General features: G+C 66.7%; 54 protein-coding genes, 1 tRNA gene and 2 pseudogenes (2 of these 57 only partly in view). 30 read left to right on the top strand and 27 right to left on the bottom strand.

The annotated features are described in order from the left end of the window. From G6N46_RS16000 to G6N46_RS28445, 3 genes are all read right to left on the bottom strand, one after another. Window positions 1-1,399, bottom strand: the 5' portion of a protein-coding gene (locus tag G6N46_RS16000) for a dynamin family protein (RefSeq protein ID WP_163692797.1). Its footprint begins 443 nt before the window's first position; only the first 1,399 of its 1,842 coding nucleotides appear in the window; it begins with the start codon at window positions 1,397-1,399; its stop codon lies beyond the left edge, outside the window. 97 nt (window positions 1,400-1,496) lie between these two features. After that, window positions 1,497-2,609, bottom strand: coding sequence for an IniB N-terminal domain-containing protein (locus tag G6N46_RS16005; RefSeq protein ID WP_138247785.1), 1,113 nt, complete (start codon window positions 2,607-2,609; stop codon window positions 1,497-1,499). A gap of 254 nt (window positions 2,610-2,863) precedes the next feature. Then, window positions 2,864-3,400 carry an Rv0340 family IniB-related protein gene (locus G6N46_RS28445; protein WP_191260185.1) on the bottom strand — a complete coding sequence of 179 codons (537 nt, stop codon included), beginning with the start codon at window positions 3,398-3,400 and terminating at the stop codon, window positions 2,864-2,866. Window positions 3,401-3,615: 215 nt separating this feature from the next. Here G6N46_RS28445 and G6N46_RS16015 point away from each other — a divergent pair, with 215 nt between their 5' ends. The 4 genes from G6N46_RS16015 (at window position 3,616) to G6N46_RS16030 (ending at window position 12,601) form a co-directional block, all read left to right on the top strand. Further along, complete coding sequence (locus G6N46_RS16015) at window positions 3,616-5,604, top strand: Hsp70 family protein (RefSeq protein WP_138247784.1); 1,989 nt, start codon at window positions 3,616-3,618, stop codon at window positions 5,602-5,604. Beyond that, window positions 5,601-8,093, top strand: coding sequence for an isoniazid response ATPase/transcriptional regulator IniR (gene iniR, locus G6N46_RS16020; protein WP_133428261.1), 2,493 nt, complete (start codon window positions 5,601-5,603; stop codon window positions 8,091-8,093). Before G6N46_RS16015 ends, iniR begins: the two co-directional genes overlap by 4 nt. A gap of 212 nt (window positions 8,094-8,305) precedes the next feature. Continuing rightward, window positions 8,306-11,203 (top strand): heterodisulfide reductase-related iron-sulfur binding cluster, encoded by a 2,898-nt coding sequence (locus tag G6N46_RS16025; RefSeq protein ID WP_163692800.1) that lies wholly within the window; start codon window positions 8,306-8,308, stop codon window positions 11,201-11,203. Window positions 11,204-11,317: 114 nt separating this feature from the next. Next, a complete protein-coding gene (locus tag G6N46_RS16030; protein WP_133428259.1) occupies window positions 11,318-12,601 on the top strand; it encodes a pyridoxal phosphate-dependent aminotransferase in 1,284 nt (427 codons plus the stop codon). Window positions 12,602-12,660: 59 nt separating this feature from the next. Here the strand turns inward: G6N46_RS16030 and G6N46_RS16035 are convergent, their stop codons facing one another. Next, window positions 12,661-13,287 (bottom strand): TetR/AcrR family transcriptional regulator, encoded by a 627-nt coding sequence (locus tag G6N46_RS16035; protein ID WP_138247782.1) that lies wholly within the window; start codon window positions 13,285-13,287, stop codon window positions 12,661-12,663. Between the two features lie 36 nt (window positions 13,288-13,323). Between G6N46_RS16035 and G6N46_RS16040 the strand changes: the two genes are divergently transcribed. Then, window positions 13,324-13,785 carry an SRPBCC family protein gene (locus G6N46_RS16040; RefSeq protein ID WP_163692802.1) on the top strand — a complete coding sequence of 154 codons (462 nt, stop codon included), beginning with the start codon at window positions 13,324-13,326 and terminating at the stop codon, window positions 13,783-13,785. 16 nt (window positions 13,786-13,801) lie between these two features. Here G6N46_RS16040 and G6N46_RS16045 read toward each other — a convergent pair whose 3' ends face one another. Then, complete coding sequence (locus G6N46_RS16045) at window positions 13,802-14,443, bottom strand: DUF6875 domain-containing protein (protein ID WP_138247780.1); 642 nt, start codon at window positions 14,441-14,443, stop codon at window positions 13,802-13,804. Between the two features lie 228 nt (window positions 14,444-14,671). Between G6N46_RS16045 and G6N46_RS16050 the strand changes: the two genes are divergently transcribed. Genes G6N46_RS16050 through G6N46_RS16060 form a run of 3 tightly spaced genes read left to right on the top strand, consistent with a single transcriptional unit; the run spans window position 14,672 to window position 17,527 of the window. Next, complete coding sequence (locus tag G6N46_RS16050; RefSeq protein ID WP_163692804.1) at window positions 14,672-15,745, top strand: ATP-grasp domain-containing protein; 1,074 nt, start codon at window positions 14,672-14,674, stop codon at window positions 15,743-15,745. Between the two features lie 27 nt (window positions 15,746-15,772). Then, complete coding sequence (locus tag G6N46_RS16055; protein WP_138247778.1) at window positions 15,773-16,252, top strand: aminoacyl-tRNA deacylase; 480 nt, start codon at window positions 15,773-15,775, stop codon at window positions 16,250-16,252. Window positions 16,253-16,303: 51 nt separating this feature from the next. After that, window positions 16,304-17,527 (top strand): YibE/F family protein, encoded by a 1,224-nt coding sequence (locus tag G6N46_RS16060; RefSeq protein WP_138247777.1) that lies wholly within the window; start codon window positions 16,304-16,306, stop codon window positions 17,525-17,527. On the opposite strand, the gene G6N46_RS16065 is transcribed toward G6N46_RS16060, so the two are convergent. From G6N46_RS16065 to G6N46_RS16090, 6 genes are all read right to left on the bottom strand, one after another. After that, on the bottom strand, window positions 17,505-17,867 hold the full coding sequence (locus G6N46_RS16065) for a nuclear transport factor 2 family protein (protein WP_138247776.1): 363 nt from the start codon (window positions 17,865-17,867) through the stop codon (window positions 17,505-17,507). The genes G6N46_RS16060 and G6N46_RS16065 overlap by 23 nt on opposite strands. Window positions 17,868-17,891: 24 nt before the next feature. Continuing rightward, window positions 17,892-18,641: a maleylpyruvate isomerase family mycothiol-dependent enzyme gene (locus tag G6N46_RS16070; protein ID WP_138247775.1), complete on the bottom strand. Its 750-nt coding sequence runs from the start codon at window positions 18,639-18,641 to the stop codon at window positions 17,892-17,894. A 1-nt stretch (window position 18,642) separates the two neighbouring features. Further along, window positions 18,643-19,956 carry a cytochrome P450 gene (locus G6N46_RS16075; RefSeq protein WP_138247774.1) on the bottom strand — a complete coding sequence of 438 codons (1,314 nt, stop codon included), beginning with the start codon at window positions 19,954-19,956 and terminating at the stop codon, window positions 18,643-18,645. 54 nt (window positions 19,957-20,010) lie between these two features. After that, on the bottom strand, window positions 20,011-21,339 hold the full coding sequence (locus tag G6N46_RS16080) for a UDP-glucose dehydrogenase family protein (RefSeq protein ID WP_138247773.1): 1,329 nt from the start codon (window positions 21,337-21,339) through the stop codon (window positions 20,011-20,013). 95 nt (window positions 21,340-21,434) lie between these two features. After that, entirely contained in the window at window positions 21,435-22,979 is a 1,545-nt protein-coding gene (locus G6N46_RS16085) for a DUF7159 family protein (RefSeq protein WP_163692806.1), read from the bottom strand. A gap of 224 nt (window positions 22,980-23,203) precedes the next feature. Then, window positions 23,204-24,514, bottom strand: coding sequence for an ammonium transporter (locus G6N46_RS16090; RefSeq protein WP_138247770.1), 1,311 nt, complete (start codon window positions 24,512-24,514; stop codon window positions 23,204-23,206). A 165-nt stretch (window positions 24,515-24,679) separates the two neighbouring features. Between G6N46_RS16090 and G6N46_RS16095 the strand changes: the two genes are divergently transcribed. Beyond that, window positions 24,680-25,519: a superoxide dismutase family protein gene (locus G6N46_RS16095; protein WP_174814052.1), complete on the top strand. Its 840-nt coding sequence runs from the start codon at window positions 24,680-24,682 to the stop codon at window positions 25,517-25,519. Window positions 25,520-25,670: 151 nt separating this feature from the next. On the opposite strand, the gene dcd is transcribed toward G6N46_RS16095, so the two are convergent. Continuing rightward, window positions 25,671-26,240: a dCTP deaminase gene (gene dcd, locus G6N46_RS16100; protein ID WP_133428252.1), complete on the bottom strand. Its 570-nt coding sequence runs from the start codon at window positions 26,238-26,240 to the stop codon at window positions 25,671-25,673. A 47-nt stretch (window positions 26,241-26,287) separates the two neighbouring features. On the opposite strand from dcd, the gene G6N46_RS16105 reads away from it, so the two are divergent. Beyond that, window positions 26,288-26,361, top strand: a tRNA-Gly gene (locus G6N46_RS16105). A gap of 85 nt (window positions 26,362-26,446) precedes the next feature. Here the strand turns inward: G6N46_RS16105 and G6N46_RS16110 are convergent. Continuing rightward, window positions 26,447-26,818, bottom strand: coding sequence for a DUF732 domain-containing protein (locus G6N46_RS16110; RefSeq protein ID WP_234880503.1), 372 nt, complete (start codon window positions 26,816-26,818; stop codon window positions 26,447-26,449). Between the two features lie 377 nt (window positions 26,819-27,195). Here G6N46_RS16110 and G6N46_RS16115 point away from each other — a divergent pair, with 377 nt between their 5' ends. Genes G6N46_RS16115 through G6N46_RS16125 form a run of 3 tightly spaced genes read left to right on the top strand, consistent with a single transcriptional unit; the run spans window position 27,196 to window position 30,215 of the window. Next, window positions 27,196-27,990, top strand: coding sequence for an NHL repeat-containing protein (locus G6N46_RS16115; RefSeq protein ID WP_138247768.1), 795 nt, complete (start codon window positions 27,196-27,198; stop codon window positions 27,988-27,990). Then, window positions 27,987-28,691, top strand: a complete 705-nt coding sequence (locus G6N46_RS16120; RefSeq protein ID WP_138247767.1) for an esterase — start codon at window positions 27,987-27,989, stop codon at window positions 28,689-28,691. The genes G6N46_RS16115 and G6N46_RS16120 overlap by 4 nt, the downstream gene beginning before the upstream one ends. 60 nt (window positions 28,692-28,751) lie before the next feature. Further along, a complete protein-coding gene (locus tag G6N46_RS16125; protein WP_138247766.1) occupies window positions 28,752-30,215 on the top strand; it encodes a bifunctional phosphatase PAP2/diacylglycerol kinase family protein in 1,464 nt (487 codons plus the stop codon). On the opposite strand, the gene G6N46_RS16130 is transcribed toward G6N46_RS16125, so the two are convergent. Then, the gene (locus tag G6N46_RS16130) at window positions 30,212-31,945 is read right to left on the bottom strand and encodes an acyl-CoA dehydrogenase family protein (protein ID WP_138247765.1); all 1,734 of its coding nucleotides are present in this window, start codon (window positions 31,943-31,945) and stop codon (window positions 30,212-30,214) included. The two genes, G6N46_RS16125 and G6N46_RS16130, sit on opposite strands and share 4 nt — an antisense overlap. A 73-nt stretch (window positions 31,946-32,018) precedes the next feature. Further along, window positions 32,019-33,191 carry an aromatic ring-hydroxylating oxygenase subunit alpha gene (locus G6N46_RS16135; RefSeq protein ID WP_138247764.1) on the bottom strand — a complete coding sequence of 391 codons (1,173 nt, stop codon included), beginning with the start codon at window positions 33,189-33,191 and terminating at the stop codon, window positions 32,019-32,021. 111 nt (window positions 33,192-33,302) lie between these two features. Here G6N46_RS16135 and G6N46_RS16140 point away from each other — a divergent pair, with 111 nt between their 5' ends. Both G6N46_RS16140 and G6N46_RS16145 read left to right on the top strand, forming a co-directional pair. After that, on the top strand, window positions 33,303-33,923 hold the full coding sequence (locus G6N46_RS16140; RefSeq protein ID WP_138247763.1) for a TetR/AcrR family transcriptional regulator: 621 nt from the start codon (window positions 33,303-33,305) through the stop codon (window positions 33,921-33,923). 73 nt (window positions 33,924-33,996) lie between these two features. After that, window positions 33,997-34,542: a pyridoxamine 5'-phosphate oxidase family protein gene (locus G6N46_RS16145; protein WP_138247762.1), complete on the top strand. Its 546-nt coding sequence runs from the start codon at window positions 33,997-33,999 to the stop codon at window positions 34,540-34,542. 1 nt (window position 34,543) lies between these two features. On the opposite strand, the gene G6N46_RS16150 is transcribed toward G6N46_RS16145, so the two are convergent. Both G6N46_RS16150 and G6N46_RS16155 read right to left on the bottom strand, forming a co-directional pair. Then, window positions 34,544-34,993, bottom strand: a complete 450-nt coding sequence (locus G6N46_RS16150; RefSeq protein WP_138247761.1) for a cupin domain-containing protein — start codon at window positions 34,991-34,993, stop codon at window positions 34,544-34,546. Between the two features lie 44 nt (window positions 34,994-35,037). Continuing rightward, the gene (locus tag G6N46_RS16155) at window positions 35,038-35,286 is read right to left on the bottom strand and encodes an Rv2628 protein family (RefSeq protein ID WP_138247760.1); all 249 of its coding nucleotides are present in this window, start codon (window positions 35,284-35,286) and stop codon (window positions 35,038-35,040) included. Window positions 35,287-35,349: 63 nt separating this feature from the next. Here G6N46_RS16155 and G6N46_RS16160 point away from each other — a divergent pair, with 63 nt between their 5' ends. From G6N46_RS16160 to G6N46_RS16175, 4 genes are all read left to right on the top strand, one after another. Then, the gene (locus tag G6N46_RS16160) at window positions 35,350-35,907 is read left to right on the top strand and encodes a sugar O-acetyltransferase (RefSeq protein ID WP_138247759.1); all 558 of its coding nucleotides are present in this window, start codon (window positions 35,350-35,352) and stop codon (window positions 35,905-35,907) included. 71 nt (window positions 35,908-35,978) lie between these two features. Continuing rightward, window positions 35,979-36,242, top strand: a complete 264-nt coding sequence (locus G6N46_RS16165) for a hypothetical protein (protein WP_138247758.1) — start codon at window positions 35,979-35,981, stop codon at window positions 36,240-36,242. Window positions 36,243-36,310: 68 nt separating this feature from the next. Then, window positions 36,311-37,402 (top strand): TIGR03857 family LLM class F420-dependent oxidoreductase, encoded by a 1,092-nt coding sequence (locus G6N46_RS16170; protein WP_138247757.1) that lies wholly within the window; start codon window positions 36,311-36,313, stop codon window positions 37,400-37,402. Beyond that, window positions 37,395-38,084 (top strand): TetR/AcrR family transcriptional regulator, encoded by a 690-nt coding sequence (locus G6N46_RS16175; RefSeq protein ID WP_138247756.1) that lies wholly within the window; start codon window positions 37,395-37,397, stop codon window positions 38,082-38,084. Before G6N46_RS16170 ends, G6N46_RS16175 begins: the two co-directional genes overlap by 8 nt. On the opposite strand, the gene G6N46_RS16180 is transcribed toward G6N46_RS16175, so the two are convergent. Together G6N46_RS16180 and G6N46_RS16185 are read right to left on the bottom strand one after the other, a co-directional pair. Next, window positions 38,085-38,741 carry a maleylpyruvate isomerase family mycothiol-dependent enzyme gene (locus tag G6N46_RS16180; protein ID WP_174814053.1) on the bottom strand — a complete coding sequence of 219 codons (657 nt, stop codon included), beginning with the start codon at window positions 38,739-38,741 and terminating at the stop codon, window positions 38,085-38,087. After that, window positions 38,731-39,489, bottom strand: coding sequence for a DUF899 domain-containing protein (locus G6N46_RS16185; RefSeq protein ID WP_138247755.1), 759 nt, complete (start codon window positions 39,487-39,489; stop codon window positions 38,731-38,733). The genes G6N46_RS16180 and G6N46_RS16185 overlap by 11 nt, the downstream gene beginning before the upstream one ends. An 86-nt stretch (window positions 39,490-39,575) precedes the next feature. On the opposite strand from G6N46_RS16185, the gene G6N46_RS16190 reads away from it, so the two are divergent. Further along, window positions 39,576-39,908, top strand: a complete 333-nt coding sequence (locus tag G6N46_RS16190; protein WP_138247754.1) for an ArsR/SmtB family transcription factor — start codon at window positions 39,576-39,578, stop codon at window positions 39,906-39,908. Then, a complete protein-coding gene (locus G6N46_RS16195) occupies window positions 39,905-40,357 on the top strand; it encodes an SRPBCC family protein (protein ID WP_138247753.1) in 453 nt (150 codons plus the stop codon). The genes G6N46_RS16190 and G6N46_RS16195 overlap by 4 nt, the downstream gene beginning before the upstream one ends. Window positions 40,358-41,046: 689 nt before the next feature. Here G6N46_RS16195 and G6N46_RS16200 read toward each other — a convergent pair. Continuing rightward, on the bottom strand, window positions 41,047-41,229 hold the full coding sequence (locus tag G6N46_RS16200) for a hypothetical protein (RefSeq protein ID WP_138247752.1): 183 nt from the start codon (window positions 41,227-41,229) through the stop codon (window positions 41,047-41,049). Window positions 41,230-41,356: 127 nt separating this feature from the next. Between G6N46_RS16200 and G6N46_RS16205 the strand changes: the two genes are divergently transcribed. Continuing rightward, entirely contained in the window at window positions 41,357-43,324 is a 1,968-nt protein-coding gene (locus G6N46_RS16205; RefSeq protein WP_235688646.1) for an Ig-like domain-containing protein, read from the top strand. Window positions 43,325-43,400: 76 nt separating this feature from the next. Here G6N46_RS16205 and G6N46_RS16210 read toward each other — a convergent pair whose 3' ends face one another. Together G6N46_RS16210 and G6N46_RS16215 are read right to left on the bottom strand one after the other, a co-directional pair. After that, window positions 43,401-44,060 carry a TetR/AcrR family transcriptional regulator gene (locus tag G6N46_RS16210; RefSeq protein WP_138251358.1) on the bottom strand — a complete coding sequence of 220 codons (660 nt, stop codon included), beginning with the start codon at window positions 44,058-44,060 and terminating at the stop codon, window positions 43,401-43,403. A gap of 584 nt (window positions 44,061-44,644) precedes the next feature. Further along, on the bottom strand, window positions 44,645-44,827 hold the full coding sequence (locus G6N46_RS16215; RefSeq protein ID WP_138247752.1) for a hypothetical protein: 183 nt from the start codon (window positions 44,825-44,827) through the stop codon (window positions 44,645-44,647). A gap of 103 nt (window positions 44,828-44,930) precedes the next feature. Here G6N46_RS16215 and G6N46_RS16220 point away from each other — a divergent pair, with 103 nt between their 5' ends. The 5 genes and pseudogenes from G6N46_RS16220 to G6N46_RS16240 all read left to right on the top strand — a co-directional run bounded on the left by G6N46_RS16220 (window position 44,931) and on the right by G6N46_RS16240 (window position 49,028). Then, window positions 44,931-45,098: a hypothetical protein gene (locus G6N46_RS16220; RefSeq protein ID WP_163692808.1), complete on the top strand. Its 168-nt coding sequence runs from the start codon at window positions 44,931-44,933 to the stop codon at window positions 45,096-45,098. Window positions 45,099-45,133: 35 nt separating this feature from the next. Next, window positions 45,134-45,421: pseudogene (locus G6N46_RS16225) on the top strand (transposase); the annotation flags it as partial. Window positions 45,422-46,069: 648 nt separating this feature from the next. Then, entirely contained in the window at window positions 46,070-47,533 is a 1,464-nt protein-coding gene (gene ltrA, locus G6N46_RS16230; protein ID WP_456093943.1) for a group II intron reverse transcriptase/maturase, read from the top strand. Continuing rightward, window positions 47,500-48,636, top strand: a pseudogene (locus G6N46_RS16235) (IS3 family transposase); the annotation flags it as partial. The gene ltrA and the pseudogene G6N46_RS16235, both read left to right, overlap by 34 nt. A 29-nt stretch (window positions 48,637-48,665) precedes the next feature. Further along, window positions 48,666-49,028, top strand: coding sequence for an Ig-like domain-containing protein (locus tag G6N46_RS16240; RefSeq protein ID WP_235688647.1), 363 nt, complete (start codon window positions 48,666-48,668; stop codon window positions 49,026-49,028). Between the two features lie 27 nt (window positions 49,029-49,055). Here G6N46_RS16240 and G6N46_RS16245 read toward each other — a convergent pair. Then, a protein-coding gene (locus G6N46_RS16245; protein WP_135356434.1) for an IS3 family transposase occupies window positions 49,056-50,326 on the bottom strand; the annotation gives its coding sequence in 2 pieces (ribosomal slippage) (window positions 49,056-50,053 and window positions 50,053-50,326; 1,272 coding nt in all). On the opposite strand from G6N46_RS16245, the gene G6N46_RS16250 reads away from it, so the two are divergent. From G6N46_RS16250 to G6N46_RS16260, 3 genes are all read left to right on the top strand, one after another. Beyond that, complete coding sequence (locus G6N46_RS16250) at window positions 50,325-51,854, top strand: TolB-like translocation protein (RefSeq protein WP_163692812.1); 1,530 nt, start codon at window positions 50,325-50,327, stop codon at window positions 51,852-51,854. The two genes, G6N46_RS16245 and G6N46_RS16250, sit on opposite strands and share 2 nt — an antisense overlap. A 47-nt stretch (window positions 51,855-51,901) precedes the next feature. After that, window positions 51,902-52,642, top strand: a complete 741-nt coding sequence (locus G6N46_RS16255) for a BglII/BstYI family type II restriction endonuclease (protein ID WP_138247747.1) — start codon at window positions 51,902-51,904, stop codon at window positions 52,640-52,642. Window positions 52,643-52,721: 79 nt separating this feature from the next. Then, a complete protein-coding gene (locus G6N46_RS16260) occupies window positions 52,722-53,585 on the top strand; it encodes an MT-A70 family methyltransferase (RefSeq protein ID WP_020103918.1) in 864 nt (287 codons plus the stop codon). A 58-nt stretch (window positions 53,586-53,643) separates the two neighbouring features. On the opposite strand, the gene G6N46_RS16265 is transcribed toward G6N46_RS16260, so the two are convergent. The 4 genes from G6N46_RS16265 to G6N46_RS16280 all read right to left on the bottom strand — a co-directional run. Next, window positions 53,644-54,492 carry a glycoside hydrolase family 16 protein gene (locus G6N46_RS16265; RefSeq protein WP_179967689.1) on the bottom strand — a complete coding sequence of 283 codons (849 nt, stop codon included), beginning with the start codon at window positions 54,490-54,492 and terminating at the stop codon, window positions 53,644-53,646. 271 nt (window positions 54,493-54,763) lie between these two features. Beyond that, window positions 54,764-55,234, bottom strand: a complete 471-nt coding sequence (locus G6N46_RS16270; protein ID WP_234880501.1) for a PASTA domain-containing protein — start codon at window positions 55,232-55,234, stop codon at window positions 54,764-54,766. Window positions 55,235-55,240: 6 nt separating this feature from the next. Beyond that, window positions 55,241-55,489: a hypothetical protein gene (locus G6N46_RS16275; RefSeq protein ID WP_138247745.1), complete on the bottom strand. Its 249-nt coding sequence runs from the start codon at window positions 55,487-55,489 to the stop codon at window positions 55,241-55,243. 125 nt (window positions 55,490-55,614) lie between these two features. After that, on the bottom strand, window positions 55,615-56,837 hold the 3' portion of the coding sequence (locus tag G6N46_RS16280) for an Hsp70 family protein (RefSeq protein ID WP_138247744.1). The gene runs 718 nt beyond the window's last position; the window shows 1,223 of its 1,941 coding nt (coding positions 719-1,941); its start codon lies beyond the right edge, outside the window — the gene reads right to left on this strand; it ends in the stop codon at window positions 55,615-55,617.

Genomic DNA, 56,837 nt, shown 5'->3' on the forward strand with positions numbered 1-56,837 from the left:
TCCCGGTGATCACCTTGTGCCCGGCCCGGATCGGCTCGGACTCCAGTCGCGCCACAGGGTTGAACTCGCCCAGGCCCGCACCCATGTCGCGGGCCCTGACCTCGGCCAGTTCGACCGAATCCAGCCCGGCCTCGACGAACGTACGGGCCACCTCCGCGGCGAGCGCCTCGGCCCGCTGATGCGCCCAGACGAAGTTGTCGCCCACCGCGGTCGCGACGACGTTCTCCAGCTCGGCGCCGATCTCGGCCCAGTGCTGCGTGGGATCGCAGCCGTCGATGACGCGCTCGGTGTGTGCGGTGATGTTGCGGAACCGGTTACGCAGGTCGTGGTCGACGTCGGCGGTCAGGTCGGCGATGCCGTCGTTGAGCACCTGTTGCCACAATGCGGTCTGCTGCAACGCATTCTGGGCGTCTTCCTTCTTCTGCTCCAACTCGGCCTTGATGCGCTCGATCTTGGCGGGGTCGTTGATCGCGGCCAGTTCGGTGGACACCGCCAGGGTGAGATGTTCTGCGGCCGCGTGGATTTCGGTGACCACCTGATCCTTGATGCGGTCGTTCTCCCGACTGAGCACCTTGTCGGTGAGGAACTTGATGATCGCCGGGAAGTTCGACTCGTCGTTGAGTTCCTTGTCGTTCAGTGCCAGCGCGTGGGTGCGCAGCGCGGAAGAAACGGGAACCACGGGGACGTTCAGCCGCGCGCGCTGCAGATGCGCGCCATTGGCCGCGACGATCTCGCGCCAGTGCGGATAGAGGTCGGTCTTGGTGGCGACAATCGTTGCCACCGGGCAGATTTCGAGGGCCTGCCGGATGAACGTGAGCTCCGGCTCGGTGAACTCCTGGCTGGTGTCACTGATCATCAGGAGGGCGTCGGCGTCGGGCAGCAGGCCGAGAGTGGCCGACAGGTGCGGCTGCCCCAGCCCGCCCACGCCGGGGGTGTCGACAAAGGTGAGGCCGCCCTTGAGCATCGGGCTCGGCGCCGCCACCTCGACGCGCAGCACCTGGCGACCCTGGGCCTGCGGGGCGTGGCGCAGATCGGTCGACAGCTGGTTGGGCGGGATGGCGACGACGGACGGATCGCCCCCTTCCTGGGCCGGGGCGAGGACGAGTTCGGCGGCCGCCGCGTCCCCGTAGTGGACGACGGTGGTGAGCACCGTGCTCTCGTCATCGCCGACGCGCGCGACCGGCATGTTCAGCAACGAGTTCAGCAACTGGCTCTTGCCCTGCTTGAGCTGCCCGGCGATCACCACCCGGATCTGCGGATCGCTGATCCGGGTCTTGGCCGCCAGCAACCGCTGCGCCAGGTCTTCGCGGTCGTTGAGGCCTGCGATCCGGCTGGTGTGGTCGATCAACTCGACGATCACCGCGACCGGGCGCGGGTTCGCCTCGTTCGGCTGCGTCACTGGGCTCTCCTCGACTGCATTGTCACTGTCTAACGGTATGCGCAAACATCCGGCGGGGCCTGTAGGTGGCCCCGCCGGAGGAGTTTGTCGCGATCGATCAGTGCATGTGCGGATCGATGTGGGTGGTGTGGCTCATGTCGGTGGTGGTGTGGGTTTCGGTCGGTGCGTAGGTGTTCATGCTGGCCTCGTGCACCGAGCTGTCGGCAACCGTGCTGTGCACCGAGTTGTCGGCGCTCAGGTCGGTGTGGGTGGTGTTCCCGCTGCCGATGTTGGTGTGGGTGCTGTTGCCGCTACCGATGCTGGTGTTGGCCGTGTTCCCGCTGTTCAGGCTGGTGTTCACCGTCGAGGAGTGCGACGAGTCGTCGATGACGCTCTTGTTGCCGCTGCCCAGGTCGCCACCGACCGTGGTCTGGTTGCCACCGACGTGCGTCGACGAGGTGTTGCCGTCGTTGATGACGATGTTGCCGCCGCTGCCACCGCTGCCGCCGCTGGCGTGGCCGCCACCGATCAGGCCGCCGCCGGCGCTGGCGCCGCCGCCGTTGCCGCCACCGGTGTTGACGTCGTTGACCACCGGACCCGAGTTGCCCTGGATGATGTGGCCGCCCGCGGTCTGCGAGTTGTCGGTCGCGTGGTTGCCCGTGCCGACGATCACCGGGGAGTGGCTGCCGGTCAGGATGTCGCCGTTGGTGACGGTGTTGCCGTCGCCCTGCACAGCGCCCTTGCCGCTGGCGATGTCACCGTGGTTGTTGCCCGCGATGTTGACGCCGCCGTCGCCCTGCTGGACGTGGCTGCCACCGAGGGTGATGTCACCGAAGCCCAGGTTGAACGCACCCTGCTGGGCGTTGGCGCCGGCGTGCTGGTCGGGGCTCAGCACCGGGATGTTGTTGCCGCTCGCCACCGGGACATTGTTGTTGCTCGCGAAGTCGGTGTTGGGAGCGAAGGTCGGCTGCGAGACGAAGCCGGTCTGCGGGGAGAACGGCGAGGACATGCTGTAGTAGTCCGAGACCGCGTTCTGCAGGCCGACGACCGGGTCGCCGCCACCGAGCACGACGCCGGCGGGAACGGCACTCGCGGCGACCGAGGCGAGCTGCGCGGAGGTGACACCGGCGAGGCCGGCGTCGCGCATGGTCTGCTCGGGGTTCGCGACGAAAGAGCTCGCGACGGTCGGGAAGCGGAACAGGTCGATGATGAATTCGATCAGGCTGGTCATTGGAGTCCCTTTCGTTGGGTGTTGCTCTGGGGAAGTTCTCTCGCCGCTGTCCGGCGAACTGAGAACAACGTTAGGGGCCGTCGAGAGCCGTGCAAACGGGGCAACCACCCCTACCCCCAACGAAACGTAGTGGGGTATCCACGCTCCCCCTATTAGGGGATTAGGGGATGGCTAGGGCGTTTGCTGAATATGCGGTGAGAGAACACAAAACGCCGGTGGCCATGGCGGCCACCGGCGTTTCGGGGATGAGCTGGTCAGCTGAAGAAGTCGAAGTCCTGATGATGCTCGACACCGGCCGACGGGTCTGCGGTATCGACGGGGTGCCAGTCGAGCGCACCCGGATCCGAGAGCTGCCCGGCATCGACGACCGGGACGTCGCTGTGCAGGCCCAGATCGTCGGACACCGCCAGGTCCGGCACGGCGTCGCGGGCCGGCAGGACCGGGCCGCTATCGAATCCACCCAGGTCAGGGTCGGAAATCACCTGCGGCGACACCACTGTCGGCACATGTGTGTCGAAGGCGTCGAACGCGTCGAACGCCGCGGTGGCGGCACCGCTGGTCCAGACGTTGACGCCGGGATCGTCGAAACCGGCGGTCGGCACGCCACCCGCTGCGGACGACACCGTGCCCAGAGATTCGGACACCACCGGGATCAGGTGCGCGACATCCGCCGTGGTGACGCCAGTAAGGTTGGCGTCGGCGATGGCACCCGCGGGGTCGGCGGCGTAGTGGGCAGCCACGTCGGGGTCACGGACGACCGACATGACGAAATCCAGTAGCGGATTTGCCATGGCACCTGCTCCTTTCTGGGGACCCGTTGATAACTATTTCGATGCTATCGCCGATAAAGCACCTGGAGATCGGTGCTGACCCCAACACCTGACGTCATCCGTTAGGGGCACTCCCATTAGGGATTCACCAATCGTTAGGGGATTGTGTCCCACCCCCAGGCCGCCAGCGCATAGGGTGGCCTGAGTCCGGTAGCGCATCAAAGGAGTGGACGTTTATGAGCCTCGGTTTGTCGATCGGCCAGACCAATCTGGTGGCCGTGCCGGCCGGGCGACCGCCGCTGAGCCGTCGCGCGATCCTGGCCCTGTACCCGGACCGGCCCGCCGAAGTCGGCATCCCCACCCAGCCGGGCGGCCTGGTGCTGACCGGGTTCGTCGAGCGCGTCGGCGACCCGATCCCCCTGATCGCCCCGGATGGTTCGGCGCATCGCGGCGAAGCCGTCCTGGCCGAGGCCCTCGACTCCATGGCCCGCACCGCCGGTGGCGGCGCCCCGATCGTCATCGCCGCCCCCGCGCACTGGGGCATGTCCACCATCGGCGCACTGTCCGCGGCGCTGCGCGGAAAACCGGGTTTGGCCGCCGCACCCGTGGTCTCCGACGCCGCCGCGGCCCTGGCCGGCCTCAAGGCCGGGTCCGGACTGCCCGATCACGGCGTGGTGGCACTCTGCGATTTCGGTGGCAGCGGCACCAGCGTGACCATCGCCGACGCCGCGACACTCAGCCAGATCGGCGAGACCGTCCGTTACCCGGAGTTCTCCGGCGACCTGGTGGACCAGGCCCTGCTGAACCACGTCATCGCCGGCATCAGCGAGTCGTCCGACGCGGATCCGGCCGGCACCGCGGCCGTCGGCTCGCTGTCCCAGCTGCGCGACCAGTGCCGGCAGGCCAAGGAACGCCTCTCGTCAGAGACGGCAACGTCGGTCAGCGCCAACCTGCCCGGCTTCGCATCGGCGCTGCGCATCACCCGCCCCGAGTTGGAGCGGCTGCTCGAACCGGCACTGGCGGGGCTGCTCGCCGTCGTGCAGGAATCCCTGCAGCGCAACCAGATTCCGGCCGGCGTCCTGACCGCCGTGGCCACTGCCGGTGGCGGTGCGTCGATTCCGATTGTCACCCAACGACTTTCCGAGCACTTCCGGGTTCCGGTCGTGACCTCGCCGCAACCGGCGCTCACCGCCGCCGGCGGCGCCCCGCTCGTTGATCAGCGCACCATGAGCGCCGACGCCCCGACAGGCATGGCCCCCACCATGGGCTGGGCCGCCGGCCCGGCAGGCTGGGCAGGCGGTCCCGAAACCATGGCGGCTCCGGTGCCGCCCGTGGACGCGAACCCGTCTTCGACCGTCGGGCCGTCGCTGGCCTGGTCTGACGACGAGGAACCCGGCGCGGCGGTCGGCGGCGACTATCCCACCGACTTCTCCACCGGCTACGCCGAGGCAGCGCCCTTCGGCGAGACCACCGCCCGGCCGGCGATGGACTTCGCCCACGAAGAAGAGGACAACCTGCCCGACGTGGCGCCGGTCCCCTGGTACCGGCGCCCACCGCTGATCTTCGGCGCGGCCGCCGCGGCGTTCCTGGTTGCCGGCGGCAGCTGGGCCGCGGTCGGGCTCACCAGCAACGACACCCCGTCCGGCCCGGTGACCGTCGACGTCACCACCACCATCACCGGCCCCGACGGCTCCATCACCACAAGCACCTACAAGGCCACCAAGTCCGTTGTGACACAGACGAATCCGAACGGGCAGGTGGAGACCTCGACGGTGACCAACCCGGTCACCACCACCGACGCGCCGGTCACCACGACCACCACCGATCCGTCGACCACCAGCTCGACGACGACCACCACGACCACCACCTCCACGACCCCGTCGACGACGACCCCGTCGACGACGACCACCACGACCACGACGCCACCGCCCACCACGACCACCACGCAGCCGCCCACGACGACGACGCAACCGCCGACGACGACGCAGCCGCCCACCACCACGCAGCCGCCGCCGACCACGACGAAGCCGCCGACGACGCAGCCGCCCAGCACGCAGACTCCGACGGCTGCGCCGTCGACCCAGGCGCCCAGTTCGCAGCCCACGGTGGAGCAGCCCCCCAAGACGGCGTCGGTGTCGGCGGAAACCGCGTCCGCACCATCGGCATCGGTGGCCACCGCGTCGGCGCCCATCACCGCGCAACCCTCGGCATCGACCAGCCAATGACCGCAGCGGCCGGCACGTCGCTGGTGCTCGGCGGAATCGGCAGCGGCAAGACCACCGCGCTGGAAGCGGTGCGAAAGACGTTGCGGGCCAACGGCACGACGATGCTCGCGCGGGTACCGAAGCCCGGTGAGGCACCGGACGCGGCCATCGTCATCGACGATGCCCAACTGCTGTCCCCGGCCGAGCTGGACGCGCTGACCGAGCTGGCCGGCGACCCGGCCCGCACCGTGGTGGTCAGCGCCGAGCCGTTGGCGCACGACCGCGCACTCAATGCTCTCACCACCACTCTGAGCCGGCAGCATCCGCCGATTCAGCTGGCGCCGATGACGCCCCGCGAGATCAACGAGGCGCTGGCCCGCGCCGGTGTCCCCGGCACGCAGGTCCCCGCACTGATCGCCGCCACCGGCGGCATCCCGCTGCTGGTGTACTCGGCGCTGTCGGCGCTGGCGTCGGGCGCCGATCCGGTCCGGGCCGCGTCCGTCGCGTTGAGTGAACGGCTCCGCCGGCTCGATGAGCACTTGCTCGACACGTTGTTGCTGTGTTCGCTCAGCCCGGAACTGGGGCCCGACGACATCGCCGCCGCCTTGCAACTGCCCGGCGACGACGCCGCCGTGCTGATGGACCGGGCCCGCGCGAGTGGCCTGCTGTCCGCTTCACTGCATCCGCGGTTCATCGACACGCTGCACCGCAGCCTCACCCGACTGGTCGGGGCCGCGCGGCACCGCGAGACCGAATGCCGGCTGCTGCGCTCGCAGATCGAATCCGCCACGCTGTCAACCGAATTGGCGCTGAAGCTGGCCGAGCACGGCACCGTCGACGACCTGCTGGCGGCCGACCTGATCCGCCGGGCCGGTTCCGCCGCGCCGCGTCAGGCAGCGCGCCTGTACCGCGCCGCGGCCCGCGCCGGCACCGCCCCGGCCGACGTCCACCTCGCCGACGCCCTCGGCGTCACCGGCGACTGCACCACCGCCGGAACCCTGGCCGACGAACTGCTCACGGCCGACGACGCCGCCGTCCGCGCGCAGGCCGTGCGTATCGCGGCCAGCGTCGCCATGCACGACGGCGCCGCCGCGCACGCCGCGGACCTGTTCCGGTGGCTCGGCCCCGATGCCGATCCGTTCGTCGCCGCCGCGGGCGCCGTGGTCGGTGTCGCCACCGCCGACGCGGACCTGGCCCGGTCCTGTCTGCAGGCCGAGAACTCCATGCCGCCAACGTCTTCCGCGCGTGCGGCGCGCGGTATGGCAGAAGGCATGCTGCTGACGCTCGACCAGCCGTTCGCCGTCGCGATGGCACGCCTCACGCAGGCTCTCGGGTCCACCAACGGTGTTCACTCGGTCGCACCGGACAGCCCCGCCGCCCTGCTGAGCCTCGTCGCCCTGCACGGCGGCGACGCCGTCCGCGCGCGCAGTGTCATCGGCCGGGCCATCCGCACCGGTGGCGGCGACGCGGGTTTCACCGGTCTGCGCCACCGGCTGCTGCTCGGCTGGATCCGCATGCTCGACGGCCAACTCGATTCCGCGGTGCCGGCTTTGGGCGCCCCGGAGGTCGCCGACCTGCACCGGCGCGACGCGCTGTGGTTCACCGCGCTGCAGACCGCGGTCGCCCGGCGCAGCGGCGACACCGGCGCCCTGCAGAAACACTGGTACGCGGCCATGGAGGTGCTGGCCGAATACTCCCTGGACCTGTTCGCACTGCTGCCGCTCGGTGAGCTGTGGGTCGCGGCGGCGCGGTTGCAGCAGCTCGACCAGCTGCGCCAACCGCTGGCCGAGGCGTTCGGGCTGCTGCGGGCCGCAGGCAATCCGACGCTCTGGGCGGTGCCGCTGCACTGGGCGGGCGTGCACGCCGGCATCCTGGCCAACGCGCCCGAGGCCGTCGCCCCGCACGGGCAGGCCCTATCCGCCGCCAGCCGGGCCGAGGGCGCACACGGCGCCTACGCCACCGCACTCGCCGCCGCCGGCCGCGCCTGGTTGCGGGTCCTGGCCGACGGCGTCGACGCGGCGGAGGTCACGGCGGCCGCCCGCGGGCTGGCCCGCTTCGGGCTGACGTGGGATGCCACGCGCCTGGCCAGTCAGGCCGCGTTGCATTCGGCGGACGGCCGGATCTCGGGTGCGATGCTGCAGCTGGCACGCGACCTCAAGCAGGACGCGGCCCTCGAGGCCGCGGCCGATCCCATCGCGCCCGCGGCCCCAGCTATTCCGCGTGAGCCCGTTTCGGGCGCGGATGTGCGCAACACCACACCCCCTCCTGCCTCGGGTGACGCTCGGACCACAGCTGCCGCAACGCCCGCCTGGACGCGGCTGTCCGACCGCGAACGCGAGGTCGCCGAACTGGTGCTGCAGGGCATGCCGTACCGCGATATCGGGGCCCGGCTGCTCATCTCAGCGAAGACCGTCGAACACCACGTCGCCCGCATTCGCCGCAGGTTGGGGGCCGAATCCCGGTCGGAGATGTTGTCGATGCTGCGGGCGCTGCTCGTCGAGAAAGCCTGACGCCGTCCTTATATAAGGAAGCGCGTGGCCGGTGCTTGAACCAGGCCGATTCCGGGTACGGAAGCGAGCGCGTAGTCGCAGCTCAAGTTAGGACAGCCTTGCTAGCGTGCGTTCTGCCCAGGATGCGACTATGAGCAGGCATCTAGCTTAAGTTACCCGTTGGTAACCTCAATAAGTTACCAGCCGGTAGCTACATAACTGGGAGAGGCGCGGTGGAGAATCTCGAACACACGCTCGACGTGGCCAGACTGGTCATCGGGCTGTTGGCAACGGTCATCGTCCTGGGGTTCGCCGCCAAGCGCGTCCTGTGGCTGACCAAGCTGATCAGCTCCGGGCAGAAGCTCGGTGACGAACGTGGCCGCAAGGACGATCTCGTCCGCCGCTTCCTGAACCAGAACAAGGAAGTCTTCGCCCAGTCGAAGCTCCTCAAGTGGTCCATCCCCGGCATCGCGCACTTCTTCACCATGTGGGGCTTCTTCGTCCTCGCATCGGTGTACCTGGAAGCCTATGGCGTCCTGTTCGATCCGAAGTTCGCCATCCCGTTCGTCGGACACTGGGCCATCCTGGGCTTCCTGCAGGACTTCTTCGCCCTGGCCGTGCTGGCCGGCATCGTCGTCTTCGCGATCATCCGCCTGACCAAGAACCCCGACAACATCGGTCGTGAGTCGCGGTTCTACGGATCGCACAACGGTGGCGCGTGGGAGATCCTCATCATGATCTTCCTGGTCATCCTGACCTACGCGATCTTCCGCGGTGCCGCCGTCAACGTCCTGGGCGAGCACTTCCCGTACCAGAACGGCGCCTTCTTCTCCGACGGCATGGCCGCGCTGCTGGCTCCGCTGGGCCACACCGCCAACGTCTGGATCGAGACCATCGCGCTGCTGTCGCACATCGGCGTCATGCTGGTCTTCCTGCTGATCGTGCTGCACTCCAAGCACCTACACATCGGTCTGGCCCCGATCAACGTCACCTTCAAGCGGCTGCCCGACGGCCTCGGCCCGCTGCTGCCCATGGAGTACAAGGGCGAGAAGATCGACTTCGACGATCCGGCCGAGGACGCGGTGTTCGGCCGCGGCAAGATCGAGGACTTCACCTGGAAGGCCAACCTCGACATGGCGACCTGCACCGAGTGCGGTCGTTGCCAGTCGCAGTGCCCCGCCTGGAACACCGGTAAGCCGTTGTCCCCCAAGCTCGTGATGATGAACCTGCGCGACCACCTGTTCGCCAAGGCGCCCTACATCATCGAGGGCAAGCCGATGCCCGAGGAGGGCTCGGTCGACTTCGCCAAGCTGGGTGACAGCCTGCACGGACACGGCGTCCCCGAGGACGGCTTCGCGCGCATCGAGGGTTCCGGCCCCGAGCAGGCGCTCCGCCCGCTGGTCGGCACCGCTGAGCAGGGCGGCGTCATCGACCCCGACGTGCTGTGGTCCTGCACCAACTGTGGTGCCTGCGTCGAGCAGTGCCCGGTGGACATCGAGCACATCGACCACATCGTCGACATGCGCCGCTACCAGGTCATGGTCGAGTCCGACTTCCCCGGCGAGCTCGGCGTGCTGTTCAAGAACTTGGAACTCAAGGGCAACCCCTGGGGCCAGAACGCCAAGGAACGCACCACCTGGATCGACGAGCTGGACTTCGACATCCCGGTCTACGGCCAGGACGTCGAGAGCTTCGACGGCTTCGAGTACCTGTTCTGGGTCGGCTGCGCCGGCGCCTACGAGGACCGCGCCAAGAAGACCACCAAGGCCGTCGCCGAACTGCTCGCCACCGCGGGTGTGAAGTTCCTGGTGCTTGGCACCGGCGAGACCTGTACCGGTGACTCGGCCCGCCGCGCCGGTAACGAGTTCCTGTTCCAGCAGCTCGCCGCGCAGAACGTCGAGACCATCAACGAGCTGTTCGAGGGTGTGGACCCCGACAAGCGCAAGATCGTCGTCACCTGCCCGCACTGCTTCAACACCATCGGCCGCGAGTACCCGCAGCTGGGCGCCAACTACACCGTCGTGCACCACACGCAGCTGCTGAACCGCCTGGTGCGGGACAAGAAGCTGATCCCGGTGTCGTCGGCCAGCCAAGAGGTCACCTACCACGACCCCTGCTTCCTCGGTCGCCACAACAAGGAGTACGAGGCCCCGCGTGAGCTGGTCGGCGCTGCCGGCGCGAAGCTCACCGAGATGCCCCGCCACGCCGACCGCGGCCTGTGCTGTGGTGCCGGTGGTGCCCGCATGTGGATGGAAGAGCACATCGGTAAGCGCATCAACACCGAGCGTGCCGAAGAGGCCGTCGACACCGGCGCCTCGGCGATCGCGACCGGCTGCCCGTTCTGCCGCGTGATGATGAGCGACGGCGTCGACGACGTGGCCGCCACCCGCAGCATCGAGAAGACCGAGGTGCTCGACGTCGCGCAGCTGCTGCTGAACTCGCTCGACACCAGCAAGGTGACGCTGCCCGAAAAGGGCACGGCGGCAAAGGCTTCCGCGGCGCTCGCGGAGAAGAAGGCCAAGGAGGCCCCGAAGCCGGCTCCGGCCGCTCCGGCTCCCGCTGCCGAGGCCGCTCCGGCCGCCGAGGCACCTGCCGCTGCTGCTCCCGCCGCCGCCAAGCCGGTCACCGGCCTGGGTATGGCTGCCAAGCGTCCGGGTGCCAAGAAGGCTGCCGCCCCCGCTGCTGCGGCTCCGGCCGCCGAGGCTGCTCCCGCTGCCGAGGCTCCGGCTGCCGCCCCGGCCAAGGGTCTGGGTCTGGCTGCGGGCGCCAAGCGTCCGGGTGCCAAGAAGGCTGCGGCTCCGGCTGCAGCCCCGGCTGCTGCGGCTCCGGCCGCCGAGGCTGCTCCCGCTGCCGAGGCTCCCGCCGCACCGGCCGCTCCCGCGGCTCCGGTGAAGGGTCTGGGCCTGGCCGCGGGCGCGCGTCGCCCCGGCGCCAAGAAGGCAGCGGCTCCGGCCGCACCGGCGGCCCCCGCCGCTCCGGCCGCTGAGGCTCCGGCTGCTGAGCCGGCCGCCGAGGCACCCGCCGCCGAGGCACCCGCGGCACCCGCGGCTCCGGCGGCAGAGGCCAAGCCGGAACCGCCGGTCGTCGGACTGGGCATGCGTCCGGGCGCGAAACGCCCCGGTAAGCGGTAACGCGAAGTACACCGCAATGGCCAGCTACGACCGCCGCAAGGAGCGTCGTAGCTGGCCATTGGCATATGTGGCCCTGATCGCAGATGGGCAAAAGAATTCGACACCGATGAGAGCATGGAACCCGTGACCACCCACCAGGTACCCGCTGACCGCACATGGCACAGCGGCCATCCGCGTAATCAGCGGACGTTTGCGCAGTCGACCAAGCTGCAGGACGTCCTCTACGAGATCCGCGGCCCGGTACACGAGCAGGCCTCCCGGCTCGAGGCCGAGGGCCACCGGATCCTCAAGCTCAACATCGGTAACCCGGCGCCGTTCGGCTTCGAGGCACCCGACGTGATCATGCGCGACATGATCGCCGCCCTCCCCCACGCCCAGGGCTACTCCGACTCCAAGGGCATCGTGTCCGCGCGCCGCGCGGTGGTCACCCGCTACGAGCTGGTCGAGGGCTTCCCCCGGTTCGACGTCGACGACGTCTTCCTGGGCAACGGCGTCTCCGAGCTCATCACGATGACGCTGCAGGCACTGCTCGACAACGGCGACCAGGTGCTGATCCCGGCGCCGGACTACCCGCTGTGGACGGCGTCGACGGCGCTGGCCGGCGGTACCCCGGTGCACTACCTGTGCGACGAGACGCAGGGCTGGAACCCTGATATCGCCGACCTCGAGTCGAAGATCACCGACCGCACCAAGGCGATCGTCGTGATCAACCCGAACAACCCCACCGGCGCGGTGTACAGCCGCGAGACGCTGGAGTCCATCGCGAACCTGGCGCGCAAGCACCAGCTGCTGCTGCTGGCCGACGAGATCTACGACAAGATCCTGTACGACGAGGCCAAGCACATCCCGATGGCCTCGGTGGCGCCCGACATGCTGTGCCTGACGTTCAACGGCCTGTCCAAGGCGTACCGCGTGGCGGGCTACCGGTCCGGCTGGCTCGCCATCACCGGCCCCAAAGAGCATGCATCCAGCTTCCTGGAGGGCATCAGCCTGCTGTCGAACATGCGGCTGTGCCCGAATGTGCCTGCGCAGCATGCCATTCAGGTGGCGCTCGGCGGACACCAGAGCATCGAGGACCTGATCCTGCCCGGCGGCCGCCTGCTCGAGCAGCGCGACGTCGCGTGGAACAAGCTCAACGAGATTCCCGGTGTCTCCTGCGTCAAGCCCGAGGGTGCGCTGTACGCGTTCCCGCGGCTGGACCCCGAGGTGCACGAGATCCGGGACGACGAGCAGCTGGTTCTCGACCTGCTGCTGCAGGAGAAGATCCTGCTCACGCAGGGCACCGGATTCAATTGGCCCACACCGGATCACCTGCGCATCGTGACGTTGCCGTGGGCCCGCGACCTGGCCGCCGCCATCGAGCGCCTCGGCAACTTCCTGGCGAGTTACCGCCAGTAATCTCTCGGTGATTTGTGCACGATTTTCCGCGGCAGTCGCGGAAAATCGTGCACAAATCACTAGTGTTTCAGGCCGGCGATGAAGGTCCGCAGCAGCGCGGCGAGGGTGTTCTCGAGCTCGGTGCCGGGTTCGGGCTGCTTGACGGAATCGATTGCCGCCCAGCCCCATACCGCGCCGGCGAAGGCGTGTAGCGCGGCGGTCAGCAGCACCAGGTGCTGCCGGTCCAGCGCCAGCCGCGGCTTGAGGGTCTCGCGTAGCCGGTCCTCGACATCGCGCGCCTGAGTACGCACGATCTCGGCCGCTTCGGGAGTCAGCCGATTCATCAGCACGGGCGCGGCGCTGATCAGGTCACAGAGCACCGGGCGCTGCGCCAGGGTGTGCGCCAAAGCCTTTGCCGGCGTGCGTCGTTCGTCGTGCAGCTGCGTCCGCAGGTCCGCCAGCCAACCCAGGTGCTCGTGGTACATCACCGAGAGCAGCAATGCCTCCCGCGAACCGGCGTAACGGAGCACGCCCGATTTGGCCAGGCCCGCCGCGGCGGCGATCTCCCCCAGTGTCAGCTCACTGGCTCGGGCGTCGTCCAACAGCGCCCGGGTGACCGCGGTCAGACGGCGTAACCGGTCCTCCCGCTGCTGCGGGCTGCGAGCGCGTGCGAACGACAGCGCCGCTGGGGAATCCGGCAGATCCATTGCTTAATGGAACACTGTTCCGTTAATTTGGTCAACATGACACACCACTACGAAGTACTGGTCACCCGCCATGCGCGGGCCACGCCGAGCACGCTGTTCGACGTGGTGGCAGACGGGTCGCGCTGGTCCGAGTGGGCACGGCCCCTGATCAACTACTCGGCCTGGGAGACCCGCGGGCCCGCCGACGACGGCGGCGTCGGGGCCATCCGCGCCGTCGGTACGCCACGGTTTCCCGCGCGGGAGCAGACGACGATCCATGAGCCCGGGAGGCGGCACGGCTACACCATCATCTCGAAGACCCCGGTGCGGAACTACCAGGCGCAGGTGAGTTTCACCCCCGAGCAGGACGGCACCCGGATCGACTGGCACGGAACCATCGAAAGCCGTTGGCGTGTTACCGGTCTGGGCTATCGGGCGGTGGTGAAACACGTCTTGACGACGTTGTCCGCCAAGTTGGTGATCGAAGGCGAGCGGCGAGACACGATGAGCCGGGCCTGATCGGCACGGCGAGCGGCTAGTCGGGTCGACTGGTGTTGCCGAACTTGTCTGCCAGCGCGGCCCGCACCGGCGACGGCACCGTGGGCGCGAAGCGGCGTAGGTAGGCCTCGATCCACGGGGCTGAGGTATTGAGAAACGCGAAGTCGCTGCCCACCATGTGCCGTATCGCGAGGAGCGGGACAGGTGATTGCAAGGGACGAAAGTCGGCGTTCCACAGCCCGCGCTCGGCGCAGCCATCGTAGAACTGTCCCACCATGAGGCCGACGTCGACGAAGTCGGGTTTCAGTTCTTGCTGCAGCGCATCGATGAAGGCGAAGTCCACCAGGTCCGGAAATGCGATGAAGACCGCCTTGAGCAGGCCGTCTGGGCCATCCGCCGATGCCAGCGCCAAGAAGGTGTCGCGGAAGGTACGCAATTCAGCAACAAGTTTGGTGAACTCCGGTTGTTCGCCAGAAACCGTGGCGATCCACAACATGTCGCGGTCCAGTGCCGGTCGCGCAAACGGACACACCGGCCCGGCGCGCCCCAGTTCGGGGTGCGGTTCCGTCAAGTACTCGCGGATCCAACTGCCAAGCAATTGAGCAATTCCTGATGTTTCGCCACTCGAACTGTGGTTGTCCGATAATTTCCAGAGACCCTGAACCAAGGTGTCCGCCATGCTGTACGCCTCCCTCCCCTCAGGTCGCCAGTGCTGCCGTCGCAACATCCACCGGAAGGTGAAAAGCCCATGTCCTTCACCACCGAGCGTGGAATCGCGATCGTATATGAGCCCGAATCGGTTCCGCTGCTCAAGCTCGCGACGTCAGCCGCGAGAAACGGGTTCCACCTCATCTGGGTGGCTGGCCGCGCCGACGAGCGGGTACTGGGACGGCTCGGCACCGTTGTCGTGGCCGACGGGCTGTCGGCCGACGACATCGCCGCACAACTCGAACAATTCGACGTCGTCGGCGTCACCACATTCTGCGATTCGAGGATCGAACAGACAGCCGCGATCGCCGCAAAGCTAGGTTTGCCAACAAACCCGCCTCATGCATCTCGGCAATTAGTTGACAAGATCGCGCAACGGCAGGCTCTCGCGGATGCCGGACTACCCTGCCCCGGGTTCGTCGGCATCGAAAGCCCGGCTGACGTCCCTACCGCCCAAGGGCTGCTCCAACGGCTGGCCTATCCCGTCGTCGTCAAACCGGCATTCGGTTGGGGTGGTCGCGACACCGTCTGCCTCCCCGATTTCCAGGCGGCGGCCGCGGAACTGGCCCACCGTTGCCGAGCCGACCCGTGGCGGCCGGTCATCGTAGAGGAGCTCCTCGGCGATTACCCGGCCACCGACCGTGGTGGGTTCGGCGACTACGTCTCCGTCGAAGTCGTGGTCGAGGACGGAGTGGCCTCGGTCCTGACGGTAACGGGACGCATGCCGCTGGCCGAACCTTTTCGGGAAACCGGCGCATTCCTTCCGTCCACACTCCGCCCCGTTGAACGCGCCGAAGTGGCAGAGGCAGCAGTGCAGGCCATCCAGGCACTCGACGTGCAGTGGGGCTGCCTGCACATCGAGATCAAGCTGACAACGGCCGGGCCCTTGATCATCGAGGTCAACGGGCGCATCCCGGGAGGCGGCATCGCCGACTTGGTCGCCGCACAGGTCGGCATCGACCTCTTCGAGTGCGCGCTGCGCTCCGCGGCGGGGCAGCCGGTCTCTCGCACGCCGAGCCACACTGCCGGTGTCCACCATCGGCTCGCGCTGCAACCACCGCTGGGGCAGCGCGTGCGCCTGCGGCCGGATTGGTCGGCGCGGTTGCGCACCATCCCCGGCATCGCTGACGCCTCGTTGCGGTCGACCACGGCGGAAGCCGGCCCGCGCGACGGTTCGTATGGCTACCTGCTGATGGCAGGCGGGGTCGCAGACAACCATGACGTCCTGTTAGAAACCTATCGGCAGCTCAACGGGTTGCTGATCAGCGACTGAAGCCGGCGGCGCATAGACAGGACACCGATGAACGAACTACATGAGCGGGTGCGCCGTCACCTCGAGACCGCAGCGGTCGTGTACACGGCGCACGATCACGCCGCACTGCCGGCACCCGTGTCGTCACCCGCCGACTTCGCGGCGATGCTGGGCTATCCGGTGGATCGAATCATGAAGACCCTGATCTGCCGCGTGCGCTCGACCCGCGAGCTGGTCGCGGTGACCTGCCCGGTGGACATCAGGGTGGACTTCAAGCGCGTGGCCAGTGAACTGGATTGCGGCAGAATAGAAGTCGCCAGCACCGAACAATTGGAGACGGCCACCGGATACCCCCGGCTGGGCGTGTCCCCGCTGGGCCTCGACGACAGCATCACGGTGGCCATCGCCCGACAGTCGTTCACCTACGACACCGTTCTGGTCGGCGGAGGCGCCACCCGCGTTGAAGTCGAACTAGCCCCGCATGATCTGCAGCGCATCACCGGCGCGGTTCCGGTCGATCTGGGATAGCCGCAGCGCACCCTGTACCCGCCCTCAGCGTGACCCCTTACGCTGACCCGGGTGGCGCATTCGCATACCCACTCGCACAGTTCCGGCCCGGCTCCGTTGAGCCCGCTGGCCGCGAAGATCGTCGTCGGACTCCTGGCGGTGATCGGGCTGGCCACCGTAGTCGGCGCCGTGATCCTGTGGCCGCACGGCAAGGCCGTCGACATCCCGTTGCCGTTCCAGAACGCCCACGGCGGCGCCGTCAGCACCGAGGCCGGGCACGTGGTTTCGACCGGCATGAACAACTGCGGCAGCCCGTCGGTCGGAGCAGTGCTGACGTCGGCGCCGGTCACCGCACCTCCCGGCGCGGGCAGCTGCGTGCAGTCGGTGATCGGTATCGACTCCGGGCCGAACTCCGGCGCCAACACCCTGCTGGAGTTCAGCACCGGCCCCGGCCAACCGCACCTGGCGGCCGGCGATCACATCCGGGTGACCCGCCAGGTCGACGACTCCGGCACCACCACCTATGCCTTCTTCGACTTCGAGCGCACCTGGCCGCTCACCGCGCTGGCGGCCGTCTTCGCGGTGGTGGTCGTCGCGGTGGCCCGCTGGCGTGGACTGCGTGCCCTCGTCGGCATTGCCGTCGCGTTCGTGGTGCTGACGGTGTTCCTACTACCCGCACTGCGCGACGGCGGCCCGGCCATCCCGGTTGCCCTGGTCGCGTCGTCAGTGATCCTCTACGCGGTGATCTACCTGGCGCACGGCGTCAGCCTGCGGACCAGCGCCGCCCTGCTCGGCACCCTGAGTGCACTGCTGCTGTCAGCGGTGTTGTCCTGGGGCGCAATCGAATTGGCGCATCTCACCGGTCTGTCCGAAGACCAGAACAACGAGATCGCTGCCTACATGGGATCGGTGTCGATCACCGGACTGTTGCTCGCCGGGTTCATCATCGGCTCGCTGGGCGTGCTCAATGACGTCACTGTCACGCAGGCGTCGACGGCCTTCGAACTGGCCGAGCACGGCGCAGCCCGGCGGGCCATCTTCACGGGCGCCATGCGGGTGGGACGCGACCATATCGCCAGCACCGTCTACACGCTGGTGCTGGCCTACGCCGGCAGCGCGCTGCCGCTGTTGCTGTTGTTCAGTGTCGCCAACCGCTCCCTGGGCGATGTGCTGACCAGTGAGAGCGTGGCCATCGAGATCGCCCGGTCCGCGGTCGGTGGTATCGCGCTGGCGCTATCGGTGCCGCTAACCACCGCCATCGCGGCGGTGCTGGCTACACCGCGTCCGACTCAATAAGTTCGGTCGCCGCCAGCGCCGACGCCAGGTCGTCGTGCCGGAACGCCGACGTCACGTGGTCGTGGACCACGCGGAACGCCGTCGCCGCCTCACGGTCGGCGCCGCCGCCGGTGATGGTCTGCTCGGCGACCACCACGCCGTCGTGCACAAACAGCCGGCCGACCGTGGCCCTCTCATCGAGGTCGGTTGCCCAGGCCCGCAAGGCATTCCGCCCCTGGGTGGCCCCGTTCGCGTCACCGATCTCGATGTCGCCGCTGGACAGCTTGTCCAGGGTGTCCAGGTCCCGGTCGTTGAGGGCGTCGATCCAGGCCAGGACCGTCGCGATCTCGGATGTCGTCATGAGCAGACGCTACCCCGGCGCCACTCAGAAAGCCGAGTGATCAACCCAGCGCTGCCACACGGCCGCGTCGCCGATCACCTCCAGGCCGGCCTCCTCGACCGTCTGCCGACGGTTGACGGCCAGCAGCAGCCCGGAAGCCGGACCACGCACTGCCACATCACCTTTGGCGTGCTGGTGCGACCAGCCCAGGCCGTCCTCGTCGTTGACCACCAGCCACTCGCCGGTCGGGCCCAGTTCGGACTCAAACGCATGCAGGTGCAGCGACCGCCCGCGCTCCAGCGGCGGGTCCGCTGCGGGGGCCATCATGGCCACGCGCTCCAGCGTCTCGGTGACGCCGTCGGCGGCAAGCTCGGGATCGAGCACGAACGGAAGTCCCAGCGCCAGAACGGCATCGGCGCGGTGCACGGTCTGCTCATGGAGCCGGCGGCGAATCCACCACCCGGCGGGTTTGGGCCCGATGAACGTCCACACCTTCGCGTCCGATCCGACGTGCTCGACGGCGTCGATCAGCGCCTGCGCCCCGGCGTTCAGCCAGTCGATGGCGCCGTCGAGATCCTCTGGCGGTTTCCCGTCACGTACCTCGCGGGGATCGAGTGGTTCCTTCATGTGGTCGGCGACGATCTGGGCGCACCAGCGGTTGCCGCGGCCGACATGTTTGAACAACTGCTTCATGGTCCACCCCGGACAGGTGGGTACCTCGGTATCCAGGTCGGCAGTGCGAATGATTTCGCCGAAGGCGGCGGTTTCCTCGATCAGGGCTGAGCGGAAGGCCATTTCACGACGGTACCGCTGCCCGCGCCTGCCCGAGTGCGATCGGCAATGCCGCCCATCCGCGGAGCACCCGGGTGTCCCGCCGGGTGCCGGGTCCGGCGAGTTGCGCATCGGGGAACCGCTCGAAGAACGTCCGAAGTCCCACTTCGCCTTCGGACCGGGCCAGCGCCGCGCCGAGGCAGAAATGCCGTCCGCCAGAGAAGGAATGGTGCTTACCGGCGTTGGCGCGGGTGACGTCAAAGCGGTGCGGATCGGGGAAGACGGCGGGGTCGCGGTTGGCGCCCGCCAGGTAGACGACGACGGGCTCGCCCGCCTGCACGTGGTACCCCGCGAGGTCGACGTCGACCTTGGCGATGCGGGCCGACAGCTGGACCGGCGAATCGAGCCGCAGAATCTCTTCGACGGCGGTGGGCCAGAGGTCGGGCTGTGCCAGCAACAGGGCCAGTTGATCGGGATGCTGCAACAACATTCGGATGCCGTTGCCCAGCAGATTCACCGTTGTCTCGAACCCGGCCGCCAGAACCAGTCCCGCGGTGGCGCGCAGTTCTTCGTCGTTGAGCCGGGCGCCCCCGTCGCTGGCCTCGATCAACTGACTCATCAGGTTGTCGCCGGGATTGGCCCGCAGCTCGCCGATGTGGGTGCTCAGCCAGGTGTTGAAACCGTCCAGCCCGTCTTCGACGCTGAGGTACTGCTGCCACGTCAGCCCGATGTCCAGGCTGGGTGCCGCCAGTTCACCGAATTCGAGGATGCGCGACCGTTCATGCTCGGGCACGCCGAGGATGTCCGCGATCACCGTGACGGGCAGCTGCGAGCAGTAGCTCTGCACGACGTCCACGGTGGCGCCCGACGCCAGGTCGTCGATGAGCCCGTTCGCGGCCTGCTGTACGCGTTCCCGCAATGCCGCGACGGCCCGCGTGGTGAACACCGCCGAGACGGTCTTGCGGTAGCGCGTGTGCTGCTCGCCGTCGACCGACAGCAGCGACGGCGGCAGCAGGGGATGCAACCGGCCCTTGACGGTGGTCTTGCCCTCCAGCCAGCCGAGTGCGCCGGGCAGCGTCCCGCCGATCTGCGTGACGGTGAAGTCGTCGGACCGCAGAATCTGGTGCACCAGACCGTGATCCGCAGTGATCCAGGCTGCCCGGCCGCGGTACATGCGGCCGCGGCTGCGTAGTTCGTCGGCGAATGCGCCGGGGTCGGTCCGCACCGCCGGGTCGGCGATGAGCCGGCCTTGGAGGTCGCCATGCCGCGCGCCGTATGCGGCGAGCTTGCGGATGACGGCGTGCAGCGCGAACCAGTTGAGACGTTGCCTCAGCGTCATGACGCCGAGCTTAGGCACGCCCGGCGGCGTCGGGCTACATACTGCAGTCGGAAATCAGGGGGTCAGATTGCGGCCCAGCGCGTGCACCCGCCAGCCCGCAGCCTGCCATTTCGCGACGTCGAGGCAATTGCGGCCGTCGACAATCACTTTCACGCGGACGGTGGCCGCCAGCTGCTCTGGGTCCAGGTCCAGGAACTCCTGCCATTCGGTCAGGACCAGCACGGCGTCGGCGCGGTCACAGGCCTCGATGACGGACGTGGAGTAGTTCAGCGTCGGGAAGACCCGGCGGGAGTTGTCCATGGCCTTGGGGTCGTAGACGTTGACGGCGGCGCCGTTGAGCTGCAGCATGCCGGCCACGTTCAGGGCGGGCGAGTCGCGCACGTCGTCGGACTCGGGCTTGAACGCCGCACCCAGCACCGCGATGTTGGCGCCCAGCAAGGTGCCGCCGCACGCCTTGGTGGTCAGCTCCACCATGCGGGTGCGTCGGCGCATGTTGATGCTGTCCACTTCGCGCAGGAAGGTCAGCGCGGGGTCGGCGCCGAGTTCGCCCGCACGGGCCATGAAGGCGCGGATGTCCTTGGGCAGGCAGCCACCGCCAAAGCCCAAGCCCGCGTTGAGGAATCGTCGGCCGATGCGCGGGTCGTAGCCCAGGGCGTCGGCCAGCACGGTGACGTCGGCGTTGGTCGCTTCGCACACCTCGGCGATGGCGTTGATGAAGGAAATCTTGGTGGCCAGGAAGGCGTTCGCGGAGACCTTGACCAGTTCCGCGGTCTGCAGGTCGGTGAGCAGGAACGGCACACCGCGTTCCAGGATCCGCGCGTACAGTTCCCGGATCGCCGCTTCGGCGCGCTGCGAATCCGGTTGCACGCCAAGGACGATGCGGTCTGGGTGCAGGGTGTCCTTGACGGCGAATCCCTCGCGCAGGAACTCGGGATTCCACGCCACCTCGACGTCGACGCCCGCCGGCGCCAGCGCGCGGGCCCGGGCCCCGAGTTCGGCGGCAGTGCCCACCGGAACGGTCGACTTGCCGACGATCACCGCGGACCGGCGCAGGCGCGGGACCAGGGTGTCGATGACGGACCGCACGTGTCGCAGGTCGGCGGCGTACTCGCCCTTCTTCTGCGGGGTGCCCACGCCGAGGAAGTGCACGTCGCCGAACTCGGCGGCCTCGTCATAGTCGGTGGTGAAGTGCAGCCGCCCGGCTTCGATGTTGTCGCGCAGCATCTTCCGCAGCCCGGGCTCGTAGAACGGGATGTCACCGGCCGCCAGCTTCGCGATCTTGCCGGGGTCGATGTCGACGCCGAGGACCTCATGGCCGAGCTCCGCCATGCCGGCGGCATGCGTCGCCCCGAGGTAGCCGGTACCGAACACGGTGCATCTCATACTGCCTTGATAGGCAGCCGCGATGAGCGCACCGCTACGCGACACTGAGCGTCGGGCCAACGGCAGATGACAAACAGCCGCCGGCCTGACGGGCGTCAGTTCTTCTGGCAGAAGATCAGGAAGCAGGTCTGCTTGGGCTGCTTCGGCTTCTTGCCGGAGTCACCCGGGTACCCGTTCGAGCCGCCCGGGTACTGGCTGCCCGGGTATCCGTTGCCGGGGTACTGGTTTCCGGGGTAGCCGTTGCCGGGGTAGTTGCCCGGATAGCCATCGTCGTCGTGACCGCGGCCGCCGCGACTCGGGTAGTCCGGGTAGTTGTTGCCCGGGTTCCACTGCGGCTGCTGCGGACGCGGCACCCAGGGATTCCAGGCGGGCGGCTGCGGGCCGGGGATCGCGATGACCGGCGGCGGCAGCACCACCGGCGCCGGGGCCGGCACCGCCGCGGGCGGGGGGTCGACGGGTGCGGCCGGCACGTCGGGCATCGATACCGGCACGGGTGCCGGAGCCGGCGCGGGGGCTTCCGGGGCGGGCGCGGGGACGTGCACCTGCGGTGCGGATTCCTTGACGACCTGCGGCGCTTCGACGCGGCGCGGTGCCGGGGCGACAGCTTCGGGCGCCGGTTCCGGGGCAGCGGCCGGTGCGGGCGGCGGGACGGCGGCCGGTGGCGGCGCCGGGGCGACGACCGGGGCGCTGGGCACGATGGCGGCCTGCGCGGGCGCGGGCCGTTGATCGACCGTCGGCCGGATGCTCACCGCGAGCGAAATGGCAAGGGCCACAACACCGACGACGAAGATCGAGGTGAGCGCGCTACCGACCAGCAGGAAGGGCTTGCGGCCCTGATCGGCGACCACGGGGGCGTCGCCCAGCTCATCGAAACCGAACTCGTCGGCGGTCAGCAGCGGGGCTGCCAGCGGCGCCGCGGCAACGGCGCCACCCGGCGCGGCCGAGTAGGCGAGGCCGGCAGTGGCGGCGTCGAACATCGGTGCAGTCGCGGAGGCGAGAGCGGCGCCGCGGGCCAGCGCCAGGTCGGCGTCGCCCGGGGCGTTCACCGGGATGTCGAGCAGTTCGGCCAGGTGGGCCTGGACCGCGGTGACGTCGACACCGGAGCCGACGACGAACATGCCCTGCGGCGACGTGTCGGCACTGGCGACGGCGGCGGCCATGTCGCCGAGGACGGCCATGGCGTCGGTGCTGTGCAGGCTGCGGCTCAGGACCTTGGAGATGGCGCCGTCGGAATCGACGACGGACATGGTGGCGGTGTCGCGGTCGACGAACAGCAGTCCGGTGCTCGAGTAGCCGACAGCCTGGCCCGCGGCCTGCGCCAGCGATCCCGCGGCGTGCAGCTCGGAGACCATCATGACGTCCTTGACGCCGGCCGCGTCCAGCGCGTCGCGCAACCGCGCGGCGGCGTCGTGGTCACTCCAGGCGACACCCACCGATTTCAGGTGGTGGCCGCCTTCCTCGGCGCTCTCCCGGGTGCCCAGGATGGCGCTGACAACCTGCTCGACCGGCGTTGCTGAATCGTCCGCCGTCTGCGTTTCGAAAATATCGTGGTCGACGATCTCGCCGTCGGCCTTATCACCCTCAACCAGCGCCATACGCACCGTGGTTGGCGTCATAGACACACCCAGAACGATGTCCACTGACCCTCCAATAGTGTTCGCTACGCTATCTAGGCCGCCACCGGGAAACCCCTGCCGCGCAGGCCACAACCAGATACTTCATCGCAGCGAACGGTGGAGTCGTTACCGATTCCCCCAGCTCATCGAGCCACGATGCAGTTCTTGCCGCGGCGCTGGCTGACACAGTCCCGCCAATGCCGGTGGTTCAACCCTACCCGCGTTCGGCGTAGATGACCTAAGCAGTTTCAGGCGTCCTCGGCGTCCGGGCGGGCCTGCTTCAACAGGTCGGTCAGAGAGGTCGAACCCGACGGCCGGCGCGTGCCCAGGTGGCCGTGCACGCCCTCCGCGTAGGCGGTTTCGGCGTGCTGCGTGAAGTCGACGCCGGCGGTCTCGTCCTCGGCGCTGAGCCGGAAGCCCATCACCTTGTCGATGATCTTGCCGAGCACGAACGTCGCGGTGAAGGCGTACACCGCGACGACGGCCATCGCCAGCAGCTGCTTGCCGAGCTGGGCGAATCCGCCGCCGTAGAACAGGCCGCGCGCGCCGCCCGTCATGACGTCCGTCGCGAGCAGGCCGATCAGCACGACGCCGACGACACCGCCGACGAAGTGCACGCCGACGACGTCGAGCGAGTCGTCGTAGTTGAGCTTGAACTTCAGACCGACCGCGAAGGAGCAGATGACACCGGCCAGCAGGCCGACGACCAGCGCGCCCAGCGTGTTGACCGTGCCGCACGACGGCGTGATCGCGACGAGCCCGGCGACGACGCCGGACGCCGCACCGAACGTCGTCGGCTTGCCGTCACGCACCTGCTCGACGGTGAGCCAGCCCAGCATGCCGAGGCAGCCCGCGACCAGGGTGTTCAGGAAGATCGCGGCGGCGGTGCCGTTGGCCGCGAGCGCCGAGCCGGCGTTGAAGCCGAACCAGCCGAACCACAGCAGACCGACACCGAGGAGAACGAAGGGCAGGTTGTGCGGGCGCATGGCGTCCTGCTTGAAGCCGATGCGCGGGCCCAGCACGATGGCGAGCGCCAGGGCCGAGGCGCCCGACGCGATCTCGACGACGAGGCCACCCGCGTAGTCCAGCGCACCCATCTTGGCGAGCCAGCCGTCCGGGCCCCAGACCCAGTGCGCGATGACGCTGTAGACGACGATCGCCCAGATCGGCACGAAGACCATCCAGGCCGAGAACTTGGCCCGGTCGGCGATCGCGCCGCTGATCAGGGCCGCGGTGATGATGGCGAACGTCAGCTGGAACGTGGCGAAGAGCAGCTCCGGAACGGTGCCGTGCGTGGTGCTGGGGCCGATGCCGAGCATGCCGATGTGTTCGAGGTTGCCGAGGAAGCCGTCGCCGTCCGAGAAGGCCAGCGTGTACCCGAGCACCAGCCACGCCACCGTGACCAGCGGAATCGAGATGAAGCTCATCATGATCATGTTGAGCACGCCGGTCGTGCGGACCATGCCGCCGTAGAAGATGGCCAGGCCCGGGGTCATCAGCAGGACCAGGGCGGTGCTGGCGAGCAGCCAAGCGGTGGCGGCGGGATCGATGCCTTGCACGTGGGACTCCTTCGACAATCTTGACGAGGATGTATCGGCGGCGTTTCCGGCGCGCGGCGACTGCGTTTCCGACGTGTTACACCAGCGTCACATGCGGGTTCGGGCTTGGTTCCCCGTGAAACAAGTGGCGGTTAGACGCTGGTGGTTCCGGGTATCAGGGTGTCCATGTTGAATCGCGCCACTGCAGCTGCTGCTCTGCTCACCGCACCGGTCTTTGTGCTGGCCGCCTGCAATTCCAACCAGAACGGCTCGAAGCCGTCGACCTCCGCGCCGCCGACAACCTGGACCCAGGCCAATCCGTCAGCGCTGAATGTCGTACTGAAGACGTCCGACGGCAGACCCGTCGCCAACGCCTCGATCGACTTCACCGATGGCTACGCCACCGTGACGGTCGAGACCACCGGCGGCGGCATCCTGGCCCCCGGCAGCCACGGCATGCACATCCACTCCGTCGGCAAGTGCGAAGGCGACTTCACGTCGGCCGGCGGCCATCTGCAGGTCGCCGGGCACACCGGGCATCCGGCGAGCGGAGACCTGACGCCGTTGAACATCCGCGGCGACGGCACCGGCAAGGTCGTCGCGACGACCGACGCGTTCACCGAGGCCGGCCTGAAAGGTCCAGAAGGCAGTGCGCTGATCATCCACCAGGGACCGGACAACTTCGCCAACATCCCGCCGCGGTACACCCACAACGGGACGCCTGGCCCGGACGCCGAGACCCTCGCGACCGGTGACGCCGGCGGGCGGGTGGCCTGCGCGGTGCTGGCGCCGGCTGGTTCTACGTCTTCTGCGCCTCCGTCGACTTCCACGTCGACCGCGACCGTCACTGAGACGACCGGGGTGCCGGTGGCGCCGCCGGTGACGTCTTCGAGCGCGACGTCCACTTCCCCGACTTCTACTACTCCGTCGACGACCACGACCACTACTTCCACCACCGTGCCGACTACCACCACGACGATCCCCACCAGCCCGGTCGGGCCGGTGAACCCGATGCCGGGTGGCTGACGCACGGTTTTCCGTTGACCCTGTGATGCGGGCGCAGAAGTGCGTGTAGCCAGCGCCCTGAGCACGGCCTCAGTGGCGAGTCTGCGTTGACTGCGAACCTAGGCAGTCCGCTACCCGCAAAAGTTCTGCGTCAGTTCGCAGTCAACGGGGCTCAGGGCTTGACGAAGTTGAGGTACGACCGGGACGGCGTCGGCCCACGCTGGCCCTGGTACTTGGAGCCGACCTTGTCGCTGCCGTAGGGGTGCTCGGCCGGGCTGGTCAGGCGGAGCAGGCACAGCTGGCCGATCTTCATGCCGGGCCAGAGGGTGATCGGCAGGTTGGCGACGTTCGACAGCTCCAGCGTGATGTGCCCGGAGAAGCCTGGGTCGATGAAGCCCGCGGTCGAGTGTGTCAGCAGGCCCAAGCGGCCCAGTGATGACTTGCCTTCCAACCGACCCGCCAGATCGTGTGGGAGCGTGCAGGTTTCGAGTGTCGAGCCCAGCACGAACTCGCCGGGATGCAGGACGAAGGGTTCGCCTTCGGCGGGCTCGACCAGAGTCGTCAGCTCGTCCTGCTGCTGCGCCGGGTCGATGTGCGTGTAGCGAGTGTTGTTGAAGACCCGGAACAGGCTGTCCAGCCGGACGTCGACACTGGAGGGCTGCACCATCGAGTCATCGAACGGGTCGATGCCGAGACGTCCAGCAGCGATTTCAGCCCGAAGATCGCGATCTGAGAGGAGCACGTGGGGAGCCTATCGGCAGGCTTGATATCCTGCGTCAGCACCACCGTGCCGATGTAGTTCAATGGCAGAACATCAGCTTCCCAAGCTGAATACGCGGGTTCGATTCCCGTCATCGGCTCCAGCTCTACCAACCTCGATGCCGTTCGCGTCTGTTCGACGATGACGCCGGGCACCCACTGCGTCCAACTGAGCAACCAGCCGACCGGTCAGTGATCAGGGCCGACGACCGTCGCACCGTTGGCCATCTGGTGTACGAAGCGTGGGCAATACGACTGTGCCGCAACGACGGTGATGACGAGGCCGGCCTGCTGGTCGATGCCTGAGTTGGAGGCGGCCAGGTTGTGGCTGATGTCGGCGGGCTCCATCCCGCCGGCCAGCGCATCGCACACGTGATGCGCGACGGTGATCGCCGGTTGTGTGCTTCCGAAGCCGATGCCCTGGTGGGCCAGCGCGGCGAGGAACTGGTCGTCCGCTGGCGCCGCATTGGCCGCGCCGGCGGCAAGGACCGAGACCAAGCCGACCGCTCCTGGGGTGAGGGCGGCGCGGACGGCGGTCTTGTTGATTCGCGTGTTGATCATCTGACGTGAGCACTTTCCGTGGATAGGTATCTGGAACGGGCTCAGCATTCGGGGACGCGCTTGGCGGATCCTTGGCAGCGATCGTGCGGCGGAAGGTGCGAACGCCGGGTATGCGCGTGTTCATCGCAAGAAGCGCCTGCCATGTCCATCGCGCGGTGTTCCCAAGAATCCGCCAAGGCAATCACCCCAACCTTGACCCGAGATGTTCGCTGAACCAAGGACAACCATGGACTTTTCGATCTCCACGCAGACGCTGGGCGCGAGCTGATGAGGCGACTGATCGGCACGCTGTTGGTGGTCGTCGCCGGCATCACCGGATGCAGTCACGCGTCCGCTCCGGCGCCTGAACCGGCGCCCCTGGCGGCACCCCCCAGTCGGTGCTCCCATTCACGGGGCTCAACGGACCCTACGACGTCGCGGTCGACGCGGCGGGCAACGTCTTCGTCTCCGACATCGCAGCCGGGAGGAACGGAGCCAATCGGGTGATCGAGCTGCCTGCCGGCTCGAGTACGCAAAAGGTGCTGCCGTTCACGCGCGCGACCGTGATGACCGATCCGTCCGGGCAGGTGTGGGTCATCGACGGCGGACAGAGCCCGAGCCATCTGGTGAAGCTCGCGCACGATGGCGAGCAGCAGACCGTGCTGCCAGTGCCCGATCTCGGTCGCGCCTACCGAGGCGTGATTCGGGCTGTCGACGCCGCGGGCGGCCTCTACGGCATGATCGGCAGCGGAGAGTCCTCGGGCGGCGGATGCTGTCTGGCGGTTCAGGTGGCCAAACAAGCGCCGGGATCAAAAACCCCCGAGGCATTGCCTTTCCAGCACATGAGCTTCGCCGCCGGGATGACCGTCGACGCCGCCGGCAACCTGTACGTCGGAGACGGCGGCGGCAAGCGCGTCCTGAAGCTGGCACCAGGGGCGAGCAGTCCGGCTGAGCTGCCGTTCCATGCACCCCGCAGCGTCATCAACATCGCGGTCGATGCGAAAGGCGCGGTGTATCTCGTTGACGGACAACAGAATCAAATCCTGAAGCTGGATCCGGGATCGAATACACCAAGGGTGCTGCCGTTCACCGGACTCAAACGCCCCGTCAGCGTGGCCGTTGGCGCAACAGGCACGGTGTACGTCGTCGACGACGGCAACCGCCGCATCGTCAAACTCGAGGGAGTCCGATGACCAAGCGAAAGTTGTTGCCTGCGCTCATCAATGCAACTGCCCTGATCGGCGCGCTGGTCTTCAGCGTTCCCGCCGTGGCGCACCCCGGGACACCTGGATGTGCAGATCTCGGTGGGATGGTCGGAGCGGAGCACACCTGCCATATCCATACCGAAACCTCCACGTACACAATCGACATCGGTTATCCGCTCGACTACCCCGACCAGCAGGCACTGACCGATTTTGTGACGCACGACAGGGATCAGTTCGTGGACTTCATGGCGCAAGCCCGGCCGCGGGATTATCCCTACGGACATGGATTGACTCCGCACGCATACCGGTCGGGAGCTTCGACGTCCGGTACCCAAAGCGTCGTCTTCGACGTGCACGACGACACCGGCGCCCACCCCGTGACCGGATTCAAGGCGTTCAACTACGACCTGAGCGCACGTACCGCGATCACGCTCGCCACGCTGTTCAAACGGGGCGCCGACCCGGTCGCCACACTGGATCCGATCGTCCAGCGCTACATGAACAAGCGTCGCCAGAGCACCTTGGAACCGCCGCCGCACAACACGCTGGGGGCCGAGGTGTATCAGAACTTCGCGATCACCGACGACGCGATCATCTTCTTCATCGGCAAGGGCATGTGGCTCCCCGAAGTCGACGGGCCGCAGCGTGTGCGTGTATCGCGCTCCGAACTCGCGGCCGTACTGGCCTGATCACAGAGTCATCGGCTCCACGAAGGTTGAATCTCTGTCACAACGGATACTTTGAACGCCATGGACGTGCGCGCGATCGGCAAGGGCCTGGGAACGTTGGACCGCGAGGTCTTCGAGGCAGTCGCCGAATCACCGAGCCCTCTGCTGGACAGCGTGATGCCCCGGCTGACCAGGGCCGCTGACCACTCCAAGCTGTGGTTCGCCATCGCGGTCGCCATGGGCGCGGTCGGCAGCGCATCGGCCAGGCGCGGCGCCACGCGCGGCGTCGTCAGCCTCGCGGTGACCAGCCTGGTGACCAACCAGGTGGCCAAGCGCATCTGGCGGCGGCCGCGACCGGACCACAGCCGGATACCGCTCCCGCGCCGCAGCCGACGCATGCCGACGTCACACTCGATGCCGTCCGGGCACTCCGCAAGCGCCGCCGCCTTCGCCGTGGGTGTCGGCCTCGAGTCTGCGCCGGCCGGTTTTCCGTTGGCCCTGCTGGCGGGCCTGGTCGGGCTGTCGCGGGTCGCCACCGGGGCGCACTATCCGGGTGACGTGTTCGCCGGGTTCGGCATCGGCGCCGCGATCGCGGTGCTGGGTGCCCGCATCGTCCCGACCATCCCCGCCACCGCGCTGCCGACGTCGGATCCATTGCGGTTCCGCACCGAGCCCCGGCCGGAAGGCGAGGGTGTGGCACTGGTGATCAACCCGCGTTCCGGTGACGGGACGGGCAAGCGGATCCTCGAAGAGGCCCGAAAAGCGCTGCCACGTATGGAGATCATCGAGGTCGGTGAAGACGACGACATCAAGACGGTGTTGCGGCAGACGGCCGAACGCACCGACGTGCTCGCGGTCGGTGGCGGCGACGGCACCGTCGCCTGCGCTGCCGGTGTCGCCGTCGAGGCAGGCGTCCCGCTCGCGGTGTTCCCCGGCGGCACGTTCAACCACTTCGCCAAGGACATCGGTTGCGACTCGGTGGCCCGGACGGTCGAGGCGATCACCAAAGGCTCTGCGGCGTATGTCGATCTGGTGTGCCTCAATGAGGAACGCATGGTGATCAACACCGCCAGCATCGGCGCATACCCGAACTACGTGCGGATGCGCGAGAAGCTCGAACGCCGGATGGGCAAGCAATTGGCGGGGCTCTGCGCGCTGTATCTGACCATGCGCCGGGAAGCTCCGGTGCGAATCAGCTACGACGACAAGACACTTGAGACCGAGCTCTTCTTTCTGGGCAACTCGACGTACTTCCCGTCCGGGTTCGCCCCGTCGGTGCGGCCGCGTCTCGACGACGGCCTGATCGATGTGCGGATCCTGGAAACCGGGCGACGCTTCAGCCGGCTCCGCATCGCGATGGCCGTCGCGACGGGTCGGCTGGTCCGCAGCCCGCTGTACCACGAGTTGCAGGTGCCGGAGTTCCGCTTCACCTCTATCGACGGCCCGACCACGGTCGCCCATGACGGCGAGGTCGGCGAGGCGCTCAGCGAGGCCAGCTTCAGCGTGAAGTACCGCGCGCTGCCGGTGTTTCGTCCGCTGCCCTAGGGTCGCATCTCGTAGGCCCCGTCGTAGGCCGCCACCTGTTCCCAGACCCGATCGAAACGACCCACATCGGCGACGGGCTTGCGGATGGCAGACAACGCCCACTCCTGTTGCGCCACCGTCGAACTCGGCTTGCCGTGCAACGCAACCGCATACGACGAGAAGTCGCGGATCTGGAAGTCGAAGATCTGATCCAGCAGGTCGTGGTCGAGGCCGGTCAGTTCGGCCTGCTCCAGGATCAGCTGCCCGTAGACGACCAGCGTGAACAGGTGCCCGACGACCAGGACGAAGTCGAGGTCGCGCTGTTGGTCGGCATCGGGTGCCGCGGTCAGCAGCAGGTCCTTGAACGCCTGCACCTGCTCGTAGAAGCGGGCCACATTCGGGACCTCGAGGTGCCGCTCGTAGACCGGCGCCCAATCCGCGAACTGCACCTTCGACGCGCCGCGCGCGGGTCCCTGTGCCCAGAAGAAGACGTCGTCGGCAGCGTCGTCGCGGGTACCGATCTCCGGATAGCTCGCCGGGTTGAACATGTAGTTCGGCATGAACTTCAGGATCTGCGCGACGTTCACGTGCACCGTGCCCTCGAGCCGGGGCAGGGCGCCGATCAGGCGGTTGACCTCGTTGAAATAGGTGTTCTTCTCGAATCCCTTGGCGGCCAGCACATCCCACAGCAGGGTGATGACCCGCTCGCCCTCGGACGTGACCTTCGACTTGGTGACGGGGTTGAACAGCAGGTACCGGCGATCCTCGATGCCGGCACTGCGGAAGTAGTCGATGGCGCGATCGCTGAACAGCTTCATCGCGATCAGCCGGGCGTAGACGTCGACGAATGACGCACGCACATGCGGGAAGTCGGTGACGGGGTTGCCGTAGAGGATGCGGTTGTTCGCGTGCGTGATCGCCTCGTAGAACGCGTGCTCGCACATCCCGATCGAGCCGCTGCACAGGTTGAACTTGCCGACGTTGACGGTGTTGAGCGCCGCCGAGAACGCCTCCGGCCCGGTGCACAGGATGTCCTCCTCGTGCACGGGATAGTCGTTGAGACGGAACGTGCTGACGAACATCTGGCCGTGCACGACGTTGTCGATCAGTTCGTAGTTCTCGTGACCACTGTCCGCGACGAACCACACGTAGCCCTCGGGCCCGTCGACGTCGGTGCGGCGCGAGAACACCGACACCATGCCCGCCACGTTGCCATTGCCGATGTAGTACTTCTCGCCTGAGGCCCGGAACACCACGCCCTCGTCGGACGTCGGCGTCAGCAGCATGTCGGTGTTGTAGATGTCGGCGCCGTGCTCGCGTTCGGACAACGCGAATGCCATGACGCCGCCCGCCTCGAGTTGGGCGGCGGCCCGTTCCTTGGCCTTGATGTTGTCGCTCTGCCAGATGGGGCCGAGGCCGAGGATGGTGACCTGTTCGGCGTACCAGTACGCGAGCCCGTAGAACCCCAGGATCTCGCTCAGCACGGCATTGCGTGAGGTGTCCCAGCGCTTGTTCGAGTCACCGTCGGCGAACTCGGACGGCGTCAGGAACGTCGCGAAAACGCGCTCCCTCTTGATGAATTCGAGAAAGTCGGCGACCCACGTTGCATCCAGGTCGTCGCGCAGCAAGCGCACTTTGCCACGATCCTCGAACCACTCGATCAACGCCCGCAGCTGACGCCGCGTCTCAGGATCGAGGTGCTGAGGGTCGAAGTCGTTCGGGTTGAGCAGCAGGCCACGAGAGTTCGGCATGGGCACCTTCTTCGGTCCGGATTTGGCACGAATCTAGCGCTCGGAAGCCCGCAGGACGGCGGATTGCGCGTACTCATCCGAGCGCCACACCGAGCTCCTCTGCGAACACTCTGATCATGTGCTGCACACCAATCTCGTTGCGGCCGATGATCATGTGGTCGTGCTGACCACGCCTGACGCCTTCCCCACACTGAGGCAACATGGCGAAGTCCTCGTCGACGACAGCAGCGTGGACGTTGTCGTACACCTGGTCGTAGACCGCGCGCATCTCGTCGTCGGTGGCCGGCACCCGGCCCATCCAACTGTGCCGCACCGAGCATCGCGTCGGTTCGCCGGCCGGCAGGATGTCGATGATCTCCACGCCGATCGGGCTGTTCGCCAGGATGAGGTTGGGATAGATCCAGTAGATGACGCCCATGTTCTGGTGCGGGTCCCACGATCCGGTCGGGTCGTCGGCAAGATTGGCGACCCAGTTGAAGGGAAAGCCGATGCGATGGTGCTTGCCATACTCGTCGTAAACCCCGGTGTTGGGCAGGGTGTTCTGTCCAATCACGCTCTCGCCGTGAACAAATGGGAAGTGATACCCCTCGGCGAACGCTTCCAGGGCGCCCTTCCACGACACCTGGGACTGGAATTCTTTCTCCGTGTGATAGCCATACGAGGCATAGTTCATCAGCTCGAGCTCCGGCCCGATCGGCCCGAGATGACCATCGACGTCGACGTCGGCGCCGGCCGTCAGCACGGCCCAGATGAAGCCATGCCGCTCCTGGCTTGGCAGCTCGACCAGTCCATAGTCGGCCTTGTTCATCGAATCGAACCCAGACTTGCCGGGAACGGTGAACAGTTCGCCGGTGTTCTTGTAGCTCCACGCGTGGTACGGGCACGTGAACCGGGCGGCGTTACCGGCCCCGCAGGCCGGCTTCGCGCCGCGGTGACGGCAGTAGTTGAGGAACACGTGACTGGCGCCGTCACGATCGCGGGTCACCAGTAGCGAGTCACCCAACACCGAGCGCACGACGTAGTCGTTGACATGGGGAATCTGGGCCGACGGCACGATCGCAAGAGGCACGCGGCGCAGCACCTGCGACTCCTCGATCTCCGTGATCTTCGGATCGCGGTAGTAGTGCAACGGCACCCGCAGCTCACGGTCGGCCATATCGGTCGTCTTGTCGACCGCGTGACGCAAGGCGCGCCTGGTCAGTTGCTCGTCCTGATTGCTGACCGGTCCTTCGGCGATCGCCGTCATGGCTGACCTCATTTCTCGTTCGGGAATCTTCGGACCATACATTAGATGTCATATGTATGGTCAAGAGTTGGCGGCGTTCGCAGAACGACAGCGGGATGGAAGTATGCGGTGATGCGCAGACACGGCTGGTCTGGTGACATCCCCGTCGACGACGAGGAGGCGGTTCGCCGCATTGTCAGCGCGGCGCGCTCATCGATCGACGTGCGAGGCTCGGTGACCGTGTCCGATGTGGCCACTGAACTCGGGATCACCCGGCAGACCGTGTATCGCTACTTCCCCACCCTCGACGCACTGATGGCCGGCACCGCGTTATCAGCAGTCGTAGACTTTCTCGACCGTTTGGCCGACGACCTGCAATCGATCACCGATCCCTCCGAGGCCGTGATCGAAGGCATCGCCTACACGTTGGAACAACTGCCCAACGATCGCTATCTGAGCTTGGTCATGCACCCCGGCAGGGCGAGTGCCTTCGCCGCCGGCGTCACCTCAGAAACGTCGATCTCGTTCGGTCGATCAATCCTCGAGCGTTTCCAGGTCGATTGGCGCGCAGCCGGTTTCAGTGGCCGGCAACTCGACGAGCTCGTCGAGTTCATGCTCCGCACACTGCAGTCGTTCATCCTGGATCCCGGCGGCCCGGAGCGGCACGGCCAAGAGTTGCGAGCCTTTCTCCGGCGCTGGGTCGCGCCGGCAGTCCGGATCCATCACGACGCAGCCACCCACACAGCTCCGTAGCCGAGGACTCCGTGCCGTCCCGCCATCTGAAACTCGCTCGCCCCTGGCCTCTCCGCCGTGCAAGCATGCCCACATGGCCAAGCAGTTCCCGGAGATAAACGACCGGTTCCGCACGTTCATCGCCGCGCAGAGCATGTACTTCGTGGCGACGGCGGCGCGCGACGGCCGGGTGAACCTCTCGCCGAAGGGTTTGGACTCGCTCCGCGTCCTCGGGCCACATCGGGTGGCCTGGCTGAACCTGACCGGCAGCGGCAATGAGACGTCGGCGCATCTGCTCGACAACCCGCGGATGACGTTGATGTTCTGCTCGTTCGATCGCGAGCCGATGATCCTGCGCCTGTACGGCACCGCCCGCGAGGTCGCACCCGGCGACGCGGACTGGGACGAGCTCTACAGCCAGTTCCCGCCCCACATCAGTTCTCGTCAGATCTATGACGTGAGCGTGGATATCGTCCAGACCTCATGCGGCTTCGGCGTGCCCCTCATGTCGGTCGAGTCCGAGCGCGTCCTGCTCGACACCTGGGCCGAGAAGAAGGGGCCCGAGGGCGTCGCCGAATACTGGCAGCAGAAGAACCTGTCGAGCATCGACGGGGCACCGACGAAGCTGGGGTTGGGCTGATTCAGCCCGCGCAGGCGTCGGGGGCATCGACCCGCAACGGCACATCGACGGGCACCGTATAGGTGACGACGACTTCGGCGGCCCCGGCGCTGTCGTTGGCAACCCGGTGCGGCACTCCGGCGGGAATGAAAACCGCTTGGCCACTGCCGAATTCGGTCCCCGCGCAGTCGTCGGCGGTTTGCAGTACGACACCACCGGTGTTGATCGCCGAATACTCGGTCCCGGGGTGGGTGTGCCAGCCACTGCTCGCGCCCGGGGCCAGTTTCAATCCCTGCACGATCAGCGTCGATGGCGCTCCACCGGTGACGATCTCGACCGGGACCGCAGTGTCGCCGCGCGCCAGGTCGGTCCGCACGACGTCACCCTCGGGCGGCGTCGCCGCCGCGACGGGCGCCGACAACATCGCCAAGCCGAGTGCGGCGCAGGCATTCCCAATGCGCAACTTTGTCATTCACCCACTGTGCGCGATGCCGGAGAACCGCGTGCCGATTTCCGCTAAGCGACCATGACATCGACCGACAGCCGATCCCCGAGGGCGTAGACAGTCGGCCAGTCCTGACTCTGGGCAGCCGATTCCAGCGCATCGATCAGCGGGCTCTCCACACCCAGTTCGGCCAGCCACGACGACACGGTGGCGGCGATCTGCTCCCCGGGCACCTCTTCGGCACGCCGGCCGTGCAGACGATCGACCACCACGAAGGTCGGCGCGACGGGGCGCCGGCGGCGGAAGTCGATGATGCTCATATCAATTGAACGAATCGGCCGTCAAAAAGGTTCACGCGGCCGGGCGCGCCTAACGTGGCAACCATGGCTCGTTCAATGCGCGACCGCATGCTCGCTGGTGACCTGTACCTCGCCGATGACCCCGAACTGATCCGCGAATCGAGGCGCGCGCAGCAGCTCACCCACCGCATCAACACGCTCGATCCCACCGACACCGAGGAACGAAATCGGCTCCTTCACGAGCTCCTGGGCACTTTTGGCGACGGCAGTGAGATCCGCCCGCCGCTGCAGTGCGACTACGGCTACCAAACCACCATCGGCGCCCGCACTTTCGCCAATTTCGGCCTCATCCTGCTCGACGTCGCACGCATCAGCATCGGGGACGACGTCCAGATCGGACCCAACGTGCAACTGCTGACGGCCACCCATCCGCTGGAGCCGGGACCCCGCCGAGACAAGTGGGAAGCGGCCGAGCCGATCACGATCGGCGACAACGTGTGGCTGGGCGGCGGCGTCATCGTGTGCCCCGGCGTCACCATCGGCGCGGACACCGTGGTGGGTGCCGGTTCGGTCGTCACGCGCGATCTGCCGCCGCGCGTGCTCGCCGTCGGCACCCCGGCTCGAGTGATCCGCGCGCTCTAGGAGACACGATTCGAAGCCAAACTAACCAATTGGCCTCGCAGCCAATTGACCGTCGTGTAAATATGATCGGCGTGACTGAAGATGCCGATGCGGCACAGGCTCGAGCGCTGCGCGCGGAGCTGCGCAGGCATGCGTGGGACCTCGCATCCCGACTGTCGAGGGTTGAGTCGCTGCCCGATGCGACGGCATGGTCGGAGCGGGCGCGGTCCATGCGGCGGCGCGCCCGAGACCTGCGACGCGACCTCGATGAGGCCAGGTTCCTGATCGATCAATTGCACGCCAGGTTCCCGAGCATCGACGCGGCGGGCACATCGGCCGACGCGCCAAGTTATTGAGAACCCTCATTGACAATTGCTCCCCAGATGGTTAACAGTGCTAAGCGTCTCCGATGAAAGGCGCACCCATGAGCACGCAGGACCAGCTCAATGAGCTCGGCTATTACGCCGTCACCCGGCACCCCGCAGACGCCCGGGTGGTGCTGCCCGAGGCTCGGGACGCCGAAGCGCTCGGGTTGGGCTCGTGCCACATCGGTGAGCGCTTCACGGTGAAGGATGCCGGGGTGCTCAGCGGCGCGGTGGCAGGTGCCAGCACGACGTTGGGCATCGCGCCGTCGACCAATCACCACACGCGGCACCCCACCGTCACCGCGACGATCGGGTCGACGATGCATGCACTGACCGAGGGCCGGTTCGCCATGGCATTCGGCCGCGGCATGGGGCCCTACTGGCAGGCGATCGGACTGCCGGTGGTCACCGAGGCGCGGCTGCGCGACTTCTTCGGCATCCTGCGCCGGCTCTGGGCCGGCGAGATGATTCTCAATCACGAGGGCCCGGCCGGGAAGTGGCCCATGCTGCGCCACGTCAACGGCCTGGCGGACGGTCCGCCGATCGGCCTGGTCGCGGTCGGCCCGAAGACCATGGAGCTCGCCGGTGAGATCGCTGATTTCGTTGTGCTGCATACGTTCTTCTCCGACGCGGCGACCGAGAAGTCGGTCGCCGCGGTACGCCGCGGCGCCGAGAAGGCGGGCCGCGACCCCGACAGCGTCCGCATCTGGGCCTGCCTGGCGACGGTGCCCGACGCGTTGTCCGAGGACGACCAGATCCGGCGTGGCGTCGGCCGGCTCGCGACCTACCTGCAGGCGTATCCCGATGTCCTGGTGTCGGCCAACGGCTGGGATCGGGCGACGTGGGATCGCATCCGGCAGTCCGACCTGTTCACCGATGCCGCGACCGCCGGACCCATCGATGCCAGCGCGTCGTTCGAGACGCTGCAGCGGATCGCCGAGCTGATCCCCACCGAATGGCTGGACGCGGTCGCCAAGGGCTCGCCGCAGGACTGCGCGGAAACCATTGCCCGCCAGTATGGTTTGGGCGTGCACTCGGTGATCATGCACGGCGCCAGCCCGCATGAACTGGCGCCCGTGGTCGAGGCCTACCGCGCCGACCGGCCGACACTGCGCCGGGCCGTCGCGGCGAACCCGGGCCGATTTGTCTGAGCCCGCGGCCCGGGACTCCCCGCAGGCAGCCCTTGCGCAGGCACAGTGGCAGGCCGTCGTCACGGAGTCGGGTGCCGGCACCAAGTTGAACAAGCGCGGCCTGGAAACCCGGGCACGCCTGCTCGACGTCGCCATCCGCTGTCTGGCCGACAGCGGTGGCGAGCCGGTGTCGGCGAACCGTATCGCCAAGGATGCGGGCGTCACCTGGGGCACGGTGCAGCATCAGTTCGCTGACCTGGACGGGCTCTGGGTCGCGGTGATCACCGAAATCCACTCCCGGAGTTGGTCTTCCGGTCCGGACACGCCACGCAGCGGCACGCTTCGGGAACGGGTGGAAGGGGCCATCGAATCGGTCTGGCGTTACCTGGACACCACCGAGGGCCGTGCGCTGACTGCACTGCGCACGTCACTGCCGGCGCGACGTTCCGACGTCGCCGCCGAATATCCGCGCACGGCAGCAGCTTTCGCGGCCCGCGAACTCGACTGGATTCAGGGTTTCGATTATCTGATGGACGGGCTCGACGTCGACCCGGACCAGTTGCACCGGGTACGGTGCCTGCTTCCCGCTGCGATCCGCGGTCTCAGCAACGAACGGCAGATCGGTTTCACCTCGGACCTCGACGTCGCCCGCGCGGCGCTGACCGACGCCGTCGTCGCGTTGTTGACCCAGCCCCGGCCGTAGTCACTCAACGAGATCGGCGGTTGCGGGCCCGAACATGTACAGGTGATCGAGTACCGGTGCCGGGTCGCCGGACCACGCCATGGCCGCCATCTGGCTGCGGCTGCGTCGACCGGTACGCCAGCGAACAGCTTCGAATCGCGTGGTCTTCAGATCGACCGCCGGCCCGACGTCCGGACCGCACCGGTACTCACCGTCCTCGACGATGACCCGCACCGGCACGGGCGTGACCAGCATGCGCAGCAGTTGATCGGAAACACGCTGCAACGCAGCCGAATCCCGCGCACCTGGCCGGCCGAGCGCGTCACGGATGTCGTGCTCGTGAACGACGATGTCACCGAGTGGCGGCGCGATGCCTTCCCGCGCGAGCCGCGGTAGGTGCGCAGCGGCTTCGCCCCACGCGTTCAGGATGTCGTTCAGGCCACGCCCGTCGAACCGGGCCACCTGCGCGGCCGTCTGCGCGTCGGTGGGCGGGGCGGACCGACGTCCGGCGGCCCAGTCCTGCGCGACGCCGGCCAGATGCGCCAGCACATCCCGCACCGACCAGCCCGGGCAGGCGGCAACCGCGGTGTCCACCGAAACATCTGGCGCACTGACCAATTCGATGATGCGGTCCATCGTCTGCCGGTAGAGATTCGCGAGATCAGGTTCATCGCTCACAGGAGGCGCACCCTTCTTTGCGCGGTGGACGGGGATCGTCAGGCTTGCTGGGGTCGGGGTCACCGAACCACCGGGAGGGCCGATGCTCGCCGTACGTGTCGTGCCAGTCCCACCATTCGTACGGCGGGTCCTGGGGGTATCCGGGCGGGGAATCCTCCCAGCTCTCCTGGCGGCCGAGCGCCGTCATGTCGAGATAGCTCCACGAGGTGCCCAGTGCTTCGTCTCCGCGGTTGTTGATGAAGTAGGTGCGATAGACGGTGTCGCCGTCACGGATGAAGGCGTTGGTGCCGTGCCACTCGTGCACGCCGAAGTCGACGTCGAAGTCGTCGGTGATGGTGTACCAGGGCATTTTCCAGCCCATCCGGGCCGCCATCCGCGCGATGTCAGGCTGCGGCGCGCGCGAGGCGAACGCCAGGGTGGTGTCGCGGGCGTTGAGATGCGCGACGTGTCCGACGTTGTCGGCGATAATCGAGCAGCCGCGGCAGGCGTGCTCAGGCCAGCCCTGCACACCCTCCTCGAAGAACGCCCGGTAGATGACGAGTTGCCGTCGCCCACCGAACAACTCGACGAGGCTCGTCTCACCGTCCGGACCGACGAACGTGTAGCCCTTCGTGACCGGCGTCCACGGCATGCGGCGCCGCATCGCGGCCAATTGGTCGCGCCGCCGGGTGCATTCCTTTTCCGCGACAAGCATCTTCTCCAGCGCGGCGTCCCATTCGGCCGCGGACACGATCTCGGGTTTCTGCATGGCTTCCCTCCTTCACAAAATCATTAAACAAAGTTGTTGAACATCACTATTCCAGGAGAGCATGATCCATCGCTATAGTCAACAAGATGGTTGAAGATCAGGTGCTGGACCGGGCCTACGCCGCCCTGGCCGATCCGACGCGCCGCCGGCTACTGGAGACGCTGCGACAAGGCGATGCGCGCATCACCGACCTCGCCGCGCCGCTGCCCATGACATTCGCCGGCGTCTCCCGGCATATCGGCGTGCTGGAATCGGCCGGCCTGGTGCAACGCGATGTCCGCGGCCGGGAACGGTGGGTATCCCTGCGCCCCGATGGGTTGACCATGGCGCAGCAGTGGATCAACGAACAGTCAAACTTCTGGTCGGTGCGGGCGGATGCCCTCGCAGACCGCTTGCGTCGCAAAGGAAATGGTCAATGACAGAACCCGTCACCGTACGCGTGCAGCGCGTCATGCCGGCCGTCCCCGACGTGGTGTTCGGCGAGTGGCTCGATGTCGAGTCACTGGCGGACTGGATGTGCCCGCGCCCGTCCCGGTGCGTCGCCATCACCGTCGAGCCCCACGTCGGCGGCAAGTTGCAGTTCGACGTCGACCATGATGCCACCGGCACCATCGTTCTGATCATCGGGCACTTCCTGGCGATCGACCGCCCGCGCCTGCTGCGGTTCACCTGGAGCAATTCGAACTGGCCCGACCCGACGATGGCCAGCGTCGTCAACGTCACCTTCGAACCCCACGGCGACGGCGAGACGCTCATGGAGATCGAACACTCGCTCCTGCCATCGCACGAGTACGACAACTTCCACAATGGCTGGGCGCTGACGGCCGAACAGTTGGAGACGGTGCTGCGAAGCCGTCAAGGCAGTTAGTCAGCCAGACGGTCGCTGCGACAATGCGCAGGTCACAGTAGGACGCGTCGAGGACTCACCTGCAGATTTGTCCGCTCACGCCTGGCAATGCAATGCCGGCTGGCGCCCGTCCAGGTTGGCCCCAGTCCGACTGCAACCGCAGGGTGCGGCGGACGTCCGGTCGAACCATCATCGTCGCTGATGCTTGACACCCGACAATCCATAGCTTTACGTTCGTAAAGCACTTCACTTTACAGTCGGTAAGTGAATGCCTGGATCGGGCCTTCACTTCGGTCGCACAGCGGAGCCCCCATGAATGCACGAAATACCCATGTAAGAGGCTATTCTCGCCATATCGGTCGGGTCGGCACATTGGCCGCCGCCCTGGGCGTTGGAGTGATGGTAGTCACCACTCCATGCGCAGCCAACGCGGTTCCACCCACGTCATCGGCGTCACACGACGCTTCACCGAACACCCCCACCTCCGGCACCCAAACTCCGAAGACCGGCACAGCCACGACGGCGTCCACGGCCACAGGCAGCAACACATCGACATCCAAGGCAAAAACCGCGACAGGCGGACACACCCGCACCCGCAAGCCCACGAAGAGCACAGACCGTAGCGCGGCCTCACCCGAGTCCACCGATCCCGCAACGACGGGGCCCACGTCAACAGAGCCCAAAACCCCTGATACAACAACAGATACCGATCACACGAGTTCGCCGACCGCCCCCACCACGGCACCGCCGGCACCCGCCCCGAAGCCCGCGGCCCCCGCCACCACGACCAAAACCGGGTCCAAGACCCGCCACCCAGCCAGCAGCGCCGAACCGGCAATCACCACACCCAAAGCAGCGAAGACCGCGACCCCCGCCGCACCACCACCGCCCACCACATCTCAGCCCACCAACACCGCCGCCACCCAGCCGACAAAAACGACGCAGACACTCACCAAACCCGCCACCGCAACACCCGCCGCGGCTATCGAAACCACCTTGTCCGCAACACAATCGGCCGCTGTGGTGCTCGCGCCCACCACCACCGCACCGACCCGCACAACCGGACCCATCGGCACCATCCTCGGCGCGCTGAACCACCTCGTCACCCAGTTCACCAAACAGTTCCTCGCCCCCGCACCGAACACTTCCGAACCGTTCACCCCCATGCTGTGGGCACTGATGGGCTGGGTGCGCCGCGACCTGTTCAACCAAGCACCGACACTCAAATACAACCCCACCACAACCGTCCAAACCGGCCAGACCATCACCGGCGACCTCAGCGCAACCGACCCCGAACACGACAAACTCACCTACACCGTCACCCAAGCGCCCCAGAACGGCACCGTCACCATCGACCAAGCCACCGGCAAGTTCACCTACACCCCGAACGACATCAATTACACTGCAGCACAAACCGATTCATTCACCGTATCGGTCAGCGACGGCAACAAACTCAACCTGCTCAACCTGTTCCGGCCCCACAGCGCCAGCACCACGGCCGACCTCACCGTCCTCAACCCCACCGTCAACCGCGTCATCATGAACCTGCCCGCCGGCATCACCAATCCCAGCCGGCCCCGCTTCACTTCAGACGGGAAGGCCATTGTCTTCGGTGCCGAACCGGCAGCGGGCGGCCGCCAGGAGATCTACCAGATGAATATCGACGGCACCGGCGTCACATGCGTGACCTGTGGGGTGTCGACGAACATCACCGGCGACCTCCAAAAGCCGCTACCGTTCGAAGACGGTTCGGGACGGATTCTGCTGAGGCTCACGACCGGCACGGACAAGTACCGGTACGTCGTCTACGAAGACGGTGCAAACGGCAGACAGCTGGTCCCGCTCACCACGCCGTCCAGCCCGACGTATGTCCTTGACTCGCAACGGGAGATGAAGATATCGCCCGACGGCACGCACGTGCTGTTCAGCCGACTCGAGTTGGGCACTAACAACTACGTCGCAATCATTCCCGTCGTGGGCAAGTTGGTGCGCACCGACACCGGGTATGAAGTTGACGACGCAACTGTGGTGGCGCCCTATGGCGAGGGCAAGTCTTGGACGCCCGACGGTAAGAGCGTGATCATCATGGGCGGTCAGTACGACGCGGGCAACGTGGATGCCATCAAGGTCGACCTCGCCACCGGGAATATCACTCGCGAAACTGCCGGCCTCGACTACGAGGAAAACGTATTCGAATCACCCAACGAACAATGGATTGTCACCGGAAGTACGCGCGGCCTGGATGCGCTGACGCCAATGTCGCGGATCCAACGACCGGCGTTCCTGCCTTCCTACATCGTCGGCCCCGTCTACACCGCTTACGCAGCCGATCCGATAAACGTCTCCAATCAAGCGTGGGTGGTGGCGCTCGGCGATGAGCTCGAGCGGGAAAACGGTCTGCCACTGATTGTCCCAGGTGACGGTTACGCCGGACAAAGCATGCCAGGGTGGAATTCTGACGGCAGTGCTGTTGCCTTCTGGGAACAGAACAAAGACAACCCGACCGATACCCGAATGGTCATCGCCAACCTGAAGTACACCACGAGCGTCGGCGGCCTTCAGGGGACCACAACGACGCCTCAGCTGTCGTCGACCTTGCCAAAGTTGAGCAGCTATGTTCCCAGCGCGCCGGCACTTCCGCCGACGGGGACGTACGCCGGGGCCGGTGGAGGTACAGCCGTGGTCAGTGAGGCTGCAGATCCGAACGATTCGACTCGAACGATCCGGACCGTCACCTACACCGATTACGTCAATGAGTTGGGTGAGGTTCTCAACGGCACGGAGTCGACGAATTCGAACGCCAGTCAGTTGTATATCCACTACACAGCCGACATCGCGGTGACGGGAAAGCACACCGGTTCGCTCGAGGCCGACGCTACCGTGACCAATCGCCAAACCTACAGCGGCTACATCACCTCAGATGTCGACGGCGACGTGCAAAACCTCATGGACCAGAACAAGATCGACGAGGCCAAACAGAACGTCTAAGGCCCAGGAGAGGAGTGGCGCCCACCGGAACTACTCGCGCCATCGCCGCCAACACATTGATGTGGCTGTCGGCAGCTCAAGCGTCCGCCACGAAGTCCTTCCACCGTCCGGTGTCAGCCTGCGGCAGTGAGCGGGCCGTCGAGTCGCCGGCACTGGGGCGCCGCACCGGCCGCAGCCCCATCGTGCGGCGGCCGATCTCGCACAGTTCTTGGACCAGCACGTCCTCACTGACGCTTTCCGGGGCGCCGGTGGCCGCTCCGGCAAGACCGGTGAGTACGGCCGTTGCCTTGATGACTCCCGTTGGACCAGAGTCCAATTGGGTGAGCAGCGCCAGCTGACGCCCGATGAGATTGCCCCAGTCGGGCTGTAACTGAAGGATGCGGTGCACGTCTGGGTCGAAGACCATCACCGCCGCCAGCTGACGGTTCCTCGCGACGACCCGGGCAAACCCCTGCACCAAGGTGTCGATCTGGACGCGCGGCGTACGTTGGCTCTCCGCCATCTCGACCACCTGGCTGATCTGATGCAACATAGGCTCCATCAGCGCCACCAGCAACTGGTCGCGAGTCCGAAAATGGTAGTAGATGGCCGCTTTTGTGAAACCAAGTTCGTCGGCGATCATCTGCAACGACGTGCCGCCGAAGCCGTGCCGGCTGATCAGTACCTGCGCACTGTCGAGCAACCGCCGCCGTGTGTCGATCGGCGAGCCACCATCTCTCTCGTGCCCGGACGTCATCCCGCCTCCTTGGTCATCAAGTGAAGCACAACCTTGACGATCGACTAGGCGCCGACTTGACAAATAGCAAGCTGATGCTTGACACCCGACAATCCATAGCTTTACGTTCGTAAAGCACTTCACTTTACAGTCGGTAAGTGAATGCCTGGATCGGGCCTTCACTTCGGTCGCACAGCGGAGCCCCCATGAATGCACGAAATACCCATGTAAGAGGCTATTCTCGCCATATCGGTCGGGTCGGCACATTGGCCGCCGCCCTGGGCGTTGGAGTGATGGTAGTCACCACTCCATGCGCAGCCAACGCGGTTCCACCCACGTCATCGGCGTCACACGACGCTTCACCGAACACCCCCCACCTCCGGCACCCAAACTCCGAAGACCGGCACAGCCACGACGGCGTCCACGGCCACAGGCAGCAACACATCGACATCCAAGGCAAAAACCGCGACAGGCGGACACACCCGCACCCGCAAGCCCACGAAGAGCACAGACCGTAGCGCGGCCTCACCCGAGTCCACCGATCCCGCAACGACGGGGCCCACGTCAACAGAGCCCAAAACCCCTGATACAACAACAGATACCGATCACACGAGTTCGCCGACCGCCCCCACCACGGCACCGCCGGCACCCGCCCCGAAGCCCGCGGCCCCCGCCACCACGACCAAAACCGGGTCCAAGACCCGCCACCCAGCCAGCAGCGCCGAACCGGCAATCACCACACCCAAAGCAGCGAAGACCGCGACCCCCGCCGCACCACCACCGCCCACCACATCTCAGCCCACCAACACCGCCGCCACCCAGCCGACAAAAACGACGCAGACACTCACCAAACCCGCCACCGCAACACCCGCCGCGGCTATCGAAACCACCTTGTCCGCAACACAATCGGCCGCTGTGGTGCTCGCGCCCACCACCACCGCACCGACCCGCACAACCGGACCCATCGGCACCATCCTCGGCGCGCTGAACCACCTCGTCACCCAGTTCACCAAACAGTTCCTCGCCCCCGCACCGAACACTGAACCGCCCCAGGTTTGATGCCGCTGCTGTTTGAGTCCGGAAGGATGAGCAGCATGCCGAAGAAAATCGATCCTGCCTTGCGTGAGCGGGCGGTGCGGCTGGTGACCGAGCATCAGCAGGAGTACTCGTCGTTGACCGCCGCTTCGGAAGCGGTGGCCCGTCAGCTTGGGGTGGGTAAGGAATCGGTGCGGCGCTGGGTGGTGCAGGCCCAGATCGATGATGGTCAACGACCCGGTGTCACCACGGAGGAGAACGAGGAAATCAAGCGGCTGAGGGCTGAAAACCGAAGGCTACGTGAGGATGTCGCGATTCTGAAAGCGGCGACAACTTTCTTCGCGGGGGAGCTGTGCGCCACGAGGCGCTGGGTATATCGAGAGGCGGTGAGAGACCGTCTCCTTTGGGTCGTCGCAGCGGCCTGAGGAAGCATCGGGGCAGCCGATCGCCGGGAACGACGGTGAGCGGTGGCAAGCGGCCCCGAGAAGGCGAGCCGTGCCGGTACTGCCAGACGGTGCGGGCTTGTCGAGCAAGGTCAGAAGGTGCAGCGCAAGCGAACCAGTGTCAGACGCTCCGTAACCGCGAAGCCGGCTCCAACCTGGTGGATATGGGCCGGTATGCAGTGCACGAACCCGAGCGGGTGGGGTTTGACTCCGAAGCCGTTTAGTTCCAGCGGTGGGGAGGCCACGGTGAAGGCCTGCGGCGTAACCATGGCGATGCTGCCGGAGTAGAGCTGGGCGCCTCCCTGACCAATCGATGACCTGGTGAACGTGGGAACCACCTTGCGGGACCGTTCATTTCGTTTCCGGTAGCCAGCCGGGGCGGGTGTGACGACTCGGGTTCGGAGTCAAGGAACCGCATTCGGGTGGGGCGGAGGCTTCGTAGTAGTCGCGGGCGGTGACGTGCCCGCCGTGGAGACCGAGAAAGGCGGTCACAGGGCGAAGGGGGCCAGCAAGACATGCAGTGCGGAAATTGGAAGATCAGGAGATGACGTTATGTCGCCGGTGAATACCGACGAGCTGGAGTTGGCGCTGATGCTGGCGCGGCAACGGGTACTGAAGATCCAGACCAAGCTGCACCGTTGGGCACGCGATGATCCTCATCGCCGGTTCGACGATCTGTTCAACCTCGTCACTGATCCCGCGTTCATGTTGGTGGCGTGGGATCGGGTCAGCGGGAACAAGGGTGCCGCCACGGCCGGGGTCGATCGACGCACCGCGTCGTCCATCACGGCTGGGCAGGGTATCGAGGCGTTCCTCGATGAACTGCGGTCGCAGGTAAGGGACCGCAGTTTCCGCCCGTTGCCGGTGCGCGAGCGGATGATCCCCAAGACCGGTGGTGCGTTGCGCCGCTTGGGGATTCCGACCGTGACCGATCGGGTGGTCCAGGCATCGTTGAAGTTGGTGTTGGAGCCGATCTTCGAGGCGGATTTCCTGCCGTGTTCCTACGGTTTCCGTCCGAAGCGCCGCGCTCATGATGCGGTGGCCGAAGTGCGTTACCTCGCAACACGTCCCCGGTGTTACGACTGGGTTGTTGAGGGAGACATCAAGGCCTGTTTCGATGAGATCGACCACACGGCCCTGATGGGCCGGGTGCGTCGACGCGTCGGGGACAACCGTGTCCTGGGATTGGTGAAGGCGTTCCTCAAGGCGGGCATCTTCACCGAGGACGGCCTGCTGGCGGACAGCACCGCCGGAACCCCGCAGGGTGGGATTCTTTCGCCGTTGTTGGCCAATGTGGCGTTGTCGGTGCTCGACGAACACATCGCCGGGTTGTCGGGTGGTCCGGCCACCGGCTCGGTGGAGCGTGCTCGACGACTTCGTCACGGGCAGCCGAACTTTCGGCTGGTCCGCTACGCCGATGACTGGTGTCTGATGGTGCGGGGCACCAGAGCCCAGGCCGAAGCACTACGGGAGGACATCGCCGCCGTGTTGGCGACGATGGGGTTGCGTCTGTCGCCGGATAAGACCCTGATCACCCACATCGACGAGGGGCTGGACTTTCTCGGGTGGCACATCCAGCGTCGCCGCAAACGAGGCACCAGCTGCAGCTACGTCTACGTTCATCCGTCCACGAAGTCCGTGTTGGCGGTCAAACGGAAGATCAAGACGCTGCGCCGAACAGTCGAACCCAGCCAGCCGCTCGATGACCTGCTGCGCCGGATCAACTCGACGCTGCAGGGCTGGGCGGGATATTTCCGGGCCGGGGTGTCCTCGGCGACCTTCTCCTACCTGAGCCACTACACGTGGCAGACGGTGTGGCGTTGGCTGCGCCGAAAACACCGCAAATCGACCTGGAAACAGTTGCGCCGCCGCTACTGCGGCGGCGGCTGGTGGCCAACCACCGAGGACCGGATGCTGATCGATCTGGAGAAGATCGGCACCACCCGCTACCGCTACCGCGGCGCGGTCATCCCCTCGCCCTGGCCGACCCCCGAGGAGGACACCACAGCAGCCTGACCGGGTCTTGTGGAGAGCCCGGTGCATTGAAAGGTGCACGCCGGGTTCGGGAAGCGGCCCGGGAAAACGGAACAGCCCCAACGGTTGTCACCGCGTCCCGGGCCGACTTTCACCGACCCCCGCAACCGGTGATCTTCGCGTTCATCGACGATCAACGCGCCGCTGGGCACGCGGTCGAGTCGATCTGCCGAGTCTTGTGTGAGCAGGGCTGTCAGATCGCCGCGCGCACCTACCGGTCCTGGAAACAACCAGGCCGGACGGTAGCGGCCCGCACCATCACCGACGCCCAGGTCATCGACGCTGTGCGTGGCCTGGCGTGGACCACCAACGCCGCCGGCAAGCGCGTTCTGGCCCCCGAGGGGCTCTACGGGCGGCGCAAGATGACGGCCCTGATCCGCCGTGCCGCGCTGCCAGAGGCCTCGGCGGGCTCGGTGCACCGGGCGATGTGCACGTTGGGTCTGCAGGGCATACGGCGGTCAAAGAAGGTGCGCACCACGATCCCGGACACCGACGGGCGCCGCGCCCCGGATCTGCTCAACCGCAACTTCCATGCGAGCGTCCCGAACCGGGTATGGGTCACCGACTTCACTTACGTGCGGTCCTGGGCGGGCTTTGTCTACGTGGCCTTCATCGTCGACGTGTTCGCTCAGCGGATCGTGGCCTGGCACGCGGCCACCACCAAGACCACCGATCTGGTGATGGTCCCGTTGCGGATGGCCGTGTGGCAGCGCCGTCACGAAGGTCATCCCACCGCAGCCGGCGAGCTCATCCACCACAGCGACGCCGGAAGCCAATACACGTCGGTCCGTTTCACCGAACACCTTGAACTGGAAGGGATTTCACCTTCCATTGGCAGCGTCGGGGATGCCTACGACAACGCTCTGATGGAAACGATCAACGGCTTGTACAAGACCGAATGCATCCGAACCACAGTGTTCCACCCGGGGCCGTTTAGGACCATCGCCGACGTCGAGTACGCGACAGCAGCCTGGGTCGAGTGGTACAACAACCGAAGGCTGCACTCCAGTCTCGGCATGGTCAGCCCAACCGAGTACGAGCACGCCCACTACAGCGCCCTCGACCGAGAGCGTCAACCCGTATAGCAGCGGCGGAAAACCTGGGGCGGTTCAGGGTGCGCCGCGACCTGTTCAACCAAGCACCGACACTCAAATACAACCCCACCACAACCGTCCAAACCGGCCAGACCATCACCGGCGACCTCAGCGCAACCGACCCCGAACACGACAAACTCACCTACACCGTCACCCAAGCGCCCCAGAACGGCACCGTCACCATCGACCAAGCCACCGGCAAGTTCACCTACACCCCGAACGACATCAATTACACTGCAGCACAAACCGATTCATTCACCGTATCGGTCAGCGACGGCAACAAACTCAACCTGCTCAACCTGTTCCGGCCCCACAGCGCCAGCACCACGGCCGACCTCACCGTCCTCAACCCCACCGTCAACCGCGTCATCATGAACCTGTGAACCGCCCCGAGTTTGATGCACACCGGTTTATGGGTGTGCAGCCGCGGATTGGGCTGTGTTCGTAGCGTAGTAGACGGCCTCGTACTCGACGGGTGGGATGCGGCCCAGGCGATGCATGAGCCGGTCGGTGTTGTACCAGTTCACCCAGTCGGCGGTGAGCAGTTCCACGTCGGTCAGCCGGTGCAGCGGGCCATGCCGGAACGGGGAGTCATCGCGGATGGCTTCGTGCTTGTAGAGCCCGATCGTGGTTTCGGCCAGAGCGTTATCGTAGGCGTCGCCGACCGATCCGATCGATGCCACCAACCCCGATAGTGCGAGGGTTTCCCCGAACTTCACCGACGTGTATTGAGACCCCGCATCGGAGTGGTGAATAGTTCTGCCGGACAACGGATTACCTTCACGACGCCGGAGTTCGGCGGCGTGGCGGATCGCCCGCCGAACGAATGCATCGCTCTTGCCGGCCGAGCAGGTCCAGCCCACGATCCGCCCGGCGTACGCGTCGATGGCGAACGCGGTGTAAACGAACACTCCTGACGACAATCGGACGTAGGTGAAATCGGCCACCAGCAGTTTGTTGGGTGCCGGTACGCGGAACTGGCGGTCCACCAAGTCCGGTGCCCGCCCGGCCGCCGGGTCAGCGATGGTGGTGCGGACCCTCTTGCGCCGGGTGACCCCACGCCACCCGTTGGCCCGCATCAACCGTTCGACGGTGCAACGGGCCACTTCGATGCCCTGGCGCTGCAGGTGAGCCCACATCTTGACCGCGCCGTACAACGACTCCGGTTTACGCCGGCCCGCCCGGTCAGGTTCGTAGTAGCCGGCCAGCACCTGCGTGATCACGGTGTCCCACAAGGCCCGCGCGGACGGGGGCCTGGTGAGCCAGGCGTAGAAGGTTCTCGGGGCGATCTGGCAGCCATGCTCGGACAGCACGCGGCAGATCGAAGCGACCCCGAACCGAGCACGATGCTCGGCGATGAACGCACAGATCAGCGGCGTCGCGGGTCGCTCTCCCGCGCGAAGAAACTTGTTGCCGCCTTGAGGATTTCGATCGTTTCCTCAAGCTCCTTGTTCTTGCGTTTGAGCTCGCGCAACTCCCGTGCGGTATCGCTGGGCACCCCGGCACGATCCCCGGCATCGACCTCGCCCTGGGCGACCCATCGTCGCAGCGATTCGTACGAAACTCCCAACCGCTTGGCGACCGCAGTGATGCAGGCCGTGCGGGTGTCGTATTCGTCGGCATGGTCAGCGACCAACCGCACCGCCCGGGCCTTGAACTCCTCGTCGTACTTCTTCGGCATGATGCGAATTACCTTCCCTCGAAAGAAGGTGTGCATCAAACCCGGGGCGGTTCACCTGCCCGCCGGCATGAGGCCGAATACGCCGCGCTTCTCCGGTGACGGCAAGACCATCTTCTTCGCGGCCACACCGCCCACCGGTGGCCGCCAGGAGATCTACCAGATCAAGGTCGACGGCACCGGCCTCGACTGCATGACGTGTGGCGCATCGCCCGAAATCACTGCAGGCTTGTCCAGAGTTGTTCCCTTCCAGGATGATTCAGGCCGTCTCATGATTCAGGTCGGGACCACTCCCAACGGCTACGCCGTGTTCGAAAGCGATGCGAACGGCAAGCGGTTGGTGCCCGTGGTCGCGCCACCCTCAGCCGCGCGGGCACTCGACCCGCTGCGCGAGATGCGAATCTCACCCGACGGAAAGCAGGTACTGTTCAGCCAGATTCAATTGGGCCAGGGCGGCAATATCACTGCCGTACCGATCGTCGGGACGTTGACTCGCACGACGAATGCGACAACCGGCGCGGCCGAGTATCACGTCGACAACGCCCAGGTGGTCTATCCCGTAGGCGAGGGCAAACAGTGGACCCCGGACGGCAAGAGCGTGATCATCATCGGCGGCACCTATGAGGCCGGCAATGTCGACGACATCGCCGTCAACCTGGCCACTGGCGCCGTGTCCCGCATCACCGCCAACCTCGAATACGACGAAGACATCGACATGTCCCCCAATGGGCAGTGGATCGCGGTCGGCAGTACCCGCGGCTACCACGCATTGTCTCCGATGGACCGGATCGAACGACCGGCATTCCTGCCGGCGTACATCCAGGGCAGCGTCTATCAAGCGTATGCAGGAACCTCCGACGGAGTGAACGTCAGCAACCAGGAGTGGGCCATCGCGCTGGAGGATGAACTCAAGGGCGAGAACGGGATTCCCTTGTTCGTCAACAATGACGGCTACACGGCGCGCAGCATGGCGAGCTGGAACGCCGATGGCACCGCCGTGACGTTCTGGGAAGCAAATCCCACCGACTCCCGGATCGTGGTGGCCAATCTCCAGTACACGACAAGCGTCGGTCCGGTGGCCGCAGACCGGTCCACGCCCGATCCGGCGCAGTACACCTGGGCCCACCCGCTCGCCACCTACGTGCCCAGCGCAGCCCCGCTGCCGAGCACCGGAAGCTACGCGGGCCCCGGCGGGGGCACCGCGGTGGTCAGCGAGACTCCTGGTGCCACCGGTCACACCATCCGCACCGTGACGTACACCAACTACGTCAACAGCCAGGGAATGGTTCTCAACGGCACCGAATCAACGGACTCGACCGCGAGCCAATCCACCATCCGCTACGTCGCCGACATCACCGTCACGGGCACACATACCGGATATCTGACCGGCGATGTGAACATCAACAAGCTCACCCGCACCATCACTTCAACCGATCCGACCAACCCCACGCCCATCACCTCATCGCTCGACGGCGACAAGCAGGTGCTGCTCGACCCCACCGACATCGCCGACGCACGCGCCAACATGTAACTCCAGCGGAGCGACGGTAGCGGTGAGTCCACTGCTACCGTCGCCCCGTGGATCTGACGGACTCGTATACCCGCGTGCTGCCGCCGCACATCCGCGACCGGTACGAGTTCATCGAGACCCGCAACGCCGCCGCGATTCTGGCCGCCACCAACCCGCAGCGGTTCGACGAACTCCTCGCCGCCCTGCACGAATTCCAGCTCCGTACCGACGATCTCGTCCAACCCGGCGGCCAGGAGACCGAACTGGCGGCGCGGCTCAACACCGCGTTCCGCAACAAGGGATGGCGCGAGGCGCGCGTCGACACCCGAATCCGCCTGGAGCTGCGCAAGATGCCGCACAAGCCGGCCGGTGAACTGCACCCGATCCTCGAGGACACCGAGGTCTTCAACGAGGGCTACAAGGTCGACAACTTCGTCGACCGGCTGGCCCTCGACGTGGAGTGGAACGCCAAGGACGGCAACCTCGATCGCGATCTGAGCGCCTACCGCGCGCTGTACGACGCGGCACTGATCGACGTCGCCGTGATCATCACGCGCACCCAGACCGACCTGCGCACCCTGGGCTACCGGCTCGGCATCGAGGCCGGCATGGACGACGAGCGCGCCCGCCGCATCCTGGCCACCACAACCACCACCAACACCGAGAAGTTGCGGCCCCGCATGCAGCGCGGTGACAGCGGCGGCTGCCCGCTGCTGGCCGTCGCGATCTGCGCCCGCACCTGGGCCGACCACGCCCCGGCTCAGGGCGAGCAGGAACCCACAGACGACATCGGCCTCTGGGAGGCCTGACCTGTCGGTGCCATCGCCTACGATTCCGTGAAGATCTTCTCCGTTCGAAAAGATCTAATTCGAAAGTAGGAGTGACACCGTGGCGAAACGCAGCGACCAGGCCGGCGCCGAGTCGAAGGCCGCCCCCCTGCGCGATATCGCCGCGCCGCCGCCGCTGCCCACCGTCGACGGCGGCTGGAAGACCGTATTGGCCGATCCCCCTTGGCGTTTCACCAACCGGACCGGCAAGGTCGCGCCCGAGCACCGGCGCCTGGACCGCTACTCCACACTCGATCTCGACGCCATCTGCGACATCCCGGTGTCCACCGTCGCGGCGCGCGACTCACATCTGTACCTGTGGGTGCCCAACGCGCTCCTGCCCGAGGGGCTGCGCGTCATGGAGGCGTGGGGGTACCGCTACGTCTCCAACGTCATCTGGGCCAAGCGGCGCAAGGACGGCGGGCCCGACGGCCGCGGTGTCGGCTTCTACTTCCGCAACGTCACCGAGATCATCCTGTTCGGAGTGCGCGGCAGTATGCGCACGCTGCCGCACGCGCGCAGCCAGGTCAACATGATCGAGACCCGCAAGCGCGAGCATTCCCGCAAGCCCGACGAGCAGTACGGGTTCATCGAGGCCTGCTCGCCCGGACCGTACCTGGAACTGTTCGCGCGCCATCCGCAGCCGGGTTGGACCGCGTGGGGCGACGAGTCGGCCGCCGACGTCACGCCGCGCGGCCAGGTCCACAAGGGCTATGCCGGCGGGGCGATCGACGTGCCGCCCGTGACCAAGCACGTCCGGCTCGACCCGACGACGGCCGAACGCATCGGCAAGGAACTGCGCATCCGGTACGAGAACGGCGAGAGCATCCGCCAGCTCGCCGAGGAGACCGGCTACGGCATCACCCGGGTGCGTGGGCTGTTGGAGCGGGCCGGCACGACATTCCGCGGCCGCGGACCGCAATAACGGGCCCCAATGAGAATGGGCCCCGCCGAAGCGGGGCCCATTGACAGTTGTCGGAGGTTTACCAGACTCGCACGTAGTCGACGAGCATCTCGGCCGGGTAGCTGCCACCCTTGGGGTCGCCGCCACCGGAACCGGACACCGCCAGGTTCAGGACCGGGAACACCGAGTAGCCGGGCAGGTTGAACGGCCAGTCGTCCAGCGAGTTGGCAGGCACGTAGAAGTAGGGCTGCATGCCCTCGGTGTAGTCCTGCCAGAACGACATACCGGCGTCGTTCCAGGTGACGCGCCAGGTGTGCCAGCCACCGTCGATCGGGTGCGGGTGCGTGTCGAACGACGTGCCGTCCGACCGGGCGTGCACCGTGGTGCCCGACGGCCATTCACCGTTGCCGTACCACTCGGCCAGGTCGATCTCGCCGCCGACGACGGGGTGGTCGTTGGACAGCCACCAGGCCGGCCAGCAACCGTTGGTCAGGCAGTTGAACTTGATCCGGGCTTCCCAGGTGGTGTTGATGCCACCCCAGAAGGTGCCGAAGACCTTGCCACTGGTGTATTTCCCGTTGCCGTCGCGCGTGGCGCGGATGACGAGGTTGCCCTTGCCGTCCAGAAAGACGTGTTCCCGGTCGTCGCGGTACTGGCCCATGTTCTCCGGGCGGTCCCAGAACACCGGGTTCTTGATGGTCTCGCGCTGCGGGGAGATGTTCCACTTGGCCGGGTCGGGCCGCGAACCGGCAGGGCCGTCGAACTCGTCGTGGAAGATGTAGGACTGTGTTTGCGCAGCCGGCTGGGGAGCCAGCGGCGGAGTGGGCGAGCTGCCCGGTTGGGAATCCGCGAGAGCGGCGGGGGACGGCATCGCGGCGGCGGCCAGCAGGCCCAGCCCCGACGCGCGCATCATGTTTCGACGATCCATTTCCGGCACAGTGCCATATACAAGCCGCTCAGACAGACTTGGCGCAACTTGCGACACGCTTGAAATCACCTGCAAGAGCGGCATTCTCATCGTCGGCGGGCAACCACGAATCAGCGGTCAGCAAAACCCGATGTCAGCCAGATATCGGCGCCAGCCAGCGAATCCCGACCAAAAAGCCAAGATCAGCAATACCGAATACCCAGACCTGCGGACAGCCGGGTATTCGACACCGCCGAAAAACCGAAACCGCCCAGTAACAACCGGTTCCGGCTCAGCGTCCGGAGTTCTGGCCCTCCCAGACCTGGCCCGCATCGGCAGCCTCAGCCGCCTCAGCTGCGGCGGACGCCGACGCGGAAGCCGCTGCGGCCGAGGCCGATGCCGACGTGTAGGCCTGCGAGCCCGCCGGGCTGCCCAGCGAGTTGCCAGGGCTGCCGGGGGTCGCGAACGCGGCCTCACAGTTCAGCGACAGCAAAACCTGGCTGCTGCTCGAACCGCCACTGTTGGCCGGCGCCGAGACCGTGCGGGCGACCTGGTTGGTCACCACGCAGTTCGGCCACTGGAGCTGGTCGCCCACAGTCGTCGACACCAACGGCTTGAAACCGGCGTTGGCCAGTGCCGATCGCGCGTCACTGAACTTCTGGCCGACCACATTGGGTGCGCTACCAGCGGAAGCCACACCACTGCAGATCAAAGCCACAGCACCCAGCGAAGTTGCCGCAGCAACACCCCATGCAGTCTTCATGGGGCCCTATCCTGCCTTAACTCCCGGCGCTGCGCTCATCGTTGACGCCGTTGATGCCGCCGGAGACCAGGTCTGCGTGGCGCCGTTGTTGAAATCGGGCACCTGAGGGCTGTTGAAAACGGTGTTGGTCGGGGCGTGGTCCGAGCCGGCGACGGCGCCGCCATCGGTCACTCCAGCGGAGATCGCCCCCAGAATGCCCAGCGCAACGATGGCCGCAGCGGCCGCCAACCCGACGCGTGTTCTTGTCGAATTCATAGAACAAGATTGCCGCATCTGTGGTATGCGATCAAGTTAATTTCCAGTTCACAATGATGCTGTGACGCCCACGTCAATAGACATTTTTGGGTTTAAATCAGCCAGTTCGTATGCAATTCCGCTTATCAATAGGGGTATTGCTGCGGATATTGCTGTGGATACTGCCCGTACGGGTACTGCTGCTGTCCGGGGTAGTACGGATTGGCCGGCGGCTGGGATTCCACCGGTTGATCCGGGCCCTTCGGCACCTGAATCGGAATCGGCACCGGGACGAACGGCAGCCGGATGTAGCTCGTCGTCATGGTCGGCGTCGTGGACGTCGGCGTCTCCGTCGTAGGTGGTGGCGGAGGCGGCGGTGGCGGCTCGGTCGTGGTGGCGGTGGTGGTCGCCGGCGGCGGAGTCGTCGTCTGGGCGTGCGTCGTGGTGGTGTGCGTCGGCGCCGGTGTGTGGGTGACCGGCGGTTGGTACGTCGGGCTCGGCTGCGGGGGCGGCGGCGCGGGCACCTCGTTGGTGACGGTGACGGTGCTGGGTGGCGGCGGTGGTTCGGCCGGCGACGGCGGTGGTGGCGTCGGTGATTCGCTCGTCGCCGGCGGCGGCGGTGTGGTCGACGGCGCCGCGGGTTTGCGGTCGCCGGTCAGCGCGATGGTCACGCCGCCCACGGCCGCGATGACGGCGAAGATCGCGACGCCGAACACCACCAGCGGGAGTCGCTGCCAGGCCTTGGAGGGCTCGGGGGCCACCGCTGCGGCCGGAGGCACATACTGCGCGATGGCGCGGGTGGTCGTGGTGTCACCGAAGACGTCCTCGCCGGTGTAGGGCAGCAGATCGCCGCCCCCGTCGGAGTCCTCGGACCAGGCCAGTGACGGGCCGGTGGCCTTCACCACGCGGGCGGCGGCGGTGTCGGTGAGCACGTCGAGGTCGGAGACCGGGGCGGGTTCGGTGGCCGACCCGCCGTCGACCGCAGCGGTCGGCGCGGTCCCGGTCAGCAGCACGGCGGGAGCCATGCCGGTCTTGGCTGCCGAGTCGGCGCCGTACACCGCGAACAGCGCCGCGCCCACGGCGGCATCCAGCGCCGGCTGCGGGGTCGTCACCAGCACGCCCGCCGCGCCACGCGCCTCGAGGTGTTCGGCCAGCCGCGCGCTGATCATCGGGATGCGGGCGCCGCCACCGACCGCGACGACCGAGCTGACGGACCGCCACGCAATGTCGTTGCGCTGCAACAGCTCGTCGAGCTCTGCCAGTACGCCGGTCAGCGGTTCGTCGAGAAGATCGGACAACTCGGCGCGGGTGACCTCGACGTCACCCTGGTGACCCGGAATATCCACCGGCACCGTCGCTGTTTCGGACT

It is taken from the genome of Mycolicibacterium phocaicum (assembly GCF_010731115.1).
Lineage (GTDB): Bacteria > Actinomycetota > Actinomycetes > Mycobacteriales > Mycobacteriaceae > Mycobacterium > Mycobacterium phocaicum.

What these genes read in the sequence shown, in the direction of transcription:
- G6N46_RS16005 (WP_138247785.1), bottom strand. Translation starts at nt 2,609, where the DNA reads ATGACCAGCCTGATCGAATTCATCATCGACCTGTTCCGCTTCCCGACC.
- G6N46_RS28445 (WP_191260185.1), bottom strand. Translation starts at nt 3,400, where the DNA reads ATGGCAAATCCGCTACTGGATTTCGTCATGTCGGTCGTCCGTGACCCC.
- G6N46_RS16015 (WP_138247784.1), top strand. Translation starts at nt 3,616, where the DNA reads ATGAGCCTCGGTTTGTCGATCGGCCAGACCAATCTGGTGGCCGTGCCG.
- iniR (WP_133428261.1), top strand. Translation starts at nt 5,601, where the DNA reads ATGACCGCAGCGGCCGGCACGTCGCTGGTGCTCGGCGGAATCGGCAGC.
- G6N46_RS16030 (WP_133428259.1), top strand. Translation starts at nt 11,318, where the DNA reads ATGGAACCCGTGACCACCCACCAGGTACCCGCTGACCGCACATGGCAC.
- G6N46_RS16035 (WP_138247782.1), bottom strand. Translation starts at nt 13,287, where the DNA reads ATGGATCTGCCGGATTCCCCAGCGGCGCTGTCGTTCGCACGCGCTCGC.
- G6N46_RS16040 (WP_163692802.1), top strand. Translation starts at nt 13,324, where the DNA reads ATGACACACCACTACGAAGTACTGGTCACCCGCCATGCGCGGGCCACG.
- G6N46_RS16045 (WP_138247780.1), bottom strand. Translation starts at nt 14,443, where the DNA reads ATGGCGGACACCTTGGTTCAGGGTCTCTGGAAATTATCGGACAACCAC.
- G6N46_RS16055 (WP_138247778.1), top strand. Translation starts at nt 15,773, where the DNA reads ATGAACGAACTACATGAGCGGGTGCGCCGTCACCTCGAGACCGCAGCG.
- G6N46_RS16065 (WP_138247776.1), bottom strand. Translation starts at nt 17,867, where the DNA reads ATGACGACATCCGAGATCGCGACGGTCCTGGCCTGGATCGACGCCCTC.
- G6N46_RS16070 (WP_138247775.1), bottom strand. Translation starts at nt 18,641, where the DNA reads ATGGCCTTCCGCTCAGCCCTGATCGAGGAAACCGCCGCCTTCGGCGAA.
- G6N46_RS16075 (WP_138247774.1), bottom strand. Translation starts at nt 19,956, where the DNA reads ATGACGCTGAGGCAACGTCTCAACTGGTTCGCGCTGCACGCCGTCATC.
- G6N46_RS16080 (WP_138247773.1), bottom strand. Translation starts at nt 21,339, where the DNA reads ATGAGATGCACCGTGTTCGGTACCGGCTACCTCGGGGCGACGCATGCC.
- G6N46_RS16095 (WP_174814052.1), top strand. Translation starts at nt 24,680, where the DNA reads ATGTTGAATCGCGCCACTGCAGCTGCTGCTCTGCTCACCGCACCGGTC.
- G6N46_RS16110 (WP_234880503.1), bottom strand. Translation starts at nt 26,818, where the DNA reads ATGATCAACACGCGAATCAACAAGACCGCCGTCCGCGCCGCCCTCACC.
- G6N46_RS16120 (WP_138247767.1), top strand. Translation starts at nt 27,987, where the DNA reads ATGACCAAGCGAAAGTTGTTGCCTGCGCTCATCAATGCAACTGCCCTG.
- G6N46_RS16125 (WP_138247766.1), top strand. Translation starts at nt 28,752, where the DNA reads ATGGACGTGCGCGCGATCGGCAAGGGCCTGGGAACGTTGGACCGCGAG.
- G6N46_RS16130 (WP_138247765.1), bottom strand. Translation starts at nt 31,945, where the DNA reads ATGCCGAACTCTCGTGGCCTGCTGCTCAACCCGAACGACTTCGACCCT.
- G6N46_RS16135 (WP_138247764.1), bottom strand. Translation starts at nt 33,191, where the DNA reads ATGACGGCGATCGCCGAAGGACCGGTCAGCAATCAGGACGAGCAACTG.
- G6N46_RS16140 (WP_138247763.1), top strand. Translation starts at nt 33,303, where the DNA reads ATGCGCAGACACGGCTGGTCTGGTGACATCCCCGTCGACGACGAGGAG.
- G6N46_RS16145 (WP_138247762.1), top strand. Translation starts at nt 33,997, where the DNA reads ATGGCCAAGCAGTTCCCGGAGATAAACGACCGGTTCCGCACGTTCATC.
- G6N46_RS16150 (WP_138247761.1), bottom strand. Translation starts at nt 34,993, where the DNA reads ATGACAAAGTTGCGCATTGGGAATGCCTGCGCCGCACTCGGCTTGGCG.
- G6N46_RS16155 (WP_138247760.1), bottom strand. Translation starts at nt 35,286, where the DNA reads ATGAGCATCATCGACTTCCGCCGCCGGCGCCCCGTCGCGCCGACCTTC.
- G6N46_RS16160 (WP_138247759.1), top strand. Translation starts at nt 35,350, where the DNA reads ATGGCTCGTTCAATGCGCGACCGCATGCTCGCTGGTGACCTGTACCTC.
- G6N46_RS16170 (WP_138247757.1), top strand. Translation starts at nt 36,311, where the DNA reads ATGAGCACGCAGGACCAGCTCAATGAGCTCGGCTATTACGCCGTCACC.
- G6N46_RS16185 (WP_138247755.1), bottom strand. Translation starts at nt 39,489, where the DNA reads ATGCAGAAACCCGAGATCGTGTCCGCGGCCGAATGGGACGCCGCGCTG.
- G6N46_RS16190 (WP_138247754.1), top strand. Translation starts at nt 39,576, where the DNA reads ATGGTTGAAGATCAGGTGCTGGACCGGGCCTACGCCGCCCTGGCCGAT.
- G6N46_RS16195 (WP_138247753.1), top strand. Translation starts at nt 39,905, where the DNA reads ATGACAGAACCCGTCACCGTACGCGTGCAGCGCGTCATGCCGGCCGTC.
- G6N46_RS16210 (WP_138251358.1), bottom strand. Translation starts at nt 44,060, where the DNA reads ATGACGTCCGGGCACGAGAGAGATGGTGGCTCGCCGATCGACACACGG.
- ltrA (WP_456093943.1), top strand. Translation starts at nt 46,070, where the DNA reads ATGTCGCCGGTGAATACCGACGAGCTGGAGTTGGCGCTGATGCTGGCG.
- G6N46_RS16250 (WP_163692812.1), top strand. Translation starts at nt 50,325, where the DNA reads ATGATGCGAATTACCTTCCCTCGAAAGAAGGTGTGCATCAAACCCGGG.
- G6N46_RS16265 (WP_179967689.1), bottom strand. Translation starts at nt 54,492, where the DNA reads ATGGATCGTCGAAACATGATGCGCGCGTCGGGGCTGGGCCTGCTGGCC.
- G6N46_RS16270 (WP_234880501.1), bottom strand. Translation starts at nt 55,234, where the DNA reads ATGAAGACTGCATGGGGTGTTGCTGCGGCAACTTCGCTGGGTGCTGTG.
- G6N46_RS16275 (WP_138247745.1), bottom strand. Translation starts at nt 55,489, where the DNA reads ATGAATTCGACAAGAACACGCGTCGGGTTGGCGGCCGCTGCGGCCATC.